We start from the raw sequence: 56662 nt of genomic DNA, 5'->3' as shown, positions 1-56662 counted from the left end.
CCCTGAGATCGCCTTCGCCAGTAAGTTGGCTCCCACGGGGCGGTATGTGCAATTTCCTCGTCCTGGGGTGTAAATCCCGACCGCGCTGATGCGTTTTTAGAACAGGAAAACCTGTCAGTGCGCACCCGCGCTTGGGCTGCGCATCCGGCCGGTGGTCGTTTTGCTCAAATTGCAGCGCGAGGGTTCGAGACATGTCAGCCGTTACCAGCCTTATGGACGATCAGCCGGTGGGCCTTGCTCCCGCCCCGGCCGAGGCGCTTTACCAGTTCGAGGAGTCGCCCCTGCTGGCCCGTCAGAGCCGTCAGGAATCCAATGCCCGCAGCTATCCGCGGCGCATTCCCCTGGCCCTGAAGCGGGCCAGTGGCATTCATGTCGAGGATGTCGAAGGCCGGCGTTTCATCGATTGCCTGGCCGGGGCCGGGACCCTGGCCCTGGGCCACAACCACCCGGTGGTGATCGCTGCGATCCAGCAGGTGCTGGCCGATGAACTGCCGCTGTTGACCCTGGACCTGACCACCCCGGTCAAGGATCAGTTCGTCCAGGACCTGTTCGGCCTGTTGCCCGAGGCCCTGGCCGCCGAAGCCAAGATCCAGTTCTGCGGCCCCACCGGCACTGATGCCGTGGAGGCCGCGCTGAAGCTGGTGCGCACCGCCACTGGACGCAGCACCGTGCTGTCGTTCCAGGGCGGTTACCACGGCATGAGCCAGGGCGCCCTGAGCCTGATGGGCAGTCTGGGGCCCAAGCGTGCGTTGGCGGGACTCTTGAACAATGGTGTGCAGTTCCTGCCCTTTCCCTATGACTACCGCTGCCCGTTCGGGCTGGGGGGCGCCGAGGGGGTCAAGGTCAACCTGCATTACCTGGAAAACCTGCTGAGCGATCCTGAAGCGGGCGTGGCCCTGCCAGCGGCGGTCATCGTCGAGGCGGTGCAGGGCGAGGGCGGGGTGATTCCGGCGGACCTGGATTGGCTGCGAGGGTTGCGGCGCATCACCGAGCAGGCCGGGGTGGCGCTGATCGTCGATGAAATCCAGAGCGGCTTCGGTCGCACCGGCAAGATGTTCGCCTTCGAGCACGCCGGGATCATTCCCGATGTGGTGGTGATGTCCAAGGCCATCGGCGGCAGCCTGCCGCTGGCGGTGATGGTCTATCGCGACTGGCTCGACACCTGGCAGCCGGGGGCACACGCCGGGACCTTCCGTGGCAATCAGATGGCCATGGCCACCGGTTCCGCGGTGATGCGCTACCTCAAGCAGCACCGGCTGCCCGAGCATGCAGCGGCGATGGGCGAGCGCTTGCGCGAGCACCTGCTGATCCTGCAGCGGGACTTCCCGCAACTGGGGGATGTCCGTGGCCGTGGCCTGATGCTTGGCGTCGAGCTGGTGGACCCGGCTGGCGCCCCGGATGCCCAGGGCCATCCGCCGCAACATTTGCGCCTGGCGCCGCTGGTGCAGCGTGAATGCCTCAAGCGCGGCCTGATCCTTGAACTGGGCGGGCGCCATGGCAGCGTGGTGCGCTTCCTGCCGCCGCTGATCATCAGCGCGGCGCAGATCGATCAGGTGGCGGACATCTTCAGCAAGGCAGTGGCCGCCGCGGTGGCCAGTCTTTAATTTTTCGCGGCCCTGGTTCGTTCCTTCTACACAACTGCCACGCCTGGGGCGCGGCACACCTTATTAACGACGGAGACAAGCAATGACTTCAGTATTCGACCGTGAGGACATCCTGTTCCAGGTAGTGGTCAACCACGAAGAGCAATACTCGATCTGGCCCGACTACAAGGCCGTGCCCCAGGGCTGGCGCACCGTGGGCAAGAGCGGCTTCAAGAAAGAGTGCCTGGCCTACATCGAAGAAGTCTGGACCGACATGCGGCCCCTGAGCCTGCGCCAGAAGATGGACCAGCAGGCCGTGGCCGGCTGATCTGCAAGACCTGTAGCCGCTGCCGAGCCTGCGAGGCTGCGCAAAGGGCCGCAGTCCCTTCAGCGTTCTCAAGAGCAGCGCCTCCTGCGGAGCCGTTCGCAGCCTGCGGCAGCGGCTACAAAAAACCGGGTCGAGATTGTTGTGTAGCCGCTGCTGAGCCACGGCGAAGCTGCGCAAAGGGCCGCAGGCCCTTCAGCGTTCTCAAGAGCAGCGCCTCCTGCGGAGCCGTTCGCAGCCTGCGGCAGCGGCTACAAAAAACCGGATCGAGATTGTTGTGTAGCCGCTGCTGAGCCACGGCGAAGCTGCGCAAAGGGCCGCAGGACCTTTTGCGTTCTCAAGAGCAGCGCCTCCTGCGGAGCCGTTCGCAGCCTGCGGCAGCGGCTACAAAGGCGCTGGCGTCTTGAGCTTGCCGGGTTTTTCATGCCCGGCGATCAGGCCAGGCGCTTGACGGCTTGCAGGGTGTAGCTCAGTGGCAGGCGCCATGGCGCTTCCTTGAGTCGCCATTCGCCGCGTTCATCAACGACCATTTGCCCGGGCAGGGCCTCCCAGGGAATGCTCTGGTGTTCCACCAGTCCGGTGATTTCCAGGCCTTGGGCCAGCAAGGCGCTGATGATTTCACCCAGGCCGTGATTCCACTCGTGGGTCACCGTGGCCTTGAGGCTGCTCTCGGTTTCCACGTAGGTGGTGTCCTCGTCCCAGACCAGCGGCTCGCTGCGTTCGAAGTAGGGAAACGCCACTTGCAGCGAATCGCGCTGTTCTTCATCCAGGGCCCAGAGCATTGGATGCCCCTCGCGGATAAACAGCCGGCCACCGGGCTTGAGCAGGGCGCCGACGGTCTGTGCCCAGCGCTCGATGCTCGGCAGCCAGCACAGCGCGCCGATGCCGGTGTAGACCAGATCGAATTCGCCGCGGGGCAGTACGTCGGTGGCCGCGAACACGTCCGACTCGTGGTAGTCGATAGGCGTATTGCAGCGTTGGGCCAGGGTCCGGGCTTCAGCCAGGGAGGCCGAGGAAAAATCCAACCCGCTCATCCGCGCGCCCAGGCGCGCCAGGGACAGGGTGTCGGTGCCGATATGGCATTGCAGATGCACGCCGCGCAGGCCCTGGATGTCGCCCAAGAGAGGGCGGTCGAACTGCACGACTTCGGAGAGAAATTGCGGGTCGTCGACAAAGCGCTGCACCGCGTAATCCGCCGAGGCCGCGTGCAAGGGCGCGCGTTCGTCCCAATTGGTCTTGTTGAGTGTCAGGTAGTCGCTCATGGCCTGGTCTTCCTGTCTGGGCATTGTTGCGACGCGCAGACTAGCACCGGGAAATGACCGCGATCTTGAGCAAATATGTAAGCGGTCCCGGTCCCCCGACCCCGACTGTAGCCGCTGCTGAGCCATGGCGAAGCTGCGCAAAGGTCCGCAGGACCTTGCTTGGCGATTGCTGTCGAGCGCCGCGTCCCTGCGCCGGAGTGTCGCCCAGACCGTTCGCAGCCTGCGGCAGCGGCTACAAAAGCCCGGATCGAGATGGGTGCTGTAGCCGCTGCTGAGCCATGGCGAAGCTGCGCAAAGGTCCGCAGGACCTTGCCTGGCGATTACTGTCGAGCGCCGCGTCTCTGCGCCGGAGTGCCGCCCAGGCCTTTGCAGCCTGCGGCAGCGGCTACAGGGCCTGGGTGACTTTTTGCAGGTTGCCTTCCAGTTCGCTGAGCGGGTCGGCGCCGTCGGTTTCAAGGACCAGCAACTGGCTGCCACCGGCGCTGATGGCGGCTTTCAGTGCCTCGGACGGCTGGCGGTGGTGCAGGACCAGGGCCACGTCGTTGTCCTTGAGCCGGGCTTGCAGCTTCTGCAGCGCTTCGGGCGTCCATTCGTTGTCGGCGCGGGCGTCGACTCCCACCAGTTCCAGGTTCAGGCCACTGACCAGATAGCCAAAGTGCTCGGAGAGGCTCAGCACGCTGAGGTTGTCGGCCTCGGCCAGGCGCGCTTCGCTGTCGGCGCTGAGTTTGAGCAGGCGTTGTTTGATTCCCGCCAGGTTGCGCTCGATCTGCGGCTTGGCTTCGGGCGCCAGGCGTACCAGGTCGGCCGCGAGCACGTCGGCCATGCGTCCCAGGTTGTTGCTGGACAGCCAGGGCTGGGCATTGAGCCCGTCGCTCTGGCCCGGTTGCAGGGCCACCCCGGCCAGGGCGCCATCCACCGGGCGCGCGGCATCGATCTCGACGATACGAATATTGCTGCGCCGGGCATTGGGGTACAGCGGGTCGTCCGGCCAGATCGAGCGCAGGCCGATCACCGCGTCGGCATCCAGCGCCAGCTTGCTCAGGGCTGCAGCGCCGCGCCCGGTGAAATAGGCGGTCTGCCGCGAGCCGGGAAGATTGGCCGGGGCCGCCCGTTCCAGCTTGACGTGGGTGCCCTGCAGCAGGATCTGCCCCAGGCCGAAGGTCACCGGCAGCGAGGCCAGCACCGTCAGCGGTTTCTGCGAGGCGGCGCTGTGCAGCGCGGTATTGCCCATGCCGTGGCTGGCCACCACGCGCATCGGTTCGAAGTGGTCGCGCTCGGCCAGGGCCGGGCTGCTGATCAGGCCGCCGAGGATCAGGGCCAGGCTCAGTTGAGGCAATGACAAGTGACGCAGTGAACTGTGCATTTATCCGATATTCCCTTTCAGGCTGGGGACGGTGCCGCGGGCGATGGCGGCCAGGGCGAAGGCCACGCCGGCTACCAGGATGATGGCCGCGCCGGAAGGCACCGGCAGGTCGAAGACGATGGGCAGCAAGATGCCGCACAAGGTGCTGACGGTGGCGATGCTCACCGAGATCCAGAAGAAGCCCTTGAGCGACTGACTGAGCAGGCGGGCCGCTGCGGCCGGAATCACCAGCAGCGCGCCCACCAGGATCGCGCCGATGACCTTCACCGCGGCCACGGTGATCAGGGTCACCAGGACCACGAACAGGTAGTCCAGGGTCTTCACCGCCACTCCGCGCACGGCCGCCAGCTGCGGATTGAAGCTGGCCAGCATGATGCGGTTGTACAGCGGCAGGCTCAGGCCCAGCACCAGGGAGCCGACGATCAACAGCACCAAGAGGTCGTTGCCGTTGACCGTGAGCACCGAGCCGAACAGCACGTTTTCCAGAATGTGCACGTTGATCTTGCCGGCCAGGATCAGCAGCAGGCTGGCGCCCAGGGCCAGGGACACCGAGAGGAACACCCCGATCAGGGTGTCCGGAGCCAGCCCGGTGCGGTTGCGCAGGTAGTTGAGGAGGATGCCGAACAGCAGGCAATAGCCGAACAGGCTGCCGTAGGGGCCGGTGTAGGGTTCGCCCAGCAGGATACCGATGGCCACCCCGGTCAGCGCCGCATGGCCCACGGCTTCGGAGAAGAAGGCGAAGCGCTTGACTACGACAAGTGTGCCCAGGCCGCCCAGGACCGGTCCGATCAGCAGGCCGGCCAGCAACGCATTGACCACAAAGCCATAGGCCAGGGCTTCGGGCAGGTAGCCGGCCGAGGCCCAACCCTGGACCATCAGGCGAAATGCTTCATAGGTCATCAGGCAGCGCTCCCGGCGGTTCGTGGATGGGTGGAGAACAGACTGAGCAGGCGCTCCGGAGTCAGGGTTTGTTGCGCCGGACCGTCGAACAGCACCCGGCGGTTGAGGCCGGTGACCCGGTCCGCCAGGCGGCCCACCGCCTCAAGGTCGTGCTCGATCCACAGCAGGGTGATGCCGCTCTGGCGCCAATCGTGGAGCAGGCGTTCGAAGACCTGGATCCCGGCTTCGTCCAGGGCCGACATCGGTTCGTCCAGCACCAGCAGTTGCGGCGCCGGGATCAGGCCCTGGGCCAGCAGCACGCGCTGGCGTTCGCCCCCGGACAGGGCGCCCATGCGCCGTTTGCGCTTGTCTTGCATGCCGACCCGTTCCAGGGCCTCGCCTATGGCCTGGGCGTAATGCCGGCTCAGGCCAAGGAAGGCCGGGCGGCGCTGGCACATGGCAGCCATGAAATCGTCCACGGTCATCGGCAGGCCACGGTCGAACTCCAGGGCCTGGGGCACGTAGCCGATGGTGCCGGGAGCGCCGGGCCATTGCAGGCGCAGTTGGCCCTGGTGCGGCATCTGCCCCAGCAGGGTCTTGATCAGCGAACTCTTGCCGCCGCCGTTGGGCCCCACCAGTGCGTGCACGCTGCCGGGCTGCACCTGGAAGGTCACGCGGTCGAGGATGGTGGTGCGGCCCAGGGTCAGGCTGACCTGGTCGAACTCGATGGCCGGGCCCCGCAGCAGGGTCTCGATGGCGGTCATGCCCCGGCCTCCTGGATGGCCCGGACCACGGTGTCGAGGTTGCCTTTCATTTCCTTCTCGTATTTCTCGGCGCTGTAGTCGCCGTAGGAGATGTGCGACAGCGGGTAGAGCTTGACCCCGGATTCGCGCTGGATGGTCTCGACGTAGGTGGAGGGGAAGTCCATCTCCGAGAAGATCACCTTGACGTCCAGTTCCCGCAGTTGGTCGATGGTCTTCTTCAACTGGCTGGGGCTGGGCTCGATGCCGTGGGCCGGTTCCACCACCGCGGTGACTTGCAGGCCGAACTCGCGCAGCAGGTAGTCGTAGGCCGCGTGTACCGTGGCCACCCGCAGGTCGGCGTTGGGCGCCTGGGTCAGCTTGGCCAGGGCGTCGGCGCGCATCTGCCGCAGGCGCTTGCCGTAGGCCCGGGCGTTCTGGGTGTAGGTCTTGGCGTTGGCCGGGTCCATCTTGCCCAGCTCCCGGGCGATGTTGTTGACCTGGGCGATGGAGGCGCTGATGGACAGGAAGGTGTGCGGGTTGACCACTTTGCCGGCGCCCCGGGCGGCGACGCCGGTGGCGGCCAGCAGCGGCACGTTCTCGTTGGCTTCGATCACCGGGATGTCCGGGCGCTCGCTGGCGGCGATCATGCGGTCGGCGAAGTCATCGTGGCCCACGCCATTGAGCACGATCACGTCCAGGCTGCCGATGCGCTTGATGTCTTCGGCCCGGGGCTCGTAGGCGTGGGGGTTGAAGCCGGCGGGAATCAGCGGCACCACCTCGGCCTTGTCGCCGACAATGTTCGCCACGTAGCTGTAATAAGGGTGCAGGGTGATACCGATGCGCAGGAGCTTGGCCGGGTCGGCGCTGACCAGGGGGCTGAGCACCAGGGCCAGCAGGCTGACCAGCAGCACCCGCAGGAATGGGCGGCGTTGCGATGAAATGGGCATGGCTAGCGTTCTTCTCTCGGGTGAATGCAAAAAGATCAGTGACGATGCTGGCGAGTCACCCCGGCATCGAATTGCGCGACCACCTGTTGCCAGCCGGCGGCGGCCAGCGTCGCGTCGCTGAGATCGACCGGCACGGCGACGGACGGGGCGCGGTTGAGCCAGATGTCCACCTTGGCCTGATCTTCGGTGTCCAGGCGCATCAGGAAGGAGCCGGCCACTTGCGGGTTCTGGCTCAGGCCCAGGTAGGCCTGGTCCTGCAATTGCCAGGCATGGCCACCACGGCTCACCGAGCTGGCGTCCTGGGCAAAGGGGGCGAAGCCTTCCTCGGCCAGTTGCTCCGGGCTCGGCAGCGTCTGGCTTTCGGCCTGCAGCAGATGGATCTCGTCGAGGGTCACTCGCAGGTCGGCGTAGATGCCTTGTTCGCCGGCGCTCAGATCGCGGCGGGCGTCGAGCTGGTGGCTGGCGACGCTGGCGGTTTCGACTGTTTCGCCGCGCCACAGCACCACGCTGCCGGCGACACACAGAATCAGCAGGCACAGCAACAGGACGTAGAGGGTTTCGTGACCGGCGCCGGCGGGGCGCACGACCTGGGTGGTGGCAGGAGTCATGGGGTCTCGATATCCGCTTGGTCGATCTCGACCACGTGACCGGGGCCGGCATCGAACAGCACGTAGAACTCGCTGGAGGGTTTCTTGAAGGTCAGGGTCGAATCGCTGCCGAGCTTGCCTGGCACGAGGATGGTTTCGTCGTAGCCGATCACGTCCAGGGTCACCCCCGGAGCGCCGCTGCCATCGGAAAAACCGCCGGTGCAGCGGATCTGCTCGGCGTCGATGGCCTTGCACTCGCACATCGGGTTGTGGGCCAGGGCGCTGTGGCTGAAGGCGGCACCCAGCAGCAACAGGGCAGCGGCGCCGAGGCGCCGGGTGGATACTGCGCGAATCATCATTTGCCTCCTTGTTTTTCGAGCCAGGCCACGGTGGCGGGGGACGCCTGGCTCAGGGGAATGGATGCCTGGTGCATGCTGCCGTCCCAGCCTTCCAGGGTGATCCACAGCTCAGCGTCGGCTTTGGTCTTTTGCGGAATCGGCAGGCTGGCCCCCATGCGGTACGGGCTGCCGAAGAAGATCACCCCGGCGGCCCGCAGGCTGCGGGGTTTGCCGATGCGCAGGTAGGTCGCCTTGACCGGTTCGATGCAGGCCTGGCACAGGGCGGCGTTGAAGCTTTTCAGGTAGCCGGCGGGGCCATCGCTGCGCGGCGCTTCGTTGCGCATCTCGGCCAGGCGCAGGCTCCAGGGGCCGACCTGGATTTCACCGATCTCCCGTTCCCCCAGGCCGCTGTCGCCGCGAAACAACGAGGCATCGGCGAGGTACTTGGGCATGAAGCCCAGGGGGATCAGCAACAGCAGGATGTTCAGGTGAAAGCGCCATTTATGCCAAAGCCGGCTCAGCTGCGAAGGCGCGGTTGCGCTGTGGGTCTGGCTCACGGGTGGCTCTCCGAAGTTTCGATGCTCATGGCCGGGGTGGGCGTCGGCACGGGTTTGCTCGCGGGACGCGCCCGAGCGGCCTTCTCCTCACGCTTGAGGGCGTTGGCGGTGGCCAGGGCGGTGCGCTTGGTCCAGATCAACAGCCCGCTGAGGACCATCATGCTCAGCACCAGACCGAAGAAGAACCAGATCAGCTTGACCCAGATCCCGCCAAAATCACCGGTGTGCAGCGGGCGCATGGACTCGGTGACGAACTCCAGGGTGCTGCGGTCCCCCAGCAGGTGAGAGGTGTCCAGGGAGCCGGTGTAGGGGTTGATGTTGGCGGTCTGGTACATCAGCGGGTACCAGCCACGACCGCCTACGTACAGGTGGCTGTAGGCATTGCTTGGCAGGCTGACGAAGCTGATGTCGAAACCGGGGATCTTCTGGGTGGCGATGCCGATGGCCTGGTCCAGGCCGATCATCGGCGCGGGGCTGCCGTCGGTGGTGGTCGGCACCTGCTCCCGGGCGATGACCGGAACAATGGGTTGGCTGGAAATGCTGATGTGGTTGTCGGCGAGCACGGCCTCGATCAGGAACCAGATACCGGTGATCGAGATCACCGTGATAAACCAGATGGACCAGATGCCGCTCAGGCGGTGGAAGTCGCCCCAGAAGATCCGTGCCCCATGGCGCAGGCGCAGGGTCGGCTTGAGAAAGCCCTTCCAGAACTTCTTGTAGACCACCAGCCCGGTGATCAACGAAATCAGCAGCGGCAGGCCGAGGAACGACACCAGGTACCAACCCCAGCTGTAGCCGTTGGTGAAGGGCACCAGCCACCAGCCATGCAGGGCCCGGGTGAAGCCCTGGAAGTCGAACACTGGGCTGGTGCCCTGGATCGCCCCGGTGTAGGGGTTGACGTACAGCGTTGGGGAACGGCCGTCCGGGTAGCTGACGCTGACACTCAGGGCGAAATGGCTTTCGTCCGGGGTCACGATGGTATCGATGCGTGTGCTGGGGTCGGCCTGCTTGATGGCCGCCACGATCTGGTCGTAATTGAGCGGCTGGGCATCATCGCTGGGTTTACTGGCTCGGATATCCGGATTGGCCAGCCATACGATCTCCTGGCTGACCACCGCCAGGGTGCCGGTGACACAGACGATCAGCACGAAGAACCAGATGGGCAGGGCCAGCCAGCTGTGCACCAGAAACCAGATTTTTGAACGGGACTTCTTCGACATGGAGTGGGCGTCTTGATTCGAGGAATGGAGCGGCACTGGAACCCTGGGCCGAGCCCGGCGCAAAGGTGCCGGGCATAGCCTTGGCCAACGCGGCCTGCTGCATCTAATTAAGACGAATGAGAATCGTAAATCCTGAAAGGCGATATGAAAGTAAATGTTACGAAGCCAGGGAAGCCCCGTAAAAATGCGGTTTTTCCTGGGCTTTCGGTTTGTGCATCAGGGGCGGCTGACCGGTGTAGGAGCTGGCTTGCCAGCGAAGGGGAGCGTGAGATCACCTTCGCCGGCAAGCCGGTTCCTACGGTCTTGGGCGCCAGGGCGTGTCAGTGGGGTTGTTGCTGGAACATTTCCTGCGCCCGCCGGCTGATTTCCTCGGTACTCAGGTCTTCCTTGCGGCTGGCCAGGAACCACACATGGCCGAACGGGTCACGCAGGCTGCCGCTGCGGTCGCCGTAAAACTGGTCCTTGACTGCCGACACCTCGGTGCCGCCGACGGCCAATGCCCGGGCGAAGCTGCGATCGACATCCTCCACATACAGATGCAGCCCAACCGACGTCTTGTGGCTGTCCGGGCTTTCCATCGGGGTTTCCTCGCAGGGGCTGCCGAGCATGATGGCCGAGCCGCCGATGCGCAGTTCGGCATGGCCCACGCTGCCGTCGGGCATCTCCAGGCGCATGGTTTCCACCGCGCCGAAGGCCTGCTTGTAGAACTCGATGGCCTCGGCGGCGCGCTTGATGCCCAAGTAGGGAGTGACGCCGTTGAAGCCTTCGGGAATGGGTTTGACGCTCATCTGGGTTTCTCCTTGATGTTGTTGGAAACGGGTCCGTCGCTGGATCGAGCAGCTTTCACTCTATACCCGGGAACCTTCGGTACCGGTGTGGGCTGACGAGGTGTCGTCCAGGCAACAGCGACTCACTGTTGGCCCAACAACAGCCCTCCAGCAATTTGTCTGGCGGCCCGCTGGGCAACCGCCAGGAACGGGCTGTAAGCCCTTGAATTCACAGGGCTGATCTTTCGGCACAGAAGCTGCAATGGCGGGGTGGAACCTTCATTCGCCCGAGAGCGCTGTATGTCTTCATTGCCTGAATCTGCCTTTTATCCCCTGCATACCCCGGCCGCCCATGTGATCCGCGATGGCGCCGAAGCGTTGATCGTGGCCCGGCGCGTGGCTGCCGTCCTGCTGGAGCAGGACGCCGAGCGCGACCGCACTCGTGAGGTGCCGTCGCAGGTGGTCGACCTGTATTCCAACAGTGGCCTGTGGGGCATCAGCGTGCCCCGGGAATATGGCGGTGCACAGGTGTCCTACGCGGTGCTGGCCGAGGTGATCGCCATCATTTCCGCCGCCGATCCGTCCCTGGGGCAGATCCCGCAGAATCACTACTGCCTGCTGGAAGACATCCGCCTGCAAGGCACCCCGGAGCAGCAGGCGCATTTTTTTGCCCTGGCCCTGCAAGGCCACCGTTTTGCCAATGCGCTGTCGGAAACCGGCGGCAAGAACGTTCAGGACATTCAGGCCAGCATCCGGCGCTCAGGTGACGGTTACGTGATCAACGGCCGCAAGGGTTACTGCACCGGTTCGCTGTACGCCCACTGGCTGGCGGTGCTGGCCCTGGACGAGCAGGGCCGCGGGCAACTGGCCTTTGTGCCCCGGGGCAGCGAAGGGCTGGTGGTGATCGATGACTGGGACAGCATCGGCCAGCGCACCACGTCCAGCGGCACGGTGCTGGCGCAAAACCTGCTGGTGCCGGCCTTCAACCTGTTCCCCACCTATCGCTCCTATGAAAGCCCGACCCTGGCCGGGCCCTTCGCCCAGCTGACCACGGCGGCCATCGACGCCGGCATAGCCCGGGCGGCGCTACGGGACACCATCGCCTTTGTTCGTCAGCACGCCCGGCCGTGGATCGACGCCGGGGTGGAAAAGGCCAGTGAAGATCCACTGACCATCATCCAGGTGGGGGCCCTGGAGATCCGCCTGGAGGCCGCCGAAGCCCTGCTGGAACGGGCCGGCCTGGCCCTGGATGCGGCGCGTCCGGCACCTGATGAAGACAGTGTCGCCCGGGCTTCCCTGGCGGTGGCCAAGGCCAAGGTGCTGACCACCGAGATCGCCATCGAGGCCAGCAACAAGCTGTTCGAGTTGGGTGGCACCCGCTCGACACTCAAGCGCCACAACTTCGACCGCCACTGGCGCAATGCCCGGGTGCACACCCTGCACGACCCGGTGCGCTGGAAGTACCACGTGGTGGGCAACTGGCTGCTCAACGACATCAAGCCACCGCGCCACGATTGGTCCTGATGCCATGGCCGAGTGGTTCAAGAACATTTATTGGGCCGATATCGCCCAGGCCTGTCTCGACACCCTGAGCATGCTCGGTGCGGCCCTGGGCTTTACCGTGCTATTGGGGCTGCCGCTGGGGGTGCTGCTGTTTCTCACCGGCCAGCGCCAGTTGCATGAAGCCCAGGGCATCTATCGAGTGCTGTCGGTGCTGGTCAACGTGCTGCGTTCGTTGCCCTTCATCATCCTGCTGATCGTGCTGATTCCCCTGACCACCCTGCTGGTGGGCACCTCCCTCGGCGTGCCGGGCACCATCCCGCCGCTGGTGGTGGGCTGTACACCGTTCTTTGCCCGGCTGGTGGAAACCGCCCTGAGGGAGGTGGACCGTGGAGTGGTGGAGGCGACCCAGGCCATGGGCGGCAGCACCTGGCAGATCATCCGCCACACGTTGTTGCCCGAAGCCCGAGGTGGCCTGCTGGCAGCGGTCACGGTGACCGCCATCGTGCTGGTGGACTACACCGCCATGGCCGGAGTGATCGGCGCTGGCGGGCTGGGGGACCTGGCCATTCGCTACGGCTACCAGCGTTTCCAGACCGACGTGATGCTGGTCACCGTGGTCTTGCTGCTGGTGCTGGTGCAGGCCCTGCAGATGACCGGCGACCGTCTGGTGGCGCGCTACAGCCGACGTTGAATCAAACCCGTGAATAACAAACACCCAAAACACACGGCCCACGTGCGCCTCACGACGGCTGTCAGTCATCTGCCTTAGGAGCAACTTCATGAAAAAGACCCTGGCCGTATTGGCCGCTGTGCTGTCCTTGAGCGTGCATGCCAACGAGAAGCTGGTGGTGGGCGCCACCCCGGTTCCTCACGCCGAGATCCTCGAATTCGTCAAACCCGAGTTGGCCAGGGAGGGCGTGGACCTGGACATCAAGGTCTTCACCGACTTCATCCAGCCCAACCAGCAATTGGCGTTGAAGAACCTCGACGCCAACTACTATCAGTACCGGCCGTTCCTCGATGACTTCAACAAGACCCGGCACACCGACCTGGTGCCGGTGGTGGGGGTGCACATCGAGCCCTTCGGTGCCTATTCCACCAGGATCAAGCACATTGCCGAGCTCAAGGACGGCGCCACGGTGTCGATTCCCAACGACCCGGTGAACACCGGTCGTGCCCTGGTGCTGCTGCATGAGGCGGGGCTGATCAAGCTCAAGGACCCGAGCAACACCCTGGCCACCCCGCGTGACATCGTCGACAACCCCAAGCACCTGAAGATCCGTGAACTGGAAGGCGCCTTGCTGGCCCGTTCGGTGAGCCAGGTGGACCTGGCGTTCGTCTTCGCCAACTACGCCCTGGAGGCCGGGATCGACACCAACAGCGCCTTGATCGTAGAGAAGGGCAAGGACCTGTACATCGAGTTCCTGGTGGCCCGCCCGGACAACCGCAACGACCCGCGGATTCAGAAACTGGCCAAGGCGCTGAACTCCGACGCTGTGCGCCAATTCATCCTGACCCGCTACAAAGGCCAGATCGCCCCCGGCTTCTGAGCATCGCCCCATCCCCGGCCGTAGGAGCTGGCTTGCCAGCGAAGAGGCTCGTGAGATCGCTTTCGCCGGCAAGCCGGCTCCTACGAGGGAAGCCGGCTACCGGGTGGTGGCGTCGGGCTCCAGCAGGCGAGCGCCCGGGCCGGCGTCTCCCAGGGCATCCCCATGGTTGCGCAACGGACACCCTTCCATGGACAGGCAGCCGCAACCAATGCACTGGTTCAGCCGCTCGCGCAGCAGGCTCAGTTGGCGGATGCGTTCGTCCAGTTCGCGGCTCCACTGTTCCGACAGGCGCTGCCAGTCCGCGGCAGTGGGCGCGCGGTCGGCGGGCAGGGTCGCCAGGGCCTGGCCAATCTCTGCCAGGGGAATGCCCAGGCGCTGGGCCACCTTGATCAGGGACACGCGACGCAGCACCGAACGCGGGTAGCGCCGCTGGTTGCCGGCGTTGCGGTTGCTCTTGATCAGTCCTTTGCTTTCGTAGAAGTGCAGCGCGGTCACGGCCACGCCGCTGCGGGCCGAGAGCTGGCCCACCGTCAGTTCTTTGTGGAGGGCGTCGGGTTCGATCATTAAAGGGCACCAGGATGAAAAACAGGCTTGACCTTGACTTAACTAGAGGTTTTACCCTGCAGCGCATTCAATCGCAAGATTCTGTCCGACCGCTGTAAGGAGCTGTTCATGACCGCATTTGAGAGAAACCGCAGTTTCACCCAGTTGATCGAGTTCGAGATCGAACCGCACCAGCAGGTGGCTCTGGTGTCGGCCTTGTCCGCGCAGACCGAGCGCCTGGCCCAGGGCTATGACGGCTTTCTCAGTGCCAGTGTGCAGGCCAGCGACGACGGTCGGCGGGTGCTCAATTACCTGCAATGGCAATCCCGGGAAGCCGGCGAGGCGGCCTTCGAGCGTTTCGAGAGCGGCGAGCAGGATTTCTGGCAGTTGATCCTGACCCATCAGGCCAAGACCGTGACCTTCGGTTCGTTCCAGGTGCTGAGCAGTATTGCCCGCAGCCAGGACAATGCCTTGCACTGCAACCTGCTCTAGATCGACAACTGCAGGGTGCGTTCGCTGTGGGCGTCCACCGGGCGCCGCTTGTTGACCGCCAGTTCGCCGATCTTGATCAGCCGGGTGCGGGTGACGTTGCGGCTCAGGCCCAACAGGTTGGCGGTGTGCACCTGGTTGTAGTGGCTGAAGTGATAGGCCGCCCGCAGCAGGGCGTCCTCGACCTTTTCATGCAAGGCGCCGGCCTGTTCGGCGAAGAGTTTCTGGAAGGCCCGGTCCAGCAGCGCTTCGGCGGAGTCGTCGTGGCTGGGATGGCTGTCGTCGGCACGCTCGATGCGCATGTTCGACAGGCGCAGGTCATCGCGCTCGATCACGCCGTTGCGGCAGATCAACAGGGTGTGGTGGATGACGTTTTCCAGTTCGCGAATGTTGCCCGGCCAGCTGTAGCTCTTGAGTTTGTGTTCGGCCTCTTTGCTGATGCTGATGCTGCCGTAGCCCAGGCGCTGGCTGTAGGCCTCGATGAAATGCCGGGTCAGGGGCAGGATGTCGCCGGGGCGTTCGCGCAGCGGGCTCAGTTCCAGGCTGACCACGTCCAGGCGGTAATACAGGTCCTCGCGAAAGTGCCCGGCGTTGATGGCCTTTTCCAGTTGCACGTTGGTGGCGGCCAGGACCCGCACATCGATGGGAATGCTTTTGCGCGAGCCCAGGCGCACCACTTCGCGCTCCTGCAGCACCCGCAGCAGCTTGACCTGGATGGCCATGGGCAAATCGCCGATCTCGTCGAGGAACAGGGTGCCGCCGTCGGCCTCTTCGAACCAGCCGGCCTTGGCGCTGAGGGCGCCGGTGAAGGCGCCTTTTTCATGGCCGAAGAGTTCGGCCTCCACCAGGGATTCGGAGAAGGCGCCGCAGTTCACCGCCACGAACGGCCGGTTGCGCCGGGCGCTGAGGTTGTGGATATGGCGTGCTACCAGCTCCTTGCCGGTCCCGGTTTCACCGATGATCAGCACGCTGGCTTCACTGGGTGCCACCTGTTGCAGGTGCGCCAGCAGGGCCTGGGATTTCGGGTCCTCGAACACCTGGGCGGTGGCGCGGATCGAGGTCGCCAGGGCGGGCGAAGGCGGTAGGGTCAGCAGCTGCATCGGCACTCTCCGTGAACAAAAGGGCTAGGAGTAAAAAGTCGGGGTCGGCAGGGACTGGTTCAGTGCCCAGTCACCCAGTTCGTGGAGCTTGTAGTCCAGCGGGTCGTGCAGGGTCTGGGTGCGCAGGTTGCGCCAGTGGCGGTCCAGGCGCAGGGAGGCGTGGGTCGAGCGTGCGCCGGTGACTTCGAACAGCCGGCTGCACAGGTCCAGGCCCTGGCGGCTGGCGGCAACCTTGGCGGTGGCGATCGCCGTGGCCAGGTGCCCGCGCTCCTCGGCACTGAGGTTCGGGCCTTTGGCCCAGGCCTTGTCCAGCAGCGCGGCGGCCCGTTCCACCAGCAGGCGGATGCCTTCCAGGGCCACCCAGAATTCGCCGTAGTGGCTGAGGATGTAAGGGTCCTGGCGCACATCCTGGGCGCTGGATTTATGCCAGACCCGGGTTTCGCTCAGGGTGTATTGCCGGGCTTCCTCGAAGGCGCCTTCGGCAATGCCGAGGAACATGTGGGTAAAGGTCAGCTGGGCGATCAGCGGGCGCAGGCAGGCGAACGGGGTGCTCAGCGGGCCCGGGTCCAGCAGCAGTTCCGACTCTTCCACCCTGACCCGTTCAAAGGTGGCGCTGCCGCTGTCGGTCTGGCGCTGGCCCATGTTGTTCCAGTCGTTGTGCAGGGTGATGCCGCTGCGACCACTGGGAATGGCGGCGATCAGCAATTTGCCGCCGTTGCTCTCATCCACCGCCGAGGCGATGAGCATTTCCGAATCGCTGGCCCCGGAGCAGAAGCTCTTCTTGCCGGAGAACTCGCGCCAGCCGCCGAGGTTCTTGACCAGGGTGCGGGTGTCCAACGGGTTGAGGGCGTTGCCCCAGAACCAGTTCTTGCGCGCGGTCTGTTCGAACCAGGGTTGCCATTGTTCGGGCTTGGCGAACAGGCGCACGGTGGCCAGCATCAGGTGATGGAAGCCGAAGACGTGGGCGATGGAGCTGTCGACCCGAGCGAACTCGCGGACGATGTTCAGGGTTTCGCTCCAGGGCGCGCCGAGCCCGCCGAACTGGGTGGGGATGCTCAGGGCCAGCAGGCCACTGTGGCGCAGTGCATCACGCTCGGCTTTGGGGGTGCCGCCACGTTCATCGCGTTCGACGGCGGTGAGGGCAAACTCGGCGGCCAGTTGGCGGGCGGTCTGCAAGGGGGACAACAGGGCGCTTTGCGGTTTGGCAGTCACGCGGTGTTCCTCGTTCGTGGCCGTTGCGGCGGCCGGGAAAAGGTGCTGCGAGCTGTAGGAGCTGGCTTGCCAGCGAAGAGGGCCGGAAGATCGCCTGCGCCGGCAAGCCGGCTCCTACAACAGCTTTGGGGATTTCAGCGGCTGTTGGGCAACACGTCATTGGCGATCATTTCGCCGAACGGCCCGGTGAGGTTGGTCACACCGCGGCCGGCCAGGCTGGCATAGGGTTCCGGCAGCAGTGGGAACACCAGTTCGGCGAAGCGGTAGGCCTCTTCCAGATGCGGGTAGCCAGAGAAGATGAAGCTCTCGATCCCCAGGTCGGCGTATTCCTTGATGCGCTCGGCCACTTGTTGCGGGTTGCCCACCAGGGCGGTGCCGGCGCCACCACGCACCAGGCCGACCCCGGCCCAGAGGTTGGGAGCAATCTGCAGTTGATCGCGGCGACCGCCGTGCAAGGCGGCCATGCGCCGCTGACCTTCGGAGTCGAAGCGCGCGAAGGATTGCTGGGCGGCGGCGATGGTGTCGTCACTGATGTGTTCGATCAGTTTGTCCGCCGCTTTCCAGGCTTCGTCCTCGGTTTCGCGGACGATCACGTGCAGGCGAATGCCGAACTTCACCGTGCGGCCCTTGCGCGCAGCGCGTTCGCGCACGTCGGCCAGCTTTTGGGCAACCGCCGCCGGAGGCTCGCCCCAGGTCAGGTACACGTCCACCTGATCGGCGGCCAATTCGTGGGCGGCCTCGGAGGAGCCGCCGAAGTACAGTGGGGGGTAGGGTTTCTGCACCGGTGGATACAGTGCCTTGGCGTTCTGCACATGCAGGTGCTTGCCTTCGAAGTCCACGGCTTCGCCTTGCAGCACCCGGCGCCAGATCTGCAGGAATTCGTCAGTCACTTCGTAGCGTTCGCTGTGGCTGAGGAAGCTGCCGTCGCCACGGTTCTCGTCCGGGTCGCCACCGGTGACCACATTGATCAGCAGGCGGCCGTTGGACAGCCGGTCCAGGGTGGCGGCCATGCGCGCGGAAACAGTGGGGGAGATGATCCCCGGGCGAATCGCCACCAGATAGCGCAGGCGCTCGGTCAGCGGCACCAGGGCCGAGGCGATGACCCAGGAGTCTTCGCAGGAGCGTCCGGTGGGAATCAGCACGCCGTGGTAACCCAGGCTGTCCGCAGCCTGGGCGACTTGCTTGAGGTAGTTGAGGGTGACCGGGCGGGCGCCCTGGGCAGTGCCCAGGAAGTGGCCGTCGCCGTGGGTCGGAAGAAACCAGAACACATCCATGACAAGTCCTTAAGCGATTTTCAGCAGGTTTTTCGGGTGAGCGCCAAACAGCGGCGCGGCCCGTTCGGCGGCCAGCTGGATGCGGGCTTTCAACAGTTCGCTGGTGATCTGGTAGTGGCTGAAGTCGGCTTCGGTGGCGTACACGCCAATCGGCAGGGTCAGGGCCTGGAAGAAACTGAACAGCGGACGCAACTGGTGATCCAGCACCAGGGCGTGGCGTTCGCTGCCTCCGGTGGCGGCCAGCAGCACCGGGGTATCGATCAAGGCGTTCAGATCGATGAGGTCGAACAGGTGCTTGAGCAGCCCGGGGTAGGAGCCGCGATAGACCGGGGCGGCAACGATCAACAGGTCGGCGTTTTCGATGGCCTGGAGCTCGGCCTCGACCTCGGCCGGCAGTTCCTGGCGCGACAGGGCTGCGCCTAGCGGACGGGCAATATCGCCCAGTTCGATGAGGTGGCTGTTGATCGGCAGGTGCCCGGACAGTTCGTCCAGCAGGGCCTGGGTCAGCACCAGGGTGCGGGACGGGCGCCAGGTTCCACCGGAGAGGGCAACGACGTTCAAGGGACGGGACATGATCGGTTCCTTTTTAAACAGTGGCTCTACGAGCAATGGCAGGTGTCCTGGATCGGGAGCAAGAGCTGTACCAACCCGTTAAAGCCTTGTATTACGGAGCTTTCCGGCGATCCGGTGCGGATTGGCTGCTGTTGCGCAGGCACTGTTTTGTTGATCGACTGTTGCCGGACGAACAGTTGCCAGGGCAACAGTTGGGCAACGCAATGCAGCTGTTATAAAGGCTTGCTGTTATTCCTCAAAAGAGCTTGTTTCCATATTTATAGGTCTTTATGGAATATAAGGAGCGACTGCCAAGGCCTTGGAACGGTCAATAGCGACTATCGAGCTGGATGATTTTTGTCAGTGCCGGGGCGCGAGTAGCCTTTGTTCATTGTTCGCAACCCGCTCCAGGTGCTCGCCATGAAGGCTTCCTCCGTTGTTCTGTCGATGTTGGTTTTTAGTGTGCTGGCCGGCTGTGCCAGCCCGGGCACTCCTGAGCTGCGTCCCTACACGGCCGAGGAAACCCGCGAACTGGCGCTGGAAGCCTTGAATCGCCGCGGCTTGTCATTCGATGAGTACCAGCAGAAAAAGGCCGAGTTGCTTGGCCGTCCTGCGGCGTTCGACCGCCAGGGCGAGATGAGCGCCCAGCGCAATATCAGTCGACACCATCCGGCCAGTTGAAGAGAACTGTACGGGTCGAAGTTTTGCGTAACTGTCCGTGGGTTTCAGGCAGGCCCTGAGTTAGGGTCGAGGCCTGATCGCCCTTGCCCAGGACCTTGCATTCATGACCCTTTCCGTTGACCTGCTGTTGGCGTTCGCCCTGTTTGCCCTGGTCACTTCCATCACGCCCGGCCCTAACAACACCCTGTTGCTGGCCTCGGGGGTGAACTTCGGCTTCAACCGTTCCATTCCTCATATCCTCGGCATCAGCTGCGGTTTTTTCGTTCTGGTGCTGGCGGTTGGCCTGGGCCTGGGGGCGGTGTTCGAGGCCTATCCGTTGCTGTACAGCGTGCTGCGATATGTCGGAGCGGCGTACCTGCTGTACCTGGCTTGGAAGATCGCCCGTTCCGGGCCCATATCCGAGGAGCAACAGGGCCAGGGGCAACCTTTGGGGTATTGGGGGGCTGCGGCGTTTCAGTGGGTCAATCCCAAGGCCTGGGTGATGGCGGTGGGGGCCATCAGCACTTACACCCCGTTGCAGGGCTACTTCACCAATGTGCTGGTGATCGCGGCGGTGTTTGCTTTGATCAACGCCCCTACGGTCAGCCTCTGGGCCGCGTGCGGCAGCCTGTTGCGCAATGTGCTGCGCAATCCTCGCTGGCTGCGCCTGTTCAATCTGGGAATGGCCGGATTGCTGGTGATTTCCCTGGCGCCCTTGCTGCTGGAGAACATCAGTTAAGCGGCGCTTCAACGCGTTGCCCCGAGCCTGTTAAGCTGCGTCCCAGGAGCGTTCCTACGCACTTTTAAACGAAGGTGTTCTTCTTTAACTGCATCCGATCGCGTATTGCTCAGTGCCCGCTGTTGACGCGCCGTTCTTGTACGGCGCGCTTGTGCATCATCTTCTCTGAGCCAATGCCGATCCTGGAACAAGCTCTGCGGGTCTTCAGTCATGAACAAACGTCCTCTTTATTTCGACTACGCCGCCACCACGCCGGTGGATGAGCGGGTCATCCAGGTCATGCTGGAATGTCTGGGTTTCAACGCCAATTTCGGCAACCCGGCGTCCAGTTCCCATGCTTTTGGCCAGGAGGCGCGGCGCAGTGTCGAGCGCGCCCGGCAACAAGTCGCACAGTGCGTGGGTGCGCAGCCTGAGCAGATCGTCTGGACTTCCGGCGCCACCGAATCCAACAACCTGGCGCTCAAGGGCGTAATGCAGGCCCGAGGCCTGAGCGGTGGGCACATCATCACCAGCCAGATCGAACACAAGGCGGTGCTCGACACCGCCCGCCAGTTGCAGGAAGCCGGCGTGGCGGTGACCTATCTGGTGCCCGACGCCGACGGGTTGATCACCGCCCAGGCGGTCAGTGAAGCCTTGCGCGACGACACTTTTCTGGTGTCGTTGATGCTGGTCAACAACGAACTGGGCACCCTCAACGACATCCCGGCGATTGGCCAGGTGGTGCGTGAGCGAGGTGCGCTGCTGCATGTGGATGCGGCCCAGGGGGCCGGCAAGGTGGCGATTGATCTTGGGCACTGGCCGGTGGACCTGATGTCGTTTTCCGCCCACAAGGTGTATGGCCCCAAGGGCATCGGCGCGCTGTATGTCGGGCCGCGGGCGCAGCAGCGGCTGCTGGCACAGATTCATGGCGGCGGTCACGAAGGCGGATTGCGTTCCGGGACCCTGGCCACCCATCAGATCGCCGCGATGGGCGCGGCCTTTGCCCTGGCGGGTGAGTTGTTCGAGGAAGAAACCGCGGCCATCGTCCGCTTGCGCCAGCGACTGCTGGAGCAACTGGCGGGCATTGCCGGCCTGCGCTTGAATGGCAGTGTCAGCCAGCGCATTCCCCATACCTTGAGCCTGACTTTCAGCGAGGGGGGCTTCGACTCGGCAGCACTGAGTGCGTCCCTGGCGTTTTCCGCGACCTCGGCCTGCAATTCGGCGAGCAATGCGCCTTCCCATGTGCTGCTGGCCCTGGGGCACGATGCATTGCAGGCCAGTCGCACCATTCGCTTGAGCCTCGGGCGTTTTACCACCGAGGAGGATGTGGATCGCGCCGCACAATTGATCAAGGCGTCATGCGCCACTGCTCCGGCGTTCTGGGCCGGAGCCCAGTCTTGAGGGTCGAGTGATCTCGATCTTCCATAACAATGAATAAGCCGGTTAAGGAGACACAATGAGTACCCAGCCTTCGACCCAGGGAGTGGTCCCCCAGCGCTTGGCGCACGTCCGTCAGTTGATGAGCCGCGAAGGCATTCATGCCTTGTTGGTGCCGTCGGCCGACCCGCATCTGTCGGAATACCTGCCGGGTTACTGGCAGGGGCGCCAGTGGCTGTCGGGCTTCCATGGCTCGGTGGGCACGCTGATCGTGACCGCGGATTTTGCCGGAGTCTGGGCTGACAGCCGTTACTGGGAACAGGCCAGCAAGGAGCTCAAGGGCAGTGGTATCGAACTGGTGAAGTTGCAGCCGGGCCAGCCTGGCCCCCTGGACTGGCTGGCGGAGCAGACTCCGCAAGGCGCGGTGGTGGCGGTAGATGGCGCGGTGATGGCTGTGGCCTCGGCCCGCACCCTGAGCGCCAAGTTGCAGGAGCGCGGAGCCCGTCTGCGGACCGACATCGATCTGCTCCAGGAAGTGTGGAGTGATCGTCCCGCGTTGCCGGATCAGCCGGTGTATCAACACTTGCCGCCACAGGCGACGCAGAGCCGTGTGGAGAAGCTCGGCAAGCTGCGTGAAACCCTGAAGGAGCGTGGCGCGGATTGGCATTTCATCGCCACCCTCGACGATATCGCCTGGCTGTTCAACCTGCGGGGGGCGGACGTTTCGTTCAACCCGGTGTTTGTGTCCTTCGCCCTGATCAGCCAGCAGCAGGCCATTTTGTTCGTGGCCTTGAGCAAGGTCGATGACCACCTGCGTGGGGTGCTGGAGGCGGATGGCGTGAGCCTGCGGGACTATTCGGAAGTGGCGGCGGCGCTGCGCGCAGTGCCTGAAGACGCGACCTTGCAGATTGATCCGGCACGGGTCACCAGCGGCCTGCTGGACAATCTGCTTCCCGGGGTGAAGCTGCTGGAAGGGCTCAATCCCACTACCTTGGCCAAGTCGCGCAAGAGCCTGGCGGACGCCGAGCACATTCGCCAGGCCATGGAGCAAGACGGCGCGGCCCTCTGTGAATTCTTCGCCTGGTTGGAGAGTGCCCTGGGGCGTGAACGAGTCACCGAGCTGACCATTGATGAACACCTGACCGCCGCCCGTGAGCGGCGTCCGGGTTATGTCTCCCTGAGCTTCAATACCATTGCCGCATTCAATGCCAATGGGGCGATGCCTCATTACCACGCCACGCCTGAAGAACACGCGGTGATCGAGGGCGATGGCCTGTTGCTGATCGACTCCGGCGGCCAGTACCTGGGCGGCACCACCGATATCACCCGCATGGTGCCGATCGGTAAACCGAGTGCCGAGCAGAAGCGCGATTGCACCCGAGTGCTCAAGGGCGTTATCGCCTTGTCCCGGGCGCAGTTCCCTCGGGGCATTCTTTCGCCGCTGCTGGATGCCATCGCCCGTGCGCCGATCTGGGCCGAAGGCGTGGATTACGGACATGGCACCGGGCATGGTGTCGGCTACTTCCTGAATGTGCATGAGGGGCCGCAGGTGATTGCCTATCAGGCCGCACCGGCGCCGCAAACCGCGATGCAGCCGGGGATGATTACCTCCATCGAACCGGGGACCTATCGTCCCGGGCGTTGGGGGGTGCGGATCGAGAATCTGGTGTTGAACCGTGAGGCAGGTACGACCGAGTTTGGTGAGTTCCTGAAGTTTGAAACCCTGACGTTGTGCCCGATCGACAGCCGTTGCCTGGAACCGTCGTTGCTGACTCAGGATGAGCGCGAGTGGCTCAACGCTTATCACGGTGATGTTCGCCGGCGTCTCAGTCCGCTGTTGGAAGGGGCGGCGCTGGAGTGGTTGCAGGCGCGCACTGCAGCGATCTGATGCAAGGCCTCACCCGCGCAACGCGGGTGAGGTGGCTGCGGCGACTCAAGCGTTGCCGCAGATGCCGGTGGTCACTTGCTCAAGGCTTCCCGGACGAAGTCGAGCCGATCCTGACCGAAAAACAATTCCTCACCCACGAACATGCTGGGAGCACCGAATACTCCCCGCTGCAACGCCTGTTCGGTGTTGTTCCTGAGAGCGGTCTTGACGTCTTCGGCATTGCTCAAATCGAGGATCTGCTGTGGGTCGAAACCGCCTTGCTCCAGGACCTGGGCGACGCTGGCGGCGTCGTTGAGGTTGCGTTTGTCGACCCAGAGTGCGCGGAACAGGCAGTCGATGAAATCGATGAAGCGTTCCGGTAAATGCATCTGCACTCCGGTCGTGGCGCGCATCAGCAGCAGGGTGTTGATGGGGAAGTGCGGGTTGAAATTGAGCTCCACCTGATAGCGCTGGGCGAAGCGCGCCAAGTCCTGCAGCATGTAGCGGCCTTTGGCGGGGACGCTGATGGGGGACGCGTTGCCGGTGGTCTTGAAGACGCCGCCCAGCAGCATGGGTTGGTAGACCAGTTGACTGTCGGTCTGGGCACAGATCTTCGGCAGTTGGGTGTAGGCCAGGTATGAAGTCGGGCTGCCCAGATCGAAGAAGAACTCCACCTTTTTATTCATGATGCAGATTCCCTGATTGTTGTTATGGAAGGGGATTACCAGCGTTCGTTCCAGGGGCGCAGGTCCAGTTCGAAGGTCCAGGCATCACGGGGCTGGCTGTGCAGGTACCAGTAGTTCTCGGCGATATGCTCGGGGTTGAGGATGCCGTCCTGATCCTTGAGGGCATATTTCTCGGGAAAGCTGGTGCGGATGAAGTCGGTGTCGATGGCGCCGTCGACGATGATGTGGCCTACATGGATGTTCAAGGGCCCCAGCTCCCGGGCCATGCTCTGGGCCAGGGCGCGGATACCGTGCTTGGCGCCGGCAAAGGCGGCAAAGCCCGCAGCGCCGCGGACCCCGGCGGTAGCGCCAGTGAACAGGATGGTGCCGCGCTTGCGGGTGACCATGCGCTTGGCCACCTCGCGGGCATTGAGGAAGCCCGAAAAACAGGCCATCTCCCAGATCTTGAAGTATTTGCGTGCGGTTTCCTCAAGGATGCTGCAGGGCACGTTGGCGCCGATGTTGAAGACGAAGGCTTCGATCGGACCGATCTGGGTTTCGATCTGTTCGATCAGTGCCACCACGTCTTCTTCTTTGCGCGCATCGCAGGCAAAGCCATGGGCTTGGCTACCGGTTTGCTGGATGGCCTCCACCAGCGGCTGCAGTTTGTCCGCGCTGCGTCGGGTCACGCAGGCAGTAAAGCCTTCTGCGGCGAAACGCTTGGCAATGGCACCACCGGTGGCATCACCGGCACCGACCACCAGTACGACTTTGTTCTTGTTCGAGGCTGTAGTCATGGGAGGCTCGCTATTGGGTAAACGATCGTTAACTAAACGAACGTTATGCTATGATTTTTCTGTCGTCAAGCGAGCAGGGGAGTCCATCAGGAATGCGTTATTCAGTCGGCCATAAGCAGGAAACCCGTGAACGCCTGCTACAGAGCAGTGCCACCCAGGCCAAGAACAACGGTTTTTCTACTGTCGGTGTGGATGCGTTGATGAAGGCCATCGGCCTCAGTGGCGGGGCTTTTTATACGCACTTCACGTCCAAGGACGAGTTGTTCGGTTCCATCGTCGAGCGCGAGTTGAGCCAGAGCCTGGAGCGCTTGGGCGGGGAGGGGCGGCAGAATCAGGCAAAGCTGCGGCGCTGCCTGAAGCAGTACTTGAGTGTGGCGCATCTGCAGCAGCCGGGAGCGGGCTGTGCGTTGCCAGCGTTGGGTGCGGAGATTGCTCGGGGCAGTGTCGAAGTCCGACAGGAGGCGCAAGACTGGATCTGCCGTTTGCATCAAGCTTGGGCGCAGACTTTAGGTAGCGAAAGCCTGGCCTGGTCGATTCTGTCGCAGTGTGTCGGCGCGTTGGTGGTGGCGCGAATGCTGGTGAGCCCGAGTATCCAGCAGCAGGTGCTGGCGTCGAGTCATGAACAGATCATTGGGCAGCTGGAAGGGCTGCCCGAAGATTGAACGGCGCCACTATTTGCAGATGATGATCATGCTGCGGCTGGTGTAACCGGCTGGGTTCAGGCCGAAGGGGTAATCCCCCGGGTCCTCCACGGCATCACCAGATTTGGCGATCACCTTGTAGCCTTTGGGGCCGCAGGACTGGGTGGCCTTGGTGTAGCACTTGTCCCAAGAAGAAGACAAACCCGAGCAGTTGATGTGGAGTCCTTTCTTACCCCGTTTGACTTCAGTTTTCGCGGTCGCAGCGCAGCCTGCAATGGCAAGTACGGCCAACATTATCAAAAATCGTTTCATCCCCGTCCTTATCGCTAGCCCCGGATCTAACGCCCGAGTGTGACTGCATTAGCTATGGTCTTTTGCGTTTGCGATATCCCTGTCTGACAACTCCATGGCTGACGTTGAGTAGCCGACTAAACATGGCCTAATTGAACGGCAATTACCAGAGTTGAATCTCAATCAACCGCAACTAATGGTTTGGACTCGCGGCGCATGGTCAGGGTTGCCCCTACGGAAGCAAGGATGATGCAGGCGATGGCCATCCATTGCGCGAGGGAAAGGTATTCGTGCAGGAACAGCAGGCCGGAAAGTGCACCGAAAGCGGGTTCGATACTCATCAGGGTGCCAAAGGTGCGCGCGGGCATGCGAGTCAGGGCGACCATCTCCAGACTATAGGGAAGCGCGGTAGACAAGATGGCCACGCCCAGGGCTACGGGGATCAAGGAAGGTGTGAGTAGTGCGGCGCCGGCGTGGACGATGCCAATAGGGGCGACGAAGAGTGCCGCGATCATGACTCCCAGGGCTGCGGTCTGGATACCGTTTTCGGCCCCGGCCTTTTGCCCGAACAGGATGTACAGTGCCCAGCAGACTCCAGCCCCGAGTGCGTAGCCTGCGCCCACTAGGTCGATGGCGGTTTCGGTAGCTCCAGTGGGAATCAGCAGGAGCAGTCCGACGATGGCCAGGGCGATCCACAGGAAGTCGATAGCCTTGCGTGAGGCGTAGATGGCCACCGCCAATGGGCCGGTGAACTCCAGAGCGACAGCGATTCCTAGGGGCACGCTTCTCAGGGACATATAGAAGAGGAAGTTCATCCCGCCCAGGGCCATGCCGTAGACAATCACGGTGCGCAGGGTATTGGCGGTGAACTTGGCGCGCCAGGGTCTTAATAGAAGCAGCATGATGATGCTGGCGAAGATTAGGCGCAGGGTGGTCGTGCCTTGGGCGCCAACGACGGGGAACATGCTCTTGGCCAGGGAGGCGCCTGATTGAATCGAGGCCATGGCAATGAGCAGTAACCCCACCGGAAACAAGGTCGAGGCAAGGCTGCGCGGTTGGTCGTTCATGCGGGGAGTCATCCAGAGTCTGAGGGGAGGAGCACGTGGGTCATGATGCTTAACTAATGCTCGATGAGCAATATAGTGCGCAAAGTCTTTTTTGCGCCTCTATATAGACGCTGCCGGTAGGGCTTTTTGCGTTGAATCATAGAAAATGCAAATTAAGTGTTGACGGCAGATTCTACAGGTCTATAATTCGCCCCACTTCCGGCGCAGTCGAAACGGAAAACTCCTTGAGATTCAACGAGTTACGCGGTTTTCGGCAGCGGTTACGCTTCAGTTCATCGAAGCCAGAAGCAGTTGGTAAGGCAGTGTGTTTTCGCCTTATTAACGATTCGATCCTCTCGGTCGAAAGCGGTTAAAAAGAGGTGTTGACAGCAGCGTGTAACGCTGTAGAATTCGCCTCCCGCTAACGAGAGATCGGAAGCGCAAGTGGTTGAAGTTAAAAAGGAAACTTTGAAAACTTCTTAAAAAAATCACTTGACAGCAAGTGAGGCTGCTGTAGAATGCGCGCCTCGGTTGAGACGAAAGATCTTAACCAACCGCTCTTTAACAACTGAATCAAGCAATTCGTGTGGGTGCTTGTGGAGTCAGACTGATAGTCAAAAAGATTATCAGCATCACAAGTTACTCCGCGAGAAATCAAAGATGTAACCAACGATTGCTGAGCCAAGTTTAGGGTTTTCTCAAAACCCAAAGATGTTTGAACTGAAGAGTTTGATCATGGCTCAGATTGAACGCTGGCGGCAGGCCTAACACATGCAAGTCGAGCGGCAGCACGGGTACTTGTACCTGGTGGCGAGCGGCGGACGGGTGAGTAATGCCTAGGAATCTGCCTAGTAGTGGGGGATAACGTCCGGAAACGGGCGCTAATACCGCATACGTCCTACGGGAGAAAGTGGGGGATCTTCGGACCTCACGCTATTAGATGAGCCTAGGTCGGATTAGCTAGTTGGTGAGGTAATGGCTCACCAAGGCGACGATCCGTAACTGGTCTGAGAGGATGATCAGTCACACTGGAACTGAGACACGGTCCAGACTCCTACGGGAGGCAGCAGTGGGGAATATTGGACAATGGGCGAAAGCCTGATCCAGCCATGCCGCGTGTGTGAAGAAGGTCTTCGGATTGTAAAGCACTTTAAGTTGGGAGGAAGGGCAGTTACCTAATACGTGATTGTTTTGACGTTACCGACAGAATAAGCACCGGCTAACTCTGTGCCAGCAGCCGCGGTAATACAGAGGGTGCAAGCGTTAATCGGAATTACTGGGCGTAAAGCGCGCGTAGGTGGTTTGTTAAGTTGGATGTGAAAGCCCCGGGCTCAACCTGGGAACTGCATCCAAAACTGGCAAGCTAGAGTATGGTAGAGGGTGGTGGAATTTCCTGTGTAGCGGTGAAATGCGTAGATATAGGAAGGAACACCAGTGGCGAAGGCGACCACCTGGACTGATACTGACACTGAGGTGCGAAAGCGTGGGGAGCAAACAGGATTAGATACCCTGGTAGTCCACGCCGTAAACGATGTCAACTAGCCGTTGGGAGCCTTGAGCTCTTAGTGGCGCAGCTAACGCATTAAGTTGACCGCCTGGGGAGTACGGCCGCAAGGTTAAAACTCAAATGAATTGACGGGGGCCCGCACAAGCGGTGGAGCATGTGGTTTAATTCGAAGCAACGCGAAGAACCTTACCAGGCCTTGACATCCAATGAACTTTCTAGAGATAGATTGGTGCCTTCGGGAACATTGAGACAGGTGCTGCATGGCTGTCGTCAGCTCGTGTCGTGAGATGTTGGGTTAAGTCCCGTAACGAGCGCAACCCTTGTCCTTAGTTACCAGCACGTTATGGTGGGCACTCTAAGGAGACTGCCGGTGACAAACCGGAGGAAGGTGGGGATGACGTCAAGTCATCATGGCCCTTACGGCCTGGGCTACACACGTGCTACAATGGTCGGTACAAAGGGTTGCCAAGCCGCGAGGTGGAGCTAATCCCATAAAACCGATCGTAGTCCGGATCGCAGTCTGCAACTCGACTGCGTGAAGTCGGAATCGCTAGTAATCGCGAATCAGAATGTCGCGGTGAATACGTTCCCGGGCCTTGTACACACCGCCCGTCACACCATGGGAGTGGGTTGCACCAGAAGTAGCTAGTCTAACCTTCGGGAGGACGGTTACCACGGTGTGATTCATGACTGGGGTGAAGTCGTAACAAGGTAGCCGTAGGGGAACCTGCGGCTGGATCACCTCCTTAATCGACGACATCAGCTGCTTCATAAGCTCCCACACGAATTGCTTGATTCATTGAAGAAGACGATAGAAGCAGCTTTAAGCTCCAAGCTGATAGCTCCAAGCTAACAGTTACAAGCTCGAAATTGGGTCTGTAGCTCAGTTGGTTAGAGCGCACCCCTGATAAGGGTGAGGTCGGCAGTTCGAATCTGCCCAGACCCACCAATTTTGTTATGGGGCCATAGCTCAGCTGGGAGAGCGCCTGCCTTGCACGCAGGAGGTCAGCGGTTCGATCCCGCTTGGCTCCACCATAAACTGCTTCTGAAAGCTTAGAAATGAGCATTCTGCTTGAATGTTGATTTCTAGTCTTTTGATTAGATCGTTCTTTAAAAATTTGGGTATGTGATAGAAAGATAGACTGAACGTTACTTTCACTGGTAACGGATCAGGCTAAGGTAAAATTTGTGAGTTAAATTGCAAATTTTCGGCGAATGTCGTCTTCATAGTATAACCAGATTGCTTGGGGTTATATGGTCAAGTGAAGAAGCGCATACGGTGGATGCCTTGGCAGTCAGAGGCGATGAAAGACGTGGTAGCCTGCGATAAGCTTCGGGGAGTCGGCAAACAGACTTTGATCCGGAGATCTCTGAATGGGGGAACCCAGCCATCATAAGATGGTTATCTTGTACTGAATACATAGGTGCAAGAGGCGAACCAGGGGAACTGAAACATCTAAGTACCCTGAGGAAAAGAAATCAACCGAGATTCCCTTAGTAGTGGCGAGCGAACGGGGACTAGCCCTTAAGTGGCTTTGAGATTAGCGGAACGCTCTGGAAAGTGCGGCCATAGTGGGTGATAGCCCTGTACGCGAAAATCTCTTAGTCATGAAATCGAGTAGGACGGGGCACGAGAAACCTTGTCTGAATATGGGGGGACCATCCTCCAAGGCTAAATACTACTGACTGACCGATAGTGAACTAGTACCGTGAGGGAAAGGCGAAAAGAACCCCGGAGAGGGGAGTGAAATAGATCCTGAAACCGTATGCGTACAAGCAGTGGGAGCAGACTTTGTTCTGTGACTGCGTACCTTTTGTATAATGGGTCAGCGACTTATTTTCAGTGGCGAGCTTAACCGAATAGGGGAGGCGTAGCGAAAGCGAGTCTTAATAGGGCGTCTAGTCGCTGGGAATAGACCCGAAACCGGGCGATCTATCCATGGGCAGGTTGAAGGTTAGGTAACACTGACTGGAGGACCGAACCGACTACCGTTGAAAAGTTAGCGGATGACCTGTGGATCGGAGTGAAAGGCTAATCAAGCTCGGAGATAGCTGGTTCTCCTCGAAAGCTATTTAGGTAGCGCCTCATGTATCACTGTAGGGGGTAGAGCACTGTTTCGGCTAGGGGGTCATCCCGACTTACCAAACCGATGCAAACTCCGAATACCTACAAGTGCCGAGCATGGGAGACACACGGCGGGTGCTAACGTCCGTCGTGAAAAGGGAAACAACCCAGACCGTCAGCTAAGGTCCCAAAGTTATGGTTAAGTGGGAAACGATGTGGGAAGGCTTAGACAGCTAGGAGGTTGGCTTAGAAGCAGCCACCCTTTAAAGAAAGCGTAATAGCTCACTAGTCGAGTCGGCCTGCGCGGAAGATGTAACGGGGCTCAAACCATACACCGAAGCTACGGGTATCACGTAAGTGATGCGGTAGAGGAGCGTTCTGTAAGCCTGTGAAGGTGAGTTGAGAAGCTTGCTGGAGGTATCAGAAGTGCGAATGCTGACATGAGTAACGACAATGGGTGTGAAAAACACCCACGCCGAAAGACCAAGGTTTCCTGCGCAACGTTAATCGACGCAGGGTTAGTCGGTCCCTAAGGCGAGGCTGAAAAGCGTAGTCGATGGAAAACAGGTTAATATTCCTGTACTTCTAGTTATTGCGATGGAGGGACGGAGAAGGCTAGGCCAGCTTGGCGTTGGTTGTCCAAGTTTAAGGTGGTAGGCTGGAATCTTAGGTAAATCCGGGGTTCTAAGGCCGAGAGCTGATGACGAGTTACCTTTTAGGTGACGAAGTGGTTGATGCCATGCTTCCAAGAAAAGCTTCTAAGCTTCAGATAACTAGGAACCGTACCCCAAACCGACACAGGTGGTTGGGTAGAGAATACCAAGGCGCTTGAGAGAACTCGGGTGAAGGAACTAGGCAAAATGGCACCGTAACTTCGGGAGAAGGTGCGCCGGTGAGGGTGAAGGACTTGCTCCGTAAGCTCATGCCGGTCGAAGATACCAGGCCGCTGCGACTGTTTATTAAAAACACAGCACTCTGCAAACACGAAAGTGGACGTATAGGGTGTGACGCCTGCCCGGTGCCGGAAGGTTAATTGATGGGGTTAGCTAACGCGAAGCTCTTGATCGAAGCCCCGGTAAACGGCGGCCGTAACTATAACGGTCCTAAGGTAGCGAAATTCCTTGTCGGGTAAGTTCCGACCTGCACGAATGGCGTAACGATGGCGGCGCTGTCTCCACCCGAGACTCAGTGAAATTGAAATCGCTGTGAAGATGCAGTGTATCCGCGGCTAGACGGAAAGACCCCGTGAACCTTTACTATAGCTTTGCACTGGACTTTGAATTTGCTTGTGTAGGATAGGTGGGAGGCTTTGAAGCGTGAACGCCAGTTTGCGTGGAGCCATCCTTGAAATACCACCCTGGCAACTTTGAGGTTCTAACTCAGGTCCGTTATCCGGATCGAGGACAGTGTATGGTGGGTAGTTTGACTGGGGCGGTCTCCTCCTAAAGAGTAACGGAGGAGTACGAAGGTGCGCTCAGACCGGTCGGAAATCGGTCGTAGAGTATAAAGGCAAAAGCGCGCTTGACTGCGAGACAGACACGTCGAGCAGGTACGAAAGTAGGTCTTAGTGATCCGGTGGTTCTGTATGGAAGGGCCATCGCTCAACGGATAAAAGGTACTCCGGGGATAACAGGCTGATACCGCCCAAGAGTTCATATCGACGGCGGTGTTTGGCACCTCGATGTCGGCTCATCACATCCTGGGGCTGAAGCCGGTCCCAAGGGTATGGCTGTTCGCCATTTAAAGTGGTACGCGAGCTGGGTTTAGAACGTCGTGAGACAGTTCGGTCCCTATCTGCCGTGGACGTTTGAGATTTGAGAGGGGCTGCTCCTAGTACGAGAGGACCGGAGTGGACGAACCTCTGGTGTTCCGGTTGTCACGCCAGTGGCATTGCCGGGTAGCTATGTTCGGAAAAGATAACCGCTGAAAGCATCTAAGCGGGAAACTTGCCTCAAGATGAGATCTCACTGGGATCTTGAATCCCCTAAAGGGCCGTCGAAGACTACGACGTTGATAGGTTGGGTGTGTAAGCGCTGTGAGGCGTTGAGCTAACCAATACTAATTGCCCGTGAGGCTTGACCATATAACACCCAAGCAATTTGCGAACTCGAAAGAGACCAGATTGCGGTGTGTGAAGACGAAACAAACCGAAAGTTTGCACAACACACAAATCTATTACATACCCATTCGCTGGCACGTTGCATGAGCAACGGACTGGCTACCGAATTTCTTGACGACCATAGAGCGTTGGAACCACCTGATCCCATCCCGAACTCAGAAGTGAAACGATGCATCGCCGATGGTAGTGTGGGGTTTCCCCATGTGAGAGTAGGTCATCGTCAAGATTAAATTCCGAAACCCCAATTGCGAAAGCAATTGGGGTTTTGTTTTTGCGCGGAGAAAAAGCCAAGTCCTACAGCGACCAGAAAGAACATTGCCCACGCATAGCCCCACAACCGCAGTGAGGGCCAGCACCATTGATCACTCGTGATGGAAATCCCCTCAAAAACAGTGAGTGGTTTTTGCTATGGTGCAGCTCTTTTTAAGGACTTGAGTTCACCCGCACGGATCAGCGTCGACCTCTATTCAACGAGAAGTTGTAGCAATGCCCGAAGCGATTCCGATCAAGGACCACGAAAAAGAGAACCGCCTGGTCAACAAGCGCCTGCTCGCCTGCGCTATGTTGGTGGTGGCCATTACTTGCGCCTTGGTAGGGCGTATGTACTTCCTCCAAGTGGTGGAGTTCGACTATCACTCCACCGTCTCGGAAAACAACCGTGTCCACGTGCTGCCGATCACCCCGACCCGCGGGCTGATCTATGACCGCAATGGCGTGGTCCTGGCGGACAACCGCCCCAGCTTCAACCTGACCATCACCCGCGAACGCACCACCGATCTCAAAGGCGAGTTGGACACGGTGATCGACCTGCTGCACCTGCCGCCAGAGGATCGAACCCTGTTCGACAAGGAAATGAAGCAGGCCCGCCACCCCTTCGTCCCCGTGACCCTGTTCTACGAGCTCACCGAAGAGCAAATCGCCGTCCTTGCGGTCAACGAGTACCGCCTGCCAGGACTGGATGTGCAAGCCCAGTTCGTCCGCCATTACCCCATGGGCGCACACTTTGCCCACTCCATCGGCTACGTTGGACGGATCAACGAGAAAGAAGCCAAGACCCTGGACTCGGTGGAATACCGTGGCACTCAGTCCATTGGCAAGACGGGCGTCGAGAAGTTCTATGAGTCCGAGCTGCACGGTCACGTCGGCTATGAAGAGGTGGAGACCAACGCCCAGGGGCGGGTCATGCGCGTGCTCAGACACACCGATCCTATCCCCGGGAAGAACATCGTCCTGAGCCTGGATATCAAGCTCCAGGAAGCTGCCGAAGAGGCGCTGGGGGACCGTCGCGGCTCAGTGGTGGCCCTCGACCCTGCCACGGGCGAAGTATTGGCCATGGTCAGCAAGCCAAGCTTTGACCCCAACCTGTTCGTCACCGGCATCAGCTTCAAGCAATACGCCGCGCTGCACGACTCCATCGACCGCCCGCTATTCAACCGGGTGCTGCGCGGCCTCTACGCACCGGGTTCCACCATCAAGCCAGAAGTGGCGATTGCCGGCCTCGACACCGGCGTGGTGACCGCCTCGACCCGAGTCTTCGATCCCGGTTACTACCAATTGCCGGACTTCGATCACAAATACCGCAACTGGAACCACAGCGGCGATGGTTGGGTGGATATGGACGCAGCGATCATGCGCTCCAACGACACCTACTTCTACGATCTGGCCCACAAGCTCGGCATCGACCGCCTGCACGACTACATGGCGATGTTCGGTCTGGGTCAGAAAGTCGCCCTGGACATGTTCGAGGAATCCCCCGGGTTAATGCCATCCCAAGCCTGGAAGCGCGCCACCCGCCGCCAGCCCTGGTTCCCTGGGGAAACCGTGATCCTCGGCATTGGTCAGGGCTACATGCAGGTCACGCCGCTGCAACTGGCACAGGCCACAGCGCTGATCGCCAACAAGGGCGTGTGGAACCGCCCGCACCTGGCCAAGACCATCGATGGCGTGGCTCCGGTGGATGAGCACCCGATGCCCAACATCCTGCTGAAGAATCCCCATGACTGGGATCAGGTCAGCCACGGTATGCAGATGGTGATGCACGACCCGCGGGGCATCGCCCGCGCTGCCGCCGCCGGTGCGCAGTACCGCATCGCCGGCAAGAGTGGTACCGCCCAGGTGGTGGCGATCAAGCAGGGCGAACGCTATGACCGCCTCAAGACCCGCGAGCGCAACCGCGACAACGCCCTGTTCGTCGGCTTTGCCCCCGCCGAGCACCCACAGATCGTGATCGCGGTCATGATCGAGAACGGTGAGGCCGGCGGCCGGGTCGCAGGGCCCGTGGTGCGACAGATCATGGACGCCTGGCTGCTGGACCAGAACGGCCACCTCAAGCCGCAATACGCTACACCCGCCAAGGCCCCTGGCGATCCCCACGTCTGAGTCGTTGCAACACCGGGCTGCCCGGCATCTTGTGAGTCCGCCCGAGCGTCCCTTGCGTCACTGAGCGGTGAGGCGTTCCTGCAGCAGCTCCAGGAACAGCACCTCGGCACGGCTCATGCGTTGTTCACGGTTCCACAGCAGATGGATGTCGACATCGGCGATGCCGTCGTGGGGCGGCAGGCGCCACAGCAGCCTGGCGTCGACATCGGCCGCCACCACGTGCTCTGGCAGGCAGCCGATGCCAAACCCGGCGATCACCAGGCGCCGTACTTCCTCCAGGCTTGGCGAGGAGGCGACGATGCGCCCGCTGAAGCCTTGCTGGTCACGGAAGATGGTCAGTGGCGAGAGCATGCCGCCGATCTGGTCGCTGGTGAAACTGACGAAATTCTCCCGCTGCAGATCGCCCTCGGCCACGTCCTGGCGCCCGAACAATGGATGATGCTTGCCGCAAAAAAATGCGTAGCGCTGCCGCAGGAACAGCCGTTGTTCCAGGCGTGGCTGTGGCCGCCGATTAAGGCTCAGGCCCAGGGTCGCGGTCTTCTCCTGCAGGGCACTGACGATATCCGAACTGCGCATCACCTCGACCTCCAGGTCGACGCGCGGATGCTGGCGATGGAAGTCGGCCAGAAAGTCATCGAAACGCTCATTGAAGATCCGGCTGATGATCAACAGTCGCACCTTGCCGATCACCTCGTCGGCGGGCTGCTCCAGCACGCTGCTGACCTGGGACATCTGGCCGTAGATTTCCCCGGCCAGGGCAAAGATCTGTTCGCCCACTTCGGTCAGGGCAAAGCGCGGCCCGCGCCGGGCGATCAACTGCCGCCCCAGTTGTTCCTCCAGACGTTTGAGGGCTTGGCTGACCGCCGGTTGGGTCAGGTGCAGGCGCGCCGCTGCGCGACTGATGCTCAGTTCCTGGCCGATCACCCGGAAGGTGCGCAGCAGGTTCCAGTCGAGGCGGTCATTGAGCAGGCGTCGGGCATCGCGGTCGGACATGGCAGGGCTCTGGATCGGGATCTAGGCGAATAATAAGCCAGGATAATAATCGAGATAACCAATAGAAAATTGAATAATTATCTGGCGAAACGGATAAATCCCTCCCAGACAGGCGCCCACAGAAGCCCCTGCACTTGACCCTTTCTCCTGCCACAAAAATAACCAAAGGAGCCAACCATGAAGCCTTCCGCTTCGCCGCAGCCACGCCGGGCCGCGGCCGCCGCCTTTATCGGCACCATGATCGAGTGGTACGACTTCTACATCTACGCCACCGCTGCGGCGCTGGTGTTCGGTGCCTTGTTCTTCCCCTCCGACGACAAACTGTTCAGCACCATGGCCGCGTTCGGGACCTTCGCCGTGGGCTTCTTCGCCCGGCCCCTGGGGGGCATCATCTTCGGCCATATCGGCGACCGTATCGGCCGCAAGAAATCCCTGGTCATCACCTTGCTGATGATGGGCGTGGTCACCGTGGGCATCGGCTTGCTGCCGACTTATGCACAGATCGGCGCCCTGGCCCCGGTGCTGCTGATCCTGCTGCGCATCGTCCAGGGCATTGCCGTGGGTGGCGAGTGGGGCGGGGCGGTGCTGATGGCCGGCGAACATGCGCCCAAGGGCCGGCGCAACTTCTTCGCCTCCTTCGCCCAATTGGGCAGCCCGGCGGGTTTGATTCTCTCGCTACTGGCCTTCAGCGCCGTGACCCGCCTGCCCGAGGACGCGTTGATGAGTTGGGGCTGGCGCCTGCCGTTCCTCGCTAGCGCGTTGTTGCTGCTGGTAGGCCTGGCGATTCGCCTGGGGGTCAACGAGTCGCCGGAGTTTCTCGCCAGCCGCGAGCAGGCGGCCAAATCGCTGCGCAAGGAACAGGCACCTGTGATGCAAGTGCTGCGCACGGCCTGGCGTCCGCTGCTGCTGTGCATCGGCGCCAATACCCTGGGGATCGCCGGGGTGTATTTCACCAACACCTTCATGATTGCCTACACCACCCAGCAACTGGAGATTCCCCGTTCGCTGATTCTCGAATGCCTGTTCGTGGTGGCAATCATCCAGTTCTGCATCCAGCCCCTGGCGGCCTGGACCGCCGAGAAAATCGGCGCCACGCGCTTTCTATGCCTGGTGTCAGTACTGGCCATGGCCTCGCCCTATCCGATGTTCGTGCTGGTGAGTTCCGGCCAGGCGCCGCTGATGATCCTCGGCATCGCCCTGGCAGTGGTGTGCATGGCCTCCTTCTACGCGGTGATCGCCGGTTACGTCAGCGGCATGTTCGAGACCCGGGTGCGCTACACCGCGATCTCCCTGGCCTATCAAGTCTGCGGTGCCCTGGCCGGTGGCCTGACCCCGCTGATCGGCACCTGGCTGGCCCACAGGTTCATCGGCCAATGGTGGCCGATGGCGCTGTTCTACAGCCTGATCGCCGCGGTATCGCTGATCTGCGTGCTGGCCCTGTCGCGCCGTCACGCCCACGCCCATCGCCTGGAAATGGCGTCCCACGCTTGATTGTCCGGAGACACGATCGATGTTGAAAATCAATGGCCAACGCCTCTGGGCGAGCCTGATGGCCATGGCCGAAATCGGCGCCACCGCTCGCGGCGGTAGCTGCCGTCTGGCCCTGAGCGATGAGGACCGGGCCGGACGCGAACTCTTCGCCCACTGGTGTACAGAAGCTGGCATGACCCTGAGCGTCGACCCCATCGGCAACCTGTTTGCCCGGCGTCCCGGCAGTGACCCGCACGCAGCCCCAGTGATGATGGGCAGCCACCTCGACACCCAGCCCGAGGGCGGGCGTTTCGACGGCGTCTACGGCGTGCTGGCCGGCTTGGAAGTGCTGCGCACGCTCAATGATCTCGGAGTCCAGACTCGCAAGCCTCTGGAGCTGGTGGTGTGGACCAACGAGGAAGGCGCGCGTTTCACCCCGGCGATGTTCGGCTCGGCGGTGTTCACCGGGGTCATGGCCCTGGACGCCGCCCTGGCGGTGCGCGACGCCGATGGCATCAGCGTCGCCGAGGCCCTGCAACGCACCGGTTACGCCGGCAATCGGCCTTTGGGCGGGGCAGTGGATGCCTATTTCGAAGCCCATATCGAACAGGGCCCGATCCTTGAAGACAACGCCAAGAGCATCGGCGTGGTCAGTGGCGGTCAGGCGATCCGCTGGCTCGACGTTCAGGTTGAAGGCATGGCCGCCCACGCTGGCACCACGCCGATGCCACTGCGCAAGGATGCCCTGTATGGCGCCGCGCAGATGATCCTCGCCGTGGAGCAGGTGGCAGCGGATTTTGCCCCGCAAGGCCTGACCACTGTCGGTGAGCTGAGCGTTGCCAAGTCATCGCGCAATACCATTCCCGGGCGGCTGACCTTCACCGTCGACCTGCGCCACCACCATGATCAACAGATCGCCGCCATGGAGCAGCAGGTTGAGGAACGCCTGGAGCGCATTGCTCGGGAGCGCGGGCTCAAGGTCCGCATCGACCGCCATTGGCTCAGCCCGGCCACGCCCTTTGATGCCGAGTGCGTGGCGGCGGTGCAGCAGGCGGTGGATGGGCTTGGCTATCCTCAGCAGTCCATCGTCAGCGGCGCGGGCCACGATGCCATCCTGCTGGCGCGCTATTGCCCCACCGCCATGGTGTTCATTCCCTGTGTCGGAGGCTTGAGTCACAACGAAGCCGAAGATGTGTTGCCCGAGGACGTGTGCCAGGGCGCCGATGTATTGCTTAACGCCGTGCTGGCCCGTGCCGGCCGGGTGGCCTGAGGAGACCTTGATGCGCAGTTTTTTCCACCCTGAACAATTGCTTCACCATCCCCGTAGCTACTATTCCCGCGGCCAGATGCGCACGCCCCAGGAAGTTCCCGAGCGTGCCGAACGCCTGGTGCAGGCCGCGCACTCCCTCGGGTTCGAGGTCAGGCAACCGGAGGACGCCGGCCTGCAACCGCTGCAGGCAGTGCACGGCGCGCCGTACCTGGTGTTCCTTGAAGAGGCCCATCGACGCTGGAAGGACATCCCCGAGGATTGGGGCGATGAAGTCATGTCCAACATCTTCGTGCGCGAGCCCAATGCCCTGCGCGGCATCCTTGCCCAGGCAGCACGTTACCTGGCGGACGGCAGTTGCCCGGTGGGCGAGCAGACCTGGCGCTCGGCCTACTGGTCGGCCCAGAGCGCCATTGCCGGGGCCCGTGCCCTGCTGGATGGCGAGCCGGCGGCCTACGCTCTGTGCCGCCCGCCGGGGCACCATGCCCGGGCCGAAGCCGCCGGTGGTTTCTGCTACCTGAACAACGCGGCGATTGCCGCCCAGGTACTGCGGGAGCGGTTTGCCCGGGTGGCTGTGCTCGATACCGACATGCACCACGGCCAGGGCATTCAGGAAATCTTCTACGAACGTGCCGACGTCCTGTATGTCTCGGTGCATGGCGACCCGACCAACTTCTACCCGGGGGTGGCCGGCTTCACCGAGGAGCGTGGCAGTGGCGCGGGGGAGGGCTATAACCTCAACCTGCCGATGGCGCATGGCGCCAGCGAAGCGGATTTCCTCGCCCGCCTGGAACAGGCCCTGGCTGCGGTGAAGGCATTCGGCGCCGAGGTGCTGGTGCTGTCCCTGGGCTTCGACATCTACGAGCTCGACCCGCAAAGCAAGGTCGCGGTGACCCGAGACGGCTTCGCCATCCTTGGCCAGCGCATCCGCAGCCTTGGCCTGCCGTGCCTGATTGTCCAGGAAGGGGGTTACCACCTGGACAGCCTGGAAGACAACGCCCGCGCCTTCTTTGCCGACAGCGCCGCCTGGGCCCTTTAGGACCAGCCGGGCGGTGTTCCGCTCAATGCCCTTTTCGCTGGCCAGCCAGATCCTGCAGCAGGGGCTGGGAGGAGGCGTGGGGTACTTGCCATTTGCTTTACGTTAACGTCAAGATGCTCGGGCGCCCGTTCCACTGGCGCAGGTTTTGCTTGATCTCGAATGACAGGGTAAGCAATGCAGGGCTGCCCGATGATCCGGACAAAGCCCCTTTACTGCTCTCTGAACCCGGTGTAGACATTGACCACGGCTTGCGTGCCTCGCGCAATCCAAGGGAGTGGAGCGGGTACAGCGGGCGGACCGATTCGGAGCGCTTGATGACTCTTATAAAAACAACAAAGGGTGAGCAGCAACACGAAGCCCGGCTGGCCCGGGAGCGGCTGCACCTGGAAGGCGAGATCCCCGACGGGGTCCTGCGTGCGGAAATCGATGCCTCATGGCGGCGCAGCCTCAGCCATGGCGTGCACTTTGGCAGTCAGCATCAACTGACCCTGGAATCCAGCGCGAGCCTCGAGGTGCTGCTGGCCAGCAACCGCCTGTTGCTGGACGCGGCAACCCCGGCCATCGACTACCTGACCCAGCATCAGGGCCAGGATGGCCTGATCATCCTCGCTAACGCCGACGCCACCATCCTGGCCATCGAAGGCCGGGCCGACCGGCTCAAGGACAGCGGCGTGCAGGACATCACCCTCGGCGCCTGCTGGAGCGAGGCCACCCGTGGCACCAACGCCCTGGGCACGGCCCTGGTGGAAGCCCGGCCGACCCTGATCGATTGCGGCGAACACTACCTGGATCGCCTCAGCCATTTCTCCTGCACATCGGTGCCCATCCAATGCCCCCAGGGCGAGATCCTCGGCGTTCTTGACCTGACCCGCGAAGGCCCCCTGGGCCGCGTTCAGGACAGCACCGCGCTGTTGTCCATGGCGGTCAGCCAGATCGAGGCGCGAGTGTTCCACGCGTCCTACCCGGAGCAGATCGTCCTGGCCTTCCACAGTCGTCGGCAATACCTCGAATCGCCCTGGCAAGGCCTGCTGGCCCTGAGCCTGGGCGGGCAGATTCTTGCGGTCAGCGGCCAGGCCTGCCAGTTGCTCAACACGCCGCGCGCAGCCCTGGTGGGGCGGCGCTGCGAAGAGTTCCTCGGGCTCGACGGCCTGCAACTGCTGGCCCGCCTGCAGCAAGGCGCCGTGGGCAGCCTGCAGACCGCCAAGGGCGAGCTGTTCTACAAGGCCCTGCGTGCGCCTCAACCGTCTCTGAACCTGCATCGCGCGCCCCGCAGCGCGCAGAAAACTACGCCCATGCCCCAGGACCTGGAAGCCCTGGCCGGGGGCAACAGCCGCTACGCCCGCACCCTGCGCATGGCCCGCCAGGGCTTGGCCAACGGCTTGCCAGTGCTGTTGCTGGGAGAAACCGGCACCGGCAAGGAAGTCCTGGCCCGGGCCCTGCATCGTGCGGGCAGCCGCGCCGAGAAACCCTTTGTCGCGGTCAACTGCGCGGCGATTCCCGAAGGCCTGATCGAGTCGGAGCTGTTCGGTTACCGCGAAGGCGCCTTCACCGGCTCGCGCCGCGGCGGCATGATCGGACGCCTGCAACAGGCCCACGGTGGCACCTTGTTCCTCGATGAGATCGGCGACATGCCCCTGGCCCTGCAGGCCCGCCTGCTACGAGTGCTGCAAGACCGCAAGGTAGCGCCCCTGGGAGCTGGTGAGGAGCAGGACATCGACATTGCCCTGATCTGTGCCACCCACCGCGACCTCAAGCAGCAGGTGCAGGAGCAGGCCTTTCGCGAAGACCTGTTCTACCGGGTCAACGGCATCAGCGTGCTGCTGCCGGCCCTGCGTGAACGCGAAGACCTGCAGCCGCTGGTGGACAGCCTGCTGGCCAGGCTCGGCGGCGCCGACGTGAGCCTCAGCGACGAACTGCGCCGGCTGCTGACGGACTACCACTGGCCGGGCAATATCCGCCAGCTGGAGATGGTCCTGCGCACCGCCCTGGCCCTGCGCGAAGAAGGCGAGTGCCACATCGGCCTGGAACATCTGCCCGACAGCATGCTCGACGATCTGCAGGCCAGCGAGCGGCCGCAGACTGGGAGCATCCGCGAGAACGAGCTGGAGCTGATCCGCAGTGCCCTGGACAACCATCAGGGCAATGTCTCGGCGGCAGCGGATGCCCTGGGCATCAGCCGCGCGACCCTGTACCGCAAGCTCAAGCAGTTGCGCGCCTGATGCGGCGCCTGATCACCCGGCTGGTGGACAGCCGCGACCCCCAAGCCCTGAGTGCCGCCCTGGGCTGGCTCTACAGTTTCGTGCGGCCCCATCGGCTGGCCATCGGCGGCCTGCTGGGGCTGTCGGTGTGCGCCTCGTTGCTGGTGCTGGTGCAACCCTGGCTGACCAAGCTGCTGATCGACGACGGCCTGCTGGCCCGGGACTTCTCCAAACTGGTGCTGATCGCCGGCTTGATGATCCTTGCCGGTCTACTGGGCACGCTGCTGTCCGGGGTCAATCGCTACCTGCATACGCGCCTGTCCGGACGCATCCTGTTCGCCCTGCGCGACGACCTCTATCGCCATCTGCAACGGCTGTCGCCGAGCTTCTACGGGCAGCGGCGAATCGGCGACCTGATGTCGCGCCTGGACGGCGATGTGGCGGAGATCCAGCGCTTTGCCGTCGACTCATTGTTTTCCGCAGTGTCCAGCGTGATCGGTCTTGTCGTCGCCCTGGCCATGCTCCTGACCCTGTCCTGGCAACTCTCGCTGCTGGCCCTGGTGTTGATTCCCCTGGACGTGCTCTGGCTGCGCTGGATGCGGCGCAAGGTGGAGCGCGATGTACGCCAGTTGCGCGAGCGTTCCGCGGACATGTCCTCGTTCATGGTGGAAACCCTGCCGGTGATGAAGTTCATCCAGAGTGCCGGCCAGCAGCAACGAGAGGCTCAGCGCCTGGACCGCCTCGGCCAGGGCTACATGAACCAGTTGCTCAAGCTGCAGGTCACCGAGTTTTTTACCCAGGCGGTGCCCGGCACCCTGACCTCATTGTCCCGGGCCTGCGCCTTCCTGATTGGCGGTTACTGGGTGGTGCAGGGCACCTGGCAACTGGGGGCGCTGATTGCCTTCTCCACCTACCTGGGCATGGCGGTGGGACCGGTGCAGAGCCTGCTGGGACTGTATGTGGCGATCCAGCGCATGACCGTGAGCCTGGGCCGGGTCATGGAACTGCGCGGTGAGGAGCCGGGCATCAGCGCCCCCACAGCGCCGTTGCCGGTGCCGGACAATGGCGAGCTGCACTTCAAGGATGTGCACTTCAGTCATCCGGGGCGCGACTCGACCCTCAAGGGCATCGAAGCGCGGATTCCCTATGGCCTCAAGGTGGCCCTGAGCGGCACTTCGGGGGCCGGTAAAAGCACCTTGATCGACCTCTTGCAGCGCCATCACGACCCCCAGGCCGGGCAGGTGCTGCTGGGGGGTATCGACCTGCGTCAACTGGACCTGGCGCAACTGCGCCGCCAGGTGGCGGTGGTCAGCCAGGACATCGTGCTGTTTCGCGGCAGCCTGGCGGACAACCTGGCCTACAGCGTGCCCGCTGCCAGCCGCGAGGCCGTGGCCGAAGTGGCGCGGCTGGCGCAACTGCAGGGGCTGATCGAGTCCCTGCCCGAGGGCCTGGACAGCCCCCTGGGCGAGCGTGGCCAGCAGCTGTCCGGCGGGCAGAAACAACGCATCGCCATCGCCCGTGCATTGCTCCAGGACCCGATGATCCTGGTGCTGGACGAAGCCACTTCGGCGGTGGACGAAGCCACCGAGCGCGAGGTGATCGAAGCCATCGACCGCCTGTTCGCCGGGCGCACGCGCATCCTGATCAGCCACCGGCCTTCGACCCTGGCCGACGCTGACCTGCGTTTCGAGTTGCTAGATGGGGTATTGCACAGCGTGGTGGTGGCCCATGAAGCCTGAGCTGCGCATTGGCGTGATCGACAGCGGCCATGCCCCCCATCAACGGGTGGCGGCCGGCCGGCGTTTCTTTCTGCTGGCGCAAGGCTTGGGCGAGGGCGAGTTGCAGCAGGACGCCCTCGGCCATGGCAGCGCGATCATCGAGGCCATCGAGCAGCGCGCGCCCGAAGCCCAGCTGTATCTGGCCCAGGTGTTCGATCAGCGCGGGGTCACCAGCGCCGCGCAAGTCAGTGCCGCCCTGTATTGGCTGCTGGAACAGGATGTACGCCTGATCAACCTCAGCCTCGGGCTGCGCCAGGATCGCGATTCACTGCGCGCCGCCTGCGCCGAGGCCGTGGCACGCGGCGTGCTGCTCTGTGCGTCCAGCCCGGCCCAGGGCGAGCCGGTATTCCCGGCCCGCTATCCCGGCGTGTTGCGGGTTACCGGCGATGCGCGTTGCAGTGCGCAGCAGTGGTCCTGGCTGAACACGGCCCAGGCCGATTTCGCCGCCTGCGTGCGCGCCGCCCGCCCGGGGCCATCCGGTGCCAGCCTGGGCTGTGCTGCCTTGAGCGGGCATATCGCCGCCTACCTCAAGACCCAGCCCGGCGCGAGCAATCTGCAGGTGCGCCAGTGGCTGCAGGAGCAGGCCGCCTACCAGGGGCCCGAGCGCCGGAGCGTGCCATGCAATCGATCCTGATCCTGGGTGCGGGGCCGGCCGGCGCGGCGGTGGCCCTGGGGCTGCGGCGCCTCGGTTACCCGGTGACCCTGATCAGCGACTGGCGGCGTTTTGCGGCGCTGGAAGGGGTCTCGCTGCGGGTGCTGGAGGCCTTGCGCGGTGCCGGTCTGGAGTCGGCGCTGGCCCAGGCCCTGCATCCTTCCCAGCGGCAAGTGGCGTGGAACGGCGCGCAGCATGCGCAGAACATCGAATACCTGCTGGATCGACCAACATTCGACCGTGGCCTGCGCGATGCCCTGCATCAGGCCGGGGTGACGCTGATCCACGGCCGTGTACTTAGGGTGCAGTCCACGGCGCTCGGGCACCGGGTGCAGGTGCAGGGGCACGAGGAGCAGCTCGGCGAGTTCCTGGTCGAAGCCCGCGGGCGTCAGGCGCCTGCGCTGGACAAGGCGCTGCAGCAGGGCGTCGGGAATGGCCGGCGTGGCCCGGAAACCCTCAGCCTGCTCAACCGCTGGCAAGGGCCGTCTGGCACTGCCGCCAGTGCCGTGCACAGCCTGGAGGACGGCTGGGCCTGGATGGCCCGGCGCAGCGACGGCCAGTGCTACTGGCAACTGACCCTGGATGTGGCCAGCGCCGCACTGCCGGGCAAGGCGCAGTTGCTGGAGTACTGCCGCCAGCGCCGTCAGGCGTCTGCCCTGGCCGCGGATTTTTTTGCCGGCGCTGCCGAACAGGATCTGCAGCTGCACGCCCGTAGCAGCACGGCGATTCTCTGCCCCCAGGTGTGCGGCGCTCACTGGCTGCGGGTCGGGGATGCGGCCATGGCGGTGGACCCGCTGTCTGGCAATGGCATCTTCCAGTCCCTGTCCTCGGCCCTGCAGGCGCCGGCGGTGATCAACACCCTGTTGCAGCGTCCGGAGCGCAGAGCCCTGGCCGGGCGCTTTCATCAACAACGGGTGGAGCAGCTGTTCCTGCGGTTTGCCCGCATCGGCCGGGATTTCTACGCCGACGAGCAGCGCTGGCCCGAGCAACCGTTCTGGCAGGCCCGCCGGCACTGGCCGGACCAGCAGCCGGCGCACGCGGCCGTGGACTTTGCAGCCTTGCGTATCGAGCACGCCCCGGTACTGCGCGATGGCCTTGTGGATGAGGCCGAAGTGGTGATCACCCCGGACCAGCCCCTGGGCATCTGGCATGTGCAGGGCGTGGAGCTGGCGCCGTTGTTGCGCCGCTTGCAGCACCAGCCCCCGAGCCAGGCCCTGGCGGACCTGAGCCCGGAGCAGGGGCGGGTGGTGCGGGGCTGGTTGCTGGCCCAGGGCTATCGACCCTGAACCCGCCGTGCACAAGCGAGCGGGCTCAGGTTCACTGCCCTGAGGGCAGGTTCAGTTAGCGCTGGTACACCCGCTGGCCGCCTTTCCAGGTCTGGTAGACCTGGATGTCCCTGATGCCGGTAGCCGGGATGTTTTCGTCGAGCGGGTCCTGTTCGAGAATCACCAGGTCGGCGAAGTTGTTGTCCTGCAAGGACCCCATCCAGCGCTCGGCGTGACATTGCCAGGCGGCATCGTAGGTGATGGCTTTCAACGCCTCTTGGCGAGTCAGGCATTCGCCAGCGTTGAGCACCGGGTAGTCTTCAGGGTTCTGCAGGACCGGATACGGCGATTGTGCGCTACGGATGCCCTCCATCTTGCGGGTCACGGCCTGCTCCATGGAGCGCAGCGGGCCCAGTGGGGTGACCGTGCAGTCGCTGTGCAGGGAAATGCGCAGATTGTGCTTGAGGGCCGATTTGCACAGGTCGAGCATGGTCTCGGCCCGCTGCTCGAAAATCGCCTGTTGGAAGGAGTAGCCCCAGTAACCGACATGCCCGATCAGGAAGCTCGGTGACAGCCCCAGCTGGTTCATGCGCTCAAGACTGTCCGCGTTCAGCAGCGAGCAGTGTTCGATGCGATGGCGCTTTTCCAGGCCGTTGCCGTCCTTGAAGGCCCCTGCGTAGGCTTGCAGGGTGAAGTCGATGGCTCGGTCGCCGTTGGCATGAATCATCAGGGGCCAGCCGGTCTCGACCGCTTTGCTGACCAGGGTCTGGTAGGCCACGGGGAGGGTTTGCGGCTCTGGCTGCTGCTCGTCGCAGACATTGAAATTGCCCCGGCGGGGGGTGGTTTCACAGCAATAGTCCACGCTCTGGTAGCCGGTCAGGCCCTGGTTGGAGCCGTCTGATACCAGCTTCACCGAGCCCTGGTAGATGCGTTTGGCTTCTTCGCGGGTGGCGGGTCGATAGGGTGGCAGGCTTTGCAGGCTTTTGGCGGAGCCGTCGCAGGCGGCGGCGTAACCGATCCGCAGATTCCTGGGATGAGTCAGGAAGTAGGCGTCCAGCACCAGTCTTGAGATGGGGTCCATCATGGCGTCGTACAGTAGGGTAATTCCGCGTTGCGTGGCGGTGTTGAAGTAGTCTTCGAGGTGCTTGAAGATCTTCAGCATCTGCAACTGCTGCTGGATCGGAATGGAGCGAATGGCGTGCAGGATTTCACGCTCCTGCAACAGGCCTTTGTTGGCTTTGACGCCGGTCTTGCGAAAGACCGCTTCGCTCGCCGCACTGTTCATGTAGGCGGTGTGCATCGACGCACTGATCAGCAGGATCGGGCGTTCGGCGTCGATGCTGTCCAGGTTACCGACCTCTTCATCGAAGCCGCAGCCCAGGGTAATGAGCTGGTTCAGGCCACCTTCCACCTTCTTGAACGGCATCAAGGCCGGATCGACCATGCGCCCGAGAATCCATGACGAAGGGTCTTTGACCGGGGCACTGCGCAGGGTCTCGACCAACCAGTTCCAATCGTAGGTTTCTCGCAGGCGTTGTCGCTCTTGATCGAACGCGCCCACCGGTATCCAGTCTTCCATGGCGCAGCTCTGCACGATGTGCGCGTGGGGCTCGACCAGGCCCGGAAGCAGGGTCCTGCCTTCCAGCGACTGGACCCTGTAGGCGATGCCCAGGGCTCGCAGGCGGGATTCGACGTCGGCCAGGGTGCCTGAGGCGACCACATCGCCGGCGTGGATGCCCAGTGCCTCGACCCGCTCGTCCATGTTGCCGTTGCGTAGCGGATAGATGTGGCCATGGGTGAAGACGATGGATTCGCCACCCGTCTCAAGGCCCGGGCCATGGGCGTTGGCAGGCTGGCCTGTCAGGTGGCTGGCTGGGTCCAGGCTGTGCTTCAAGGCCTCCCAGATCGGGTTGTGGCATCCACACTGGATGTGGTCGTGATCATTTCCATTCGATCCCATGATGCGTTCCTCGGCGGTGCGGTGGTATGAGGGGTGCAGGAAGAGGGGCCGGGCTCCTTGTACCAGCTGTCGAGCGGGCCCGGGCTGAGCGTAGCAGCGCTTTGAGTGAAGGCCGGGGGGCGTCGAAAAAAATCTGGCGCCCCTGGCGAGGACGCTGAACGTCCGGAGGGGGGAGGTTGTGCTGACCGTGGATCAGAGCTTGATCAGCACCGATTTCAGTTCGGTGTAGTGCTCGATGGCTGCATGGCCCATTTCCCGACCAACCCCGGACATCTTGTAGCCGCCAAACGGCAGTGCCGGGTCCAGGGCGCTGTGGCAGTTGACCCACACCGAGCCGGACTTGATCTTCGGAATCATCCGGTGCACCGCTGCCAGATCGTTGGACCAGATGCTTGCGCCCAGGCCATAGGGGCTGTCGTTGGCCATGCGCAGGGCGTCGGCCTCGTCGTCGAAGGGAATCGCCACCAGTACCGGGCCGAAGATTTCTTCCTGGACCAGCGAGTGCTTCTGGTCGACATCGACGATCACTGTCGGTTTGACGAAATACCCCGGGCCGAACTGCTCGCCGCCACAGGCAATGGTGGCGCCGCTGTCCCGGCCCATCTCGATGTAGCGGTAGACCCGTTCCTGCTGGCGCGCGGAAATCAGCGGGCCCATCTCGACGCTGGCGTCCAGGCCGTTGCCCAGCTTCATGGCATTGGCGATGCCGGCAATGTCGGCGACCACGTTGTCGAAGTGCTTGCGCTGCACATACAGCCGCGAACCAGCGCAACAGACCTGGCCTTGGTTGAAGAAGATCGCACTGGCGGCCCCGGCGGCGGCACTGCCCAGGTCGGCGTCGGCCATGACGATGGTCGGCGATTTGCCCCCCAGCTCCAGGGTGACCCGGGTCATGGAGTCCATGGCGATCTTGCCGATTTCCTTACCCACGGCGGTGGAGCCGGTGAAGGTCAGTTTGTCCACCAGAGGGTTGTGGGTCAGGGCGCTGCCGGCGGTGATGCCGGTGCCGGTGACCACGTTGAACACGCCGTCGGGGTAACCGGCTTCCTGTACCAGTTCTGCCAGTTTCAACGCACTGAGCGGGGTTTCATCCGCCGGCTTGAGCACCAGGGTGCAACCGGTGGCCAGGGCCGGGCCGAGTTTCCAGCAGGCCAGCAGCAAGGGGAAGTTCCAGGCGACGATGGCGCCGACCACGCCCAGCGCTTCGCGACGGATGAAACTGTGGAACTGATCGTCGGGCATCAGCGGCAGCGAAACCTCGACGCTGGTGCCTTCGATCTTGGTGGCCCAGCCGGCCATGTAGCGCAAGAAGTCGATGGACAATTGCACGTCCATGGCCTGGGCCACAGCGGCGCTCTTGCCATTGTTCAGGCATTCCAGTTGGGCCAGCAGTTCGGCGTCGCGCTGCATCAGGTCGGCGAGTTTCCACAGCAGGTTCTGCCGCTCCCGGGGGCGGGTGCGGGTCCAGGGCGAGTCGTCGAAAGCCTGGCGCGCTGCCAGCACTGCGCGATCGACATCATCCACCGTGGCTCGGGGCACCAGGCACAGCTGTTCGCCGGTGGCGGGGTTGCGCAGGGGCATGGTCTGGCCATCGGCGGCCTCGACCCAGTGGGCGCCGATCAACATGCGCGGGGCGCGCTGGATAAACGCCGTGGTAGCGGCGAGCAGTGGGGCAATAGCCATGGCGAAGCCTCTTGTTGTAGGTGAGGCAGGGGCTTTCGCAATGGCTATGCCAGTTCCGTCGTGGCGGCGTGGCCTCGGGATTGCGGGGGCTTGGGCGCGCTGCCGAGGCTGGCGCGGCGGCGGCTTTTCGCAAACTGCGACAGCCCGGTGAGATTCAAGAGACGCACCGGTTCGTCGGTCTGGGCCCATGACCGCAAGCCTGGAGCGAAGCGGCTCAGAGTGAAAGTTGACCATTTCGCGATAATTGAAAGGAGGTTCTCGTTAGACGGTCGCCAGTGAGGGTTTCTACAGTAGCCGCTTTGAATCCGTGAGTACTTCCCATGCCCATTTACCCAAGGCCTGCATGGGCCCTGTGCGCCCTGTTGGCCGGCTGCACCCTGGGGCCGGACCAGCCGCCCGGCAGCACCGTGCCCCTGCCTGTGAGCGGTCTGGATATGCACGCCGAGCAGGGGCTCGACCAGTGGTGGCAGCTCTACCGTGACCCGGAACTGAACGCCGCGGTGCAGGAGGCCCTGAGCCAGAACCGCGATCTGCGGATGGCCGCGGCCAACCTGCTGCAGGCCCGGGCGCTGCTGCGCGAGACCGATACCCTGCGCCAGCCCGCCACCCAGGTGACGGCCCGGGCCGGCTACGGCAGTACTGCGGATGACCAGCTGGAAGCTGCCTTGCAGGACAGCGAGCGGATTCGCACCGGCAGCCGCTATGGGGTTGGCCTGGATGTGCAGTGGGAGGCTGACCTGTTCGGCCGCCTGCACGGTCTGGCGGATGCTGCCCGGGCCGATGCCGAGGCGGCGCGGGCCGCCGAAGATGGCCTGCGGGTGGTGGTGGCCGCGGAAACCACCCGCGCCTGGTTGCAGGCTTGCAGCTACGGCCAGCGCCTGCAGGTGGCCGGCGAGTCCCTGGCGCTGGTGGAGCAGGGCCGGGCCCTGAGCGCCCAGCTGCATCAGGCCGGCGCCGCGGTGACTCTGGATGTGGTGCGCGCCGAGGGCCTGGTGGGCCAGGTGCAGGCCAGCCTGCCGCCGTTGCAGGCCGGGCGGCAGCGGGCCCTGGCTGAGCTTGCGGTACTGCTGGGGCGTCCCCCGGGCGATGCACCGGCGGCGGCCAAGGCTTGTCACCAGGCCCCGCGCCTGGGTTCGCCCATGCCCCAAAGCGATGCCCTGGCCATGCTGCGCCGGCGTCCCGATGTGAGCCTGGCCGAGCGCCGGCTGGCAGCGGCCACGGCGCGCATCGGCGTGGCTCGGGCCGACCTCTATCCGCGGGTCAGCCTGGGGGCTGGGGTCTACACGTCGGCGCACCAGCCCTCGGGTTTCGACGAGCGCGACGCTTCGGTCTGGCAATTGGGGCCGCTGCTGTCCTGGAGCTTGCCCAACCTCAATGCCGCCCGCGCGCGCATCGCCCAGGCCGACGCCCGGGAAAGCGCGGCACTGGCGGATTTTGACCGCAGCATCCTGGCGGCCTTGAAGGAACAGCAGCAAGCCTTGAGCGACTACCAGGCCGCGTTGCAGCGCCAGGAGGCCCTGCACCTGGCGGCCGAGCGCGACCATCAGGCCTTGCACCTGGCCGGGCTGGCCCGCGCGGCCGGTGCTTCCAGCGCCCTGGATTACCTCGACGCCCAGCGCAGCGCCGTGCGCACCCGGGCCGCGGCGGCGCAGGCCGATGCGGCCGTGATCGATACCCAGGTGCTGGTGTTCAAGGCCCTGGGCGGTGGCTGGCGCAGCGCGCCGCCGATTGTCCTGCCGCCGCCGAACCGGGCGGCGGCCAACCCTTTCCTGCGAACTTCCGACGAGCCTGTGCCATGACCCACAATCCTGTTCCCGTTTCCCCGGCGCAAGCCGTCACCCGCCGTCGCTTGCTCGGTTATGCCGGGTTGGTGCTGGTGTTGTTGCTGATCCTGGCCTGGTGCCTGAACTGGTGGTTCAGCGGGCGTTTCCTGGTGGAGACCGACGACGCTTACCTGCGGGCGGACATCGTCACCATTGCGCCCCGGGTGGCCGGTTACCTGGCGACGGTCGAGGTCCAGGACAACCAGCCGCTCAAGGCCGGCGACCTGCTGGCACGGATCGATGACAGCGACTATCGGGCCCGGGTCGAACAGGCCGAGGCGGCGCTGCGCGAGGCCCTGGCCGAACAGCGTGCCGGGCAGGCGCGGCTGGCCAATCTGGCAGCCCGTCAGCAACAGCAACAGAGCCTGATCGCCGAGGCCCAGGCCCGGGTCGGCGCTGCCGAGGCCGAGGCGCAGCGGGCCGGCCAGGAAGGGCGGCGTCAGCAACACCTGGCCAGCCAGCAGGTCAGCAGCGTGCAGCAACTGGAAAACGCTGCGGCCCTGGCGCGTCAGGCCGATGCCGCACTGGGTGCGGCCCGGGCTACGCTGGCGGCACGACGTCAGCAGGTACTGGTGCTCGATACCGAGCAGCAAAGTGCCCGGGCGCAACTGGACAAGCTCGCAGCGGGCGTGGCCCGGGTCACCGCGCAACGGCAGCTGGCCCGTATCGATCTGGCGCGCACCTTGATCCGCAGCCCGGTGGACGGTATCGCCGGCCAGCGCCGCCTGCGCCTGGGGCAGTATGTCGAAGTCGGCGCGCCGCTCTTGGCGGTGGTGCCTGAGGACGCCTATGTGGTGGCCAACTACAAGGAAACCCAGGTCGACGGCATGCGCCCCGGGCAGCCGGCGCGGGTCGAAGTCGACGCTCTGGGAGGCCACGTGCTGCTGGGCCGGGTGGAGAGTTTTGCCCCGGCCTCCGGCGCCGAATTCGCCCTGCTGCCGGCGGACAACGCCACCGGCAACTTCACCAAGATCGTGCAGCGCATGCCGGTGCGCATTCGTCTTGATCCGGGGCAGGCGCGACAGGCGGAACTGCGCCCCGGAATGTCGGTGGTGGTGAGCGTGGATACCCGTCATGACTAGTGCCCAGGCGGTACAGGACAGCGCGGGCGAGGCTGGCGTGCAGGCGATTTCCCTGCGCACCTGGGTGGCGGTGCTGGGCAGCGTGGTGGGCTGCTTCATGGCCGGGATGAACGTGCACGTGACCAACGCTTCATTGCCGGACGTACGCGGTTCCCTGGGCGCCACCTTCGAGGAGGGCTCGTGGATCACCACCGCCTACCTGGTGGCGGAGATCATCATCATTCCCATGACCGGCTGGCTGGTCTCGGTGTTTTCCATGCGCCGGGTGCTGATGGTGGGCACCGCCGGTTTCGTGCTGTTCTCGATTGCCTGCTCCCTGGCACCGACTATCCACAGCCTGATCTTCGCCCGGGTGCTGCAAGGGGCCTTTGGCGGGGTGCTGATTCCCTTGTCGTTCCAGCTGATCGTCACCGAGCTGCCGGCGGCCCGGCACCCCATGGGCATGGCCCTGTTCGCCGTGGCCAACAACGTGGCCCAGGCGGCGGGGCCGTCCCTGGGCGGCTGGCTCACCGATGCCTATTCGTGGCGCTGGATCTTCTACCTGCAAGTGCCGCCGGGGCTGTTGCTGCTGGCGGCCATCGGCTGGTCGGTGCGGCCCCAGCCCATGGTCCTGGCAACGTTGCGCCACGGTGACTGGGGCGGGATCGCCAGCATGGCCGTGGGCCTCTCGGCGTTGCAGATCATGCTGGAGGAGGGTGGCCGCCATGACTGGTTCGCCTCGGGCTTCATCCTCAATTGCGCGGTCCTGGCCACGGTCGGCCTGCTGGCCTTCGTGGCCATCGAACTGCGCCGCGAGCAGCCGCTGATCAACCTGCGCCTCTTGGGCCGCTACAACTTCGGCATCGCCAGCCTGATGCAATTCACCTTCGGTGCGGTGGTGTTCGGCGTGGTGTTCCTGGTGCCCAACTACTTTGCCCAGATCCACGGCTACAACGCCCGGCAGATCGGTTTGATGATGATTCCCTATGGCCTGATCCAGTTCGTCATGTCGTTCGCCACTCCGCGCCTGATGCGCTGGACCAGCGCCCGTACCATCATCATTGCCGGCTTCGCCATCACCGGCATCGGCTGCCTGATGAACATCCACCTCAACCCCTATGCCTCGGTCAACGTCATCGTGCCGTCGCTGGTGGTGCGCGGTATCGGCCAGTCGCTGGTGGTGGTGGCGCTGGGGGTGATGGCGATCCAGGGGCTGGAAAAGGACCAGGTGGGCTCGGCCTCCGGGCTGTTCTCCATGGTGCGCAACGTGGGTGGGGCGATTGGTATCGCGCTGTCCAGCCAGATCGTGGTGGAGCGCGAGAAGCTCCATGCCCAGCGCATTGGCGAATCCATCAACCTGTTTGCCCAGGCCACCCAGGAGCGTTTGCTGGAGCTGGTGCGGCTGCTGGCCCAGGCGCCGGTGGAGTCCGCCAGGGCCCTGTACTCGGCGGCGCTGGCGCCGTTGCGTCAGCAAGCCCTGGGCCTGATGGACAAGGTGCTGCACCGCGACGCCTTGCTGCTGGCCTACAGCGATGCCTTCCTACTGGCAGGGCTGGCCATGCTGTTGTGCGTGGTGGCCGGCCTGCTGCTGCGCCGGGCCTGAGCCTTCAGCGGTAGAACTCCGACGGCGGTGTGCCGAACTGGCGCTTGAAGGCGGCGGCGAAGGCGCTCTGGCTGTCGTAGCCGTGTTGCAGCGCCACTTGCACCACCGGCATGCCCTCGGCCAGGCATTCCAGGGACATCAGCAGGCGCGCCTGCTGGCGCCAGCGGCCAAAGGTGATGCCGGTGTGGCGCTGGAACTGGCGATGGAAGGTCTTGGCGCTCATGGCCAGGCAGTCGCTCCATTGCTCGGCGGTGCGATTGTCCGCCGGGTCATCCGCCAGCGCCTGGCACACCCGCAGCATGCGCGGCTCATGGGGCCAGGGCAGACTGAACGGCAGCACCGGCAGCGAGCGCATCTCATCGAGGATCAGGCGCATCAGGCGGCCGTCGCGGCTGTCCGGCGCATATTGGGTGCCGACCTGGGCGGCGGCCAGGATCAGCTCGCGCAACAAAGGCGAGACCTCGATCACGCAGTCATGCTCGGGCAGGCCATCTATGGCATCAGCGTTGATGAACAGGCTGCGCATGCGCACTGCGCCGCGCATCCGCACCCGGTGTTCGACGCCCGCCTGCAGCCACACCCCGCGACTGGGCGGTACCACCCAGCGTCCGGATTCGGTGTCGATCACCAGCACGCCTTCGATGGCATAGGCCAGTTGTGAGCGAGGGTGACTGTGGGCCGGTATTGCATGGCCGTTGGGGTAATCCACGGCGATGCTGGTGACCGGCAGCGCCAGGCTATCGATGGACGAGACAACCAGCAGATCGGACATGCAGCGCAGCGCCTCCGGAGCGGAAGGGATCATGGGGCGACCATCATAAATTCAAATGTCCATTTCGCGACAATAAAAGGCTGTTTAGCGCAGTACATTCAGATGGCAGCCCCCTAGACTGCCGGTCACTCCTTTCTTCCAGACGGTTGCCACCGCCCATGAATCCCCGCTTCCTGACCCTGCTACTAGCCCTACCCCTGCCTTACGGCCGGGGTCTGCCGGTGCTGCCAGGAAGCTGGCACCCAGGCTGATCTCCCCCAGACTCCGGCCTCGAAGCGCTTTCCATGCTGAAAGCGGGGGAGATCCATCGCCTTCTCCATGCTTCTTTCGAGGTCAGTATGCTCACCCATCCCCATACCAAATATCGTGCCCTTGCCCCTGTGGACCTGGACTCGCGCCAGTGGCCGTCACGCACCATCACCCAGGCTCCGATCTGGCTCTCCACCGACCTGCGCGATGGCAACCAGGCGCTGTTCGAGCCGATGAACCGCGAGCGCAAGTTGCGCCTGTTCGAGGAGCTGGTGCGCCTGGGCTTCAAGGAAATCGAAGTGGGATTCCCCGCCGCTTCGCGTACCGATTTCGAGGTGGTTCGTGAGCTTGTGGAACAGCAACGGATTCCCGCCGACGTCACGCCCATGGTGATGACCCAACTGCGCGAGGACCTGATCCGCGAAACCGTACGCAGTGTGCAGGGCGCGCGCCGGGTCATCGTCCACCTGTACAACGCCATCGCCCCCGTCTGGCGGCGGGTGGTGTTCGGGCTTTCGGTGGACGAGGTCGAGGCCCTGGTGGAGCGCCATGTAAGGCTGTTGCGCGAGTTGACCGACCAGCAGCCGGAAACCGAATGGGTGTTGCAGTACTCCCCTGAAACGTTCTGCATGGCCGAGCTTGAGGTGTCGCTGCGCATGTGCAACACCGCGATCCGCACCTGGGACGCCGGCCCCGGGCGCCCGATCATCATCAACTTGCCGACCACCGTCGAGGTGGCGACCGCCAACGTCTTTGCCGACCAGATCGAATGGATGCACAAGCGCCTGGAGCGCCGTGATCAGGTGACGTTGTCGGTGCACCCGCACAACGATCGGGGCACCGGCGTGGCCTGCGCCGAGCAGGCGCTGCTGGCCGGGGCCCAGCGGGTCGAGGGTTGCCTGTTCGGCAATGGCGAGCGCAGTGGCAACCTGGATCTGGTGACCCTGGCCCTGAATCTCTATACCCAGGGCATCAGCCCCGGGCTGGATTTTTCCGATATCGCTGCGGTGGCCCGGGTTGCCGAGGCGTGCACGGCGCTGCCGATCCACCCGCGCCATCCCTATGTCGGCGATCTGGTGTTCACCGCCTTTTCCGGCTCGCACCAGGACGCCATCGCCAAGGGCTTTGCCGCCCAGGCGGCCGACGGTTTCTGGGAGGTGCCCTACCTGCCCATCGATCCGCAGGACCTGGGGCGGACCTACGACAGCATCGTGCGCGTCAACAGCCAGTCCGGCAAAGGCGGAATCGCTTTCCTGCTGCAGCGCGACCACGGCATCGTCATGCCCCGGCGCATGCAGATCGAATTCAGCGCCATCGTGCAGAAGCTGGCCGATGCCAGTGATGCGGAGTTGAGCAGTGACGCTTTATGGGAGGTGTTCCAGCGCACCTATCTGGCTTGCACAGAGGCAACGGCCGGCCTGCAGTATCTCGGTCACCGATTGTTCGAGGCCCCCGAGGGGCAGGGCATCGAGTTGCGGATCGCCATCCCCGGAAACCCGGCGCTGTGCTTGCGTGGAGTGGGCAACGGACCTGTCGCCGCGACCTCGGCCGCCCTGGGCTTGCCGCTGCGCATCGACAGTTTTGAAGAGCGCAACCTGGCAGCAGGGGCCGATGCCCAGGCGCTGGCCATTGTTGAAGCGGCGTGGCCAGGGGTTGCCGGTTCCCGCTTTGGCGCCGGGTGCCATGCCAACACCGTCACCGCTTCGGTGCAGGCGGTGATCAATGCCGCGGCGCGGTTTTATCCGGAACGAGTGCTGAGGTTCACCCCAGCCTCGGAATCCGTCCTGGAGCCCGTGACTCGCTGAGCGACTCGGGCCCGCGGTCGGCACCCTGTTGTGCCGGCCGCTGGATGCCCGGACAAAAAAAAGCCCGCTATAGAGGCGGGCCAAATGGGATTCGTTCAGGAGTAGCCATCAATCTAAG

Annotated in this window: 46 protein-coding genes, 2 tRNA genes and 3 rRNA genes; 28 read left to right on the top strand and 23 right to left on the bottom strand. The window is 63.2% G+C overall.

Annotated elements, in window-relative coordinates; genetic code table 11:
• Positions 1-191: 191 nt before the first annotated feature.
• Both WIN67_RS21250 and WIN67_RS21245 read left to right on the top strand, forming a co-directional pair.
• On the top strand, positions 192-1604 hold the full coding sequence (locus tag WIN67_RS21250; RefSeq protein ID WP_102880391.1) for an aspartate aminotransferase family protein: 1413 nt from the start codon (positions 192-194) through the stop codon (positions 1602-1604).
• Positions 1605-1686: 82 nt separating this feature from the next.
• On the top strand, positions 1687-1911 hold the full coding sequence (locus tag WIN67_RS21245) for an MbtH family protein (RefSeq protein ID WP_016965112.1): 225 nt from the start codon (positions 1687-1689) through the stop codon (positions 1909-1911).
• Positions 1912-2342: 431 nt separating this feature from the next.
• Here the strand turns inward: WIN67_RS21245 and WIN67_RS21240 are convergent, their stop codons facing one another.
• From WIN67_RS21240 to WIN67_RS21195, 10 genes are all read right to left on the bottom strand, one after another.
• Positions 2343-3170: a class I SAM-dependent methyltransferase gene (locus WIN67_RS21240; RefSeq protein ID WP_339070013.1), complete on the bottom strand. Its 828-nt coding sequence runs from the start codon at positions 3168-3170 to the stop codon at positions 2343-2345.
• A gap of 385 nt (positions 3171-3555) precedes the next feature.
• Positions 3556-4533, bottom strand: coding sequence for a metal ABC transporter solute-binding protein, Zn/Mn family (locus tag WIN67_RS21235; protein ID WP_110653158.1), 978 nt, complete (start codon positions 4531-4533; stop codon positions 3556-3558).
• Positions 4534-5433: a metal ABC transporter permease gene (locus WIN67_RS21230; protein ID WP_339070012.1), complete on the bottom strand. Its 900-nt coding sequence runs from the start codon at positions 5431-5433 to the stop codon at positions 4534-4536. It lies immediately after the preceding gene.
• Entirely contained in the window at positions 5433-6176 is a 744-nt protein-coding gene (locus tag WIN67_RS21225; protein WP_110597221.1) for a metal ABC transporter ATP-binding protein, read from the bottom strand. Before WIN67_RS21225 ends, WIN67_RS21230 begins: the two co-directional genes overlap by 1 nt.
• Positions 6173-7102: a metal ABC transporter substrate-binding protein gene (locus WIN67_RS21220; protein WP_339070011.1), complete on the bottom strand. Its 930-nt coding sequence runs from the start codon at positions 7100-7102 to the stop codon at positions 6173-6175. Before WIN67_RS21220 ends, WIN67_RS21225 begins: the two co-directional genes overlap by 4 nt.
• A gap of 35 nt (positions 7103-7137) precedes the next feature.
• Positions 7138-7710: a DUF6162 family protein gene (locus tag WIN67_RS21215; protein WP_102880386.1), complete on the bottom strand. Its 573-nt coding sequence runs from the start codon at positions 7708-7710 to the stop codon at positions 7138-7140.
• Positions 7707-8045: a hypothetical protein gene (locus WIN67_RS21210; RefSeq protein WP_102860965.1), complete on the bottom strand. Its 339-nt coding sequence runs from the start codon at positions 8043-8045 to the stop codon at positions 7707-7709. The genes WIN67_RS21215 and WIN67_RS21210 overlap by 4 nt, the downstream gene beginning before the upstream one ends.
• Entirely contained in the window at positions 8045-8584 is a 540-nt protein-coding gene (locus WIN67_RS21205; RefSeq protein ID WP_102880384.1) for a thiamine pyrophosphate-binding protein, read from the bottom strand. Before WIN67_RS21205 ends, WIN67_RS21210 begins: the two co-directional genes overlap by 1 nt.
• A complete protein-coding gene (locus WIN67_RS21200; RefSeq protein ID WP_110597222.1) occupies positions 8581-9804 on the bottom strand; it encodes a PepSY-associated TM helix domain-containing protein in 1224 nt (407 codons plus the stop codon). Before WIN67_RS21200 ends, WIN67_RS21205 begins: the two co-directional genes overlap by 4 nt.
• 320 nt (positions 9805-10124) lie before the next feature.
• On the bottom strand, positions 10125-10592 hold the full coding sequence (locus WIN67_RS21195) for a VOC family protein (RefSeq protein ID WP_110597223.1): 468 nt from the start codon (positions 10590-10592) through the stop codon (positions 10125-10127).
• A 279-nt stretch (positions 10593-10871) separates the two neighbouring features.
• Here WIN67_RS21195 and WIN67_RS21190 point away from each other — a divergent pair, with 279 nt between their 5' ends.
• The 3 genes from WIN67_RS21190 to WIN67_RS21180 all read left to right on the top strand — a co-directional run bounded on the left by WIN67_RS21190 (position 10872) and on the right by WIN67_RS21180 (position 13624).
• Positions 10872-12095, top strand: coding sequence for an SfnB family sulfur acquisition oxidoreductase (locus WIN67_RS21190; RefSeq protein WP_123394238.1), 1224 nt, complete (start codon positions 10872-10874; stop codon positions 12093-12095).
• 4 nt (positions 12096-12099) lie between these two features.
• Positions 12100-12765: a methionine ABC transporter permease gene (locus tag WIN67_RS21185; protein ID WP_110597225.1), complete on the top strand. Its 666-nt coding sequence runs from the start codon at positions 12100-12102 to the stop codon at positions 12763-12765.
• Positions 12766-12853: 88 nt separating this feature from the next.
• The gene (locus tag WIN67_RS21180; RefSeq protein ID WP_102880379.1) at positions 12854-13624 is read left to right on the top strand and encodes a MetQ/NlpA family ABC transporter substrate-binding protein; all 771 of its coding nucleotides are present in this window, start codon (positions 12854-12856) and stop codon (positions 13622-13624) included.
• Between the two features lie 96 nt (positions 13625-13720).
• Here WIN67_RS21180 and soxR read toward each other — a convergent pair whose 3' ends face one another.
• Positions 13721-14188 (bottom strand): redox-sensitive transcriptional activator SoxR, encoded by a 468-nt coding sequence (gene soxR, locus WIN67_RS21175; protein ID WP_123394240.1) that lies wholly within the window; start codon positions 14186-14188, stop codon positions 13721-13723.
• A gap of 108 nt (positions 14189-14296) precedes the next feature.
• On the opposite strand from soxR, the gene WIN67_RS21170 reads away from it, so the two are divergent.
• Complete coding sequence (locus WIN67_RS21170; RefSeq protein WP_339070010.1) at positions 14297-14659, top strand: antibiotic biosynthesis monooxygenase; 363 nt, start codon at positions 14297-14299, stop codon at positions 14657-14659.
• On the opposite strand, the gene WIN67_RS21165 is transcribed toward WIN67_RS21170, so the two are convergent.
• The 4 genes from WIN67_RS21165 to msuE form a co-directional block, all read right to left on the bottom strand.
• Positions 14656-15756 carry a sigma-54 interaction domain-containing protein gene (locus WIN67_RS21165; protein ID WP_170002703.1) on the bottom strand — a complete coding sequence of 367 codons (1101 nt, stop codon included), beginning with the start codon at positions 15754-15756 and terminating at the stop codon, positions 14656-14658. The two genes, WIN67_RS21170 and WIN67_RS21165, sit on opposite strands and share 4 nt — an antisense overlap.
• A 24-nt stretch (positions 15757-15780) precedes the next feature.
• Positions 15781-16968 carry an acyl-CoA dehydrogenase family protein gene (locus WIN67_RS21160; RefSeq protein WP_339070009.1) on the bottom strand — a complete coding sequence of 396 codons (1188 nt, stop codon included), beginning with the start codon at positions 16966-16968 and terminating at the stop codon, positions 15781-15783.
• A 134-nt stretch (positions 16969-17102) separates the two neighbouring features.
• A complete protein-coding gene (gene ssuD / locus WIN67_RS21155; protein ID WP_102880373.1) occupies positions 17103-18242 on the bottom strand; it encodes an FMNH2-dependent alkanesulfonate monooxygenase in 1140 nt (379 codons plus the stop codon).
• Between the two features lie 9 nt (positions 18243-18251).
• Positions 18252-18815, bottom strand: coding sequence for an FMN reductase (msuE, locus tag WIN67_RS21150; RefSeq protein ID WP_102860977.1), 564 nt, complete (start codon positions 18813-18815; stop codon positions 18252-18254).
• Positions 18816-19214: 399 nt separating this feature from the next.
• Here msuE and WIN67_RS21145 point away from each other — a divergent pair, with 399 nt between their 5' ends.
• From WIN67_RS21145 to WIN67_RS21130, 4 genes are all read left to right on the top strand, one after another.
• On the top strand, positions 19215-19475 hold the full coding sequence (locus tag WIN67_RS21145) for a hypothetical protein (protein WP_102880371.1): 261 nt from the start codon (positions 19215-19217) through the stop codon (positions 19473-19475).
• A gap of 103 nt (positions 19476-19578) precedes the next feature.
• Complete coding sequence (locus tag WIN67_RS21140; protein WP_123394244.1) at positions 19579-20193, top strand: LysE family translocator; 615 nt, start codon at positions 19579-19581, stop codon at positions 20191-20193.
• A 210-nt stretch (positions 20194-20403) separates the two neighbouring features.
• The gene (locus tag WIN67_RS21135; protein ID WP_268563006.1) at positions 20404-21573 is read left to right on the top strand and encodes a cysteine desulfurase family protein; all 1170 of its coding nucleotides are present in this window, start codon (positions 20404-20406) and stop codon (positions 21571-21573) included.
• A 55-nt stretch (positions 21574-21628) separates the two neighbouring features.
• A complete protein-coding gene (locus WIN67_RS21130) occupies positions 21629-23437 on the top strand; it encodes an aminopeptidase P family protein (protein ID WP_339070008.1) in 1809 nt (602 codons plus the stop codon).
• A 71-nt stretch (positions 23438-23508) separates the two neighbouring features.
• Here WIN67_RS21130 and WIN67_RS21125 read toward each other — a convergent pair whose 3' ends face one another.
• Both WIN67_RS21125 and WIN67_RS21120 read right to left on the bottom strand, forming a co-directional pair.
• The gene (locus WIN67_RS21125) at positions 23509-24102 is read right to left on the bottom strand and encodes a 2-hydroxychromene-2-carboxylate isomerase (protein ID WP_115580595.1); all 594 of its coding nucleotides are present in this window, start codon (positions 24100-24102) and stop codon (positions 23509-23511) included.
• Positions 24103-24137: 35 nt separating this feature from the next.
• Positions 24138-24878, bottom strand: coding sequence for an SDR family oxidoreductase (locus WIN67_RS21120; RefSeq protein WP_102860983.1), 741 nt, complete (start codon positions 24876-24878; stop codon positions 24138-24140).
• Positions 24879-24970: 92 nt separating this feature from the next.
• On the opposite strand from WIN67_RS21120, the gene WIN67_RS21115 reads away from it, so the two are divergent.
• On the top strand, positions 24971-25540 hold the full coding sequence (locus WIN67_RS21115; protein ID WP_102880367.1) for a TetR/AcrR family transcriptional regulator: 570 nt from the start codon (positions 24971-24973) through the stop codon (positions 25538-25540).
• 9 nt (positions 25541-25549) lie between these two features.
• Here WIN67_RS21115 and WIN67_RS21110 read toward each other — a convergent pair whose 3' ends face one another.
• Both WIN67_RS21110 and rhtA read right to left on the bottom strand, forming a co-directional pair.
• Complete coding sequence (locus WIN67_RS21110; protein ID WP_102880366.1) at positions 25550-25831, bottom strand: hypothetical protein; 282 nt, start codon at positions 25829-25831, stop codon at positions 25550-25552.
• A gap of 158 nt (positions 25832-25989) precedes the next feature.
• Complete coding sequence (gene rhtA, locus WIN67_RS21105) at positions 25990-26877, bottom strand: threonine/homoserine exporter RhtA (RefSeq protein WP_102860986.1); 888 nt, start codon at positions 26875-26877, stop codon at positions 25990-25992.
• Positions 26878-27573: 696 nt separating this feature from the next.
• Here rhtA and WIN67_RS21100 point away from each other — a divergent pair.
• The 6 genes from WIN67_RS21100 to mrdA all read left to right on the top strand — a co-directional run bounded on the left by WIN67_RS21100 (position 27574) and on the right by mrdA (position 34926).
• A 16S ribosomal RNA gene (locus tag WIN67_RS21100) occupies positions 27574-29112 on the top strand.
• Between the two features lie 123 nt (positions 29113-29235).
• Positions 29236-29312 (top strand) — tRNA-Ile (locus tag WIN67_RS21095).
• Between the two features lie 10 nt (positions 29313-29322).
• Positions 29323-29398, top strand: a tRNA-Ala gene (locus WIN67_RS21090).
• A 221-nt stretch (positions 29399-29619) separates the two neighbouring features.
• A 23S ribosomal RNA gene (locus WIN67_RS21085) occupies positions 29620-32511 on the top strand.
• A 146-nt stretch (positions 32512-32657) separates the two neighbouring features.
• A 5S ribosomal RNA gene (rrf, locus tag WIN67_RS21080) occupies positions 32658-32773 on the top strand.
• The 16S, 23S and 5S rRNA genes sit together here with 2 tRNA genes alongside, the layout of an rRNA operon.
• A gap of 260 nt (positions 32774-33033) precedes the next feature.
• Positions 33034-34926, top strand: a complete 1893-nt coding sequence (mrdA, locus tag WIN67_RS21075) for a penicillin-binding protein 2 (RefSeq protein WP_339070007.1) — start codon at positions 33034-33036, stop codon at positions 34924-34926.
• A 57-nt stretch (positions 34927-34983) separates the two neighbouring features.
• On the opposite strand, the gene WIN67_RS21070 is transcribed toward mrdA, so the two are convergent.
• Entirely contained in the window at positions 34984-35919 is a 936-nt protein-coding gene (locus WIN67_RS21070) for a LysR family transcriptional regulator (RefSeq protein ID WP_170003183.1), read from the bottom strand.
• A 177-nt stretch (positions 35920-36096) separates the two neighbouring features.
• Here WIN67_RS21070 and WIN67_RS21065 point away from each other — a divergent pair, with 177 nt between their 5' ends.
• From WIN67_RS21065 to qhpG, 7 genes are all read left to right on the top strand, one after another.
• On the top strand, positions 36097-37410 hold the full coding sequence (locus tag WIN67_RS21065) for an MFS transporter (protein ID WP_253085646.1): 1314 nt from the start codon (positions 36097-36099) through the stop codon (positions 37408-37410).
• Positions 37411-37429: 19 nt separating this feature from the next.
• Positions 37430-38659, top strand: coding sequence for a Zn-dependent hydrolase (locus tag WIN67_RS21060; protein ID WP_339070006.1), 1230 nt, complete (start codon positions 37430-37432; stop codon positions 38657-38659).
• Between the two features lie 10 nt (positions 38660-38669).
• Positions 38670-39695: a histone deacetylase family protein gene (locus WIN67_RS21055; RefSeq protein WP_110597139.1), complete on the top strand. Its 1026-nt coding sequence runs from the start codon at positions 38670-38672 to the stop codon at positions 39693-39695.
• A 314-nt stretch (positions 39696-40009) separates the two neighbouring features.
• Positions 40010-41914 carry a sigma-54-dependent Fis family transcriptional regulator gene (locus WIN67_RS21050; RefSeq protein ID WP_110597140.1) on the top strand — a complete coding sequence of 635 codons (1905 nt, stop codon included), beginning with the start codon at positions 40010-40012 and terminating at the stop codon, positions 41912-41914.
• On the top strand, positions 41914-43632 hold the full coding sequence (locus WIN67_RS21045) for an ABC transporter ATP-binding protein (protein WP_339070005.1): 1719 nt from the start codon (positions 41914-41916) through the stop codon (positions 43630-43632). The genes WIN67_RS21050 and WIN67_RS21045 overlap by 1 nt, the downstream gene beginning before the upstream one ends.
• The gene (gene qhpE / locus WIN67_RS21040; RefSeq protein WP_339070004.1) at positions 43622-44305 is read left to right on the top strand and encodes a subtilisin-like serine protease QhpE; all 684 of its coding nucleotides are present in this window, start codon (positions 43622-43624) and stop codon (positions 44303-44305) included. Before WIN67_RS21045 ends, qhpE begins: the two co-directional genes overlap by 11 nt.
• Positions 44290-45609, top strand: coding sequence for a flavin-dependent monooxygenase QhpG (gene qhpG, locus WIN67_RS21035; protein ID WP_339070003.1), 1320 nt, complete (start codon positions 44290-44292; stop codon positions 45607-45609). The genes qhpE and qhpG overlap by 16 nt, the downstream gene beginning before the upstream one ends.
• A gap of 55 nt (positions 45610-45664) precedes the next feature.
• Here qhpG and WIN67_RS21030 read toward each other — a convergent pair whose 3' ends face one another.
• Together WIN67_RS21030 and WIN67_RS21025 are read right to left on the bottom strand one after the other, a co-directional pair.
• A complete protein-coding gene (locus tag WIN67_RS21030) occupies positions 45665-47548 on the bottom strand; it encodes an amidohydrolase (RefSeq protein ID WP_306399370.1) in 1884 nt (627 codons plus the stop codon).
• A gap of 192 nt (positions 47549-47740) precedes the next feature.
• Entirely contained in the window at positions 47741-49231 is a 1491-nt protein-coding gene (locus tag WIN67_RS21025; RefSeq protein ID WP_339070002.1) for an aldehyde dehydrogenase family protein, read from the bottom strand.
• A gap of 320 nt (positions 49232-49551) precedes the next feature.
• Between WIN67_RS21025 and WIN67_RS21020 the strand changes: the two genes are divergently transcribed.
• Genes WIN67_RS21020 through WIN67_RS21010 form a run of 3 tightly spaced genes read left to right on the top strand, consistent with a single transcriptional unit; the run spans position 49552 to position 53718 of the window.
• Positions 49552-51030: a TolC family protein gene (locus WIN67_RS21020; protein ID WP_339070001.1), complete on the top strand. Its 1479-nt coding sequence runs from the start codon at positions 49552-49554 to the stop codon at positions 51028-51030.
• Entirely contained in the window at positions 51027-52136 is a 1110-nt protein-coding gene (locus WIN67_RS21015; protein WP_339070000.1) for an HlyD family secretion protein, read from the top strand. Before WIN67_RS21020 ends, WIN67_RS21015 begins: the two co-directional genes overlap by 4 nt.
• A complete protein-coding gene (locus WIN67_RS21010; protein ID WP_339069999.1) occupies positions 52129-53718 on the top strand; it encodes a DHA2 family efflux MFS transporter permease subunit in 1590 nt (529 codons plus the stop codon). Before WIN67_RS21015 ends, WIN67_RS21010 begins: the two co-directional genes overlap by 8 nt.
• A 4-nt stretch (positions 53719-53722) precedes the next feature.
• Here the strand turns inward: WIN67_RS21010 and WIN67_RS21005 are convergent, their stop codons facing one another.
• Positions 53723-54490, bottom strand: coding sequence for an AraC family transcriptional regulator (locus WIN67_RS21005; protein ID WP_102861806.1), 768 nt, complete (start codon positions 54488-54490; stop codon positions 53723-53725).
• Positions 54491-54828: 338 nt separating this feature from the next.
• Here WIN67_RS21005 and WIN67_RS21000 point away from each other — a divergent pair, with 338 nt between their 5' ends.
• The gene (locus WIN67_RS21000; RefSeq protein ID WP_265073511.1) at positions 54829-56544 is read left to right on the top strand and encodes a 2-isopropylmalate synthase; all 1716 of its coding nucleotides are present in this window, start codon (positions 54829-54831) and stop codon (positions 56542-56544) included.
• The last annotated feature ends 118 nt before the right edge of the window (positions 56545-56662 follow it).

Source organism: Pseudomonas idahonensis (assembly GCF_037903935.1).
GTDB lineage: Bacteria > Pseudomonadota > Gammaproteobacteria > Pseudomonadales > Pseudomonadaceae > Aquipseudomonas > Aquipseudomonas danubii.
The sequence above is the reverse complement of the archived record's forward strand: the minus strand, read 5'-3'. Positions and strand labels throughout refer to the sequence as shown.

Bases quoted from the DNA above. Each gene is read 5' to 3' on its own strand.
- WIN67_RS21250 (WP_102880391.1), top strand. From the start codon at position 192: ATGTCAGCCGTTACCAGCCTTATGGACGATCAGCCGGTGGGCCTTGCT.
- WIN67_RS21245 (WP_016965112.1), top strand. From the start codon at position 1,687: ATGACTTCAGTATTCGACCGTGAGGACATCCTGTTCCAGGTAGTGGTC.
- WIN67_RS21240 (WP_339070013.1), bottom strand. From the start codon at position 3,170: ATGAGCGACTACCTGACACTCAACAAGACCAATTGGGACGAACGCGCG.
- WIN67_RS21235 (WP_110653158.1), bottom strand. From the start codon at position 4,533: ATGCACAGTTCACTGCGTCACTTGTCATTGCCTCAACTGAGCCTGGCC.
- WIN67_RS21230 (WP_339070012.1), bottom strand. From the start codon at position 5,433: ATGACCTATGAAGCATTTCGCCTGATGGTCCAGGGTTGGGCCTCGGCC.
- WIN67_RS21225 (WP_110597221.1), bottom strand. From the start codon at position 6,176: ATGACCGCCATCGAGACCCTGCTGCGGGGCCCGGCCATCGAGTTCGAC.
- WIN67_RS21220 (WP_339070011.1), bottom strand. From the start codon at position 7,102: ATGCCCATTTCATCGCAACGCCGCCCATTCCTGCGGGTGCTGCTGGTC.
- WIN67_RS21215 (WP_102880386.1), bottom strand. From the start codon at position 7,710: ATGACTCCTGCCACCACCCAGGTCGTGCGCCCCGCCGGCGCCGGTCAC.
- WIN67_RS21210 (WP_102860965.1), bottom strand. From the start codon at position 8,045: ATGATTCGCGCAGTATCCACCCGGCGCCTCGGCGCCGCTGCCCTGTTG.
- WIN67_RS21200 (WP_110597222.1), bottom strand. From the start codon at position 9,804: ATGTCGAAGAAGTCCCGTTCAAAAATCTGGTTTCTGGTGCACAGCTGG.
- WIN67_RS21195 (WP_110597223.1), bottom strand. From the start codon at position 10,592: ATGAGCGTCAAACCCATTCCCGAAGGCTTCAACGGCGTCACTCCCTAC.
- WIN67_RS21190 (WP_123394238.1), top strand. From the start codon at position 10,872: ATGTCTTCATTGCCTGAATCTGCCTTTTATCCCCTGCATACCCCGGCC.
- WIN67_RS21185 (WP_110597225.1), top strand. From the start codon at position 12,100: ATGGCCGAGTGGTTCAAGAACATTTATTGGGCCGATATCGCCCAGGCC.
- WIN67_RS21180 (WP_102880379.1), top strand. From the start codon at position 12,854: ATGAAAAAGACCCTGGCCGTATTGGCCGCTGTGCTGTCCTTGAGCGTG.
- soxR (WP_123394240.1), bottom strand. From the start codon at position 14,188: ATGATCGAACCCGACGCCCTCCACAAAGAACTGACGGTGGGCCAGCTC.
- WIN67_RS21170 (WP_339070010.1), top strand. From the start codon at position 14,297: ATGACCGCATTTGAGAGAAACCGCAGTTTCACCCAGTTGATCGAGTTC.
- WIN67_RS21165 (WP_170002703.1), bottom strand. From the start codon at position 15,756: ATGCAGCTGCTGACCCTACCGCCTTCGCCCGCCCTGGCGACCTCGATC.
- ssuD (WP_102880373.1), bottom strand. From the start codon at position 18,242: ATGGATGTGTTCTGGTTTCTTCCGACCCACGGCGACGGCCACTTCCTG.
- msuE (WP_102860977.1), bottom strand. From the start codon at position 18,815: ATGTCCCGTCCCTTGAACGTCGTTGCCCTCTCCGGTGGAACCTGGCGC.
- WIN67_RS21145 (WP_102880371.1), top strand. From the start codon at position 19,215: ATGAAGGCTTCCTCCGTTGTTCTGTCGATGTTGGTTTTTAGTGTGCTG.
- WIN67_RS21140 (WP_123394244.1), top strand. From the start codon at position 19,579: ATGACCCTTTCCGTTGACCTGCTGTTGGCGTTCGCCCTGTTTGCCCTG.
- WIN67_RS21135 (WP_268563006.1), top strand. From the start codon at position 20,404: ATGAACAAACGTCCTCTTTATTTCGACTACGCCGCCACCACGCCGGTG.
- WIN67_RS21130 (WP_339070008.1), top strand. From the start codon at position 21,629: ATGAGTACCCAGCCTTCGACCCAGGGAGTGGTCCCCCAGCGCTTGGCG.
- WIN67_RS21125 (WP_115580595.1), bottom strand. From the start codon at position 24,102: ATGAATAAAAAGGTGGAGTTCTTCTTCGATCTGGGCAGCCCGACTTCA.
- WIN67_RS21120 (WP_102860983.1), bottom strand. From the start codon at position 24,878: ATGACTACAGCCTCGAACAAGAACAAAGTCGTACTGGTGGTCGGTGCC.
- WIN67_RS21115 (WP_102880367.1), top strand. From the start codon at position 24,971: ATGCGTTATTCAGTCGGCCATAAGCAGGAAACCCGTGAACGCCTGCTA.
- WIN67_RS21110 (WP_102880366.1), bottom strand. From the start codon at position 25,831: ATGAAACGATTTTTGATAATGTTGGCCGTACTTGCCATTGCAGGCTGC.
- rhtA (WP_102860986.1), bottom strand. From the start codon at position 26,877: ATGAACGACCAACCGCGCAGCCTTGCCTCGACCTTGTTTCCGGTGGGG.
- mrdA (WP_339070007.1), top strand. From the start codon at position 33,034: ATGCCCGAAGCGATTCCGATCAAGGACCACGAAAAAGAGAACCGCCTG.
- WIN67_RS21070 (WP_170003183.1), bottom strand. From the start codon at position 35,919: ATGTCCGACCGCGATGCCCGACGCCTGCTCAATGACCGCCTCGACTGG.
- WIN67_RS21065 (WP_253085646.1), top strand. From the start codon at position 36,097: ATGAAGCCTTCCGCTTCGCCGCAGCCACGCCGGGCCGCGGCCGCCGCC.
- WIN67_RS21060 (WP_339070006.1), top strand. From the start codon at position 37,430: ATGTTGAAAATCAATGGCCAACGCCTCTGGGCGAGCCTGATGGCCATG.
- WIN67_RS21055 (WP_110597139.1), top strand. From the start codon at position 38,670: ATGCGCAGTTTTTTCCACCCTGAACAATTGCTTCACCATCCCCGTAGC.
- WIN67_RS21050 (WP_110597140.1), top strand. From the start codon at position 40,010: ATGACTCTTATAAAAACAACAAAGGGTGAGCAGCAACACGAAGCCCGG.
- WIN67_RS21045 (WP_339070005.1), top strand. From the start codon at position 41,914: ATGCGGCGCCTGATCACCCGGCTGGTGGACAGCCGCGACCCCCAAGCC.
- qhpE (WP_339070004.1), top strand. From the start codon at position 43,622: ATGAAGCCTGAGCTGCGCATTGGCGTGATCGACAGCGGCCATGCCCCC.
- qhpG (WP_339070003.1), top strand. From the start codon at position 44,290: ATGCAATCGATCCTGATCCTGGGTGCGGGGCCGGCCGGCGCGGCGGTG.
- WIN67_RS21030 (WP_306399370.1), bottom strand. From the start codon at position 47,548: ATGGGATCGAATGGAAATGATCACGACCACATCCAGTGTGGATGCCAC.
- WIN67_RS21025 (WP_339070002.1), bottom strand. From the start codon at position 49,231: ATGGCTATTGCCCCACTGCTCGCCGCTACCACGGCGTTTATCCAGCGC.
- WIN67_RS21020 (WP_339070001.1), top strand. From the start codon at position 49,552: ATGCCCATTTACCCAAGGCCTGCATGGGCCCTGTGCGCCCTGTTGGCC.
- WIN67_RS21015 (WP_339070000.1), top strand. From the start codon at position 51,027: ATGACCCACAATCCTGTTCCCGTTTCCCCGGCGCAAGCCGTCACCCGC.
- WIN67_RS21010 (WP_339069999.1), top strand. From the start codon at position 52,129: ATGACTAGTGCCCAGGCGGTACAGGACAGCGCGGGCGAGGCTGGCGTG.
- WIN67_RS21005 (WP_102861806.1), bottom strand. From the start codon at position 54,490: ATGTCCGATCTGCTGGTTGTCTCGTCCATCGATAGCCTGGCGCTGCCG.
- WIN67_RS21000 (WP_265073511.1), top strand. From the start codon at position 54,829: ATGCTCACCCATCCCCATACCAAATATCGTGCCCTTGCCCCTGTGGAC.